The sequence below is a fragment of the Lysinibacillus xylanilyticus genome (genome assembly GCF_001708185.1).
Lineage (GTDB): Bacteria > Bacillota > Bacilli > Bacillales_A > Planococcaceae > Lysinibacillus > Lysinibacillus xylanilyticus_A.
Map to the genome: position 1 here is coordinate 173,014 of NZ_MDDN01000003.1, position 57,671 is coordinate 230,684.

Sequence of the window (57,671 nt, forward strand, 5' to 3'; positions counted from 1 at the left end):
TATTGAAGACACGCATTAAGGAACGTGAATGGTAGTGTGTCATGTTTAAAATAACTGTTACGATCTACGCAATACTCTATATTATAAAGGCTTTTATAGAGGGATTTTTTACTAATTAGAAACTCAAGATAAAGGGGAATGGACTATGCAAGATATTCGACCAACATCACGCTGGCGCAATGCTAAAAGAGAAGAAGAGGAAGAATTTACTGCTGGATTGATTGAGAAAGATGACTGTATTTACGCGGAATTGTTTCCAGATAGTTTTATTCATCAGACAGAAATGGTGCTAGAGCAGTATGCAGCATCCATTGCGAAACTACCAAATCACCCAGATAGCTATCCTGCAATTATGAAATCTATTGAAACGGCGGTACTTGCCCTAAATGAGATTAATGAGGTGGGTGGAGGCGGATTAATTGAAACTGAAGAACGAGAGGAGCTTTGCGACTATTTTGACCAAGTGCTGATTCATTGTGGACTTGATGTTGATGACCTTGCTAAAAGCCAGAATCTGGGGCGTTATGAGTTAACAGATGATTGGCGTGAGTGGTAATTAAAGAGAAGTGTATGTTTTGCTTGAATTGACGAGTGCAGTATGGGGAAATCTGACAGAACCAAAGGGCTCTGGAGAGAATGTGCCAGCGTTATTACAGGAATTGAAGCAAGCATACGACCAAGAAACAGTTGATGCGCTTTTTGAAGACTATTTGTTCATCAAAATACCATTTCGGAGCAGATATTTAGTGTATTTGCTGTGGAAATGAAGCGAAACATACAGTTTGGTTTGCTCAGGCATACTACTATCCAAACACCCTCTTACCAATCGAATAAGAGGGTGTTTAACATTTCAAAGTGTTTGACCATTATCAATTGTAAAAACTTGTCCTGTCACTGATTTTTGAGTCAATTGAAATAGTATAGCCTCTGCAATATCATCTGGTGTTGAAATTCTTTTCAGTGGTAAGTTACCTGCAAGTTGATACATTTTATCTTCATTACCAGACCACCATCTCGTTTCAATTGCACCAGGAGATATACAATTTACTCTAATAGAAGGCGCTAATGCAATAGCTAACGATCTAGTCATTGTGTGAATGGCAGATTTTGTTGCTGCATAGGGGATTGATGAGCCTATTCCGGTCATTCCCGCTACGCTCCCCATATTTACAATCACACCCGATTGTTGCTTCTTCATATAAGGAACAACAGCTTTTACGCAATGAAACATTCCTTTCACATTTACACTGAAAAGGGAATCCCATATTTCATCTGTTACAGCATCTAAATCATCTAAAGCTATTTGAGCAGTAATACTCGCATTATTTATTAATGCATCAATCGTCCCGAAAGTTTCTGCAATATAGGATACTAAATCATTCACCTCTTTTGCATTCGCCACATTTGCTTTATAAGCGACAGCAGTTCCTCCTAGCTGTGTAATTTCATTTACAACTTCGAAAGCTTCTTTTTCAGAACGGCTATAATTAATGACAACTTTTGCACCTGCAGCTGCTAACTTTACAGCTGTTGCTCTTCCAACACCAGTGCCGCCACCCGTTATTAAAATTACTTTATCTTTTAATTCCATGCTAAAACATCCTTACTTTATTTGGATTTTTAATATGTTTCTAGCTCATCACTATGACGTGTGGTTGATCTCCGTTCCAACCGTACGCTTTCCTAGGGGCGTCCGATAAGCAGTTTCGCTGCAAGGTCTCGGGCTAACAAATGATGTCTCCCACAACTTTTGGTGATGAATCATGTTTCTATTATATTTTTATGAATATGAAGTGTATAATACTGAATAATGAAGAAGGTATCATTTTAAATGATATCAATGAGAGGAATATAATTCTTGGAAAGTCATGATTTGTGGATTTTTAAACATGTTGCAGAACTACAGTCAGTATCAAAAGCTGCTGAAAAATTGGGTTATGTACAACCTAATGTTAGTCAGCGTATTAAAGCGTTGGAAGAAGAACTGGGGGTAAGATTATTTAAGCGTAATAATAGAGGAGTAACATTAACGGAGGAGGGAGAAGTCTTACTAGAGTATACAATTCAAATAATGCTTTTAATGGATGAAGCCAAGTCATTAGTTAATCCTAAAAAATGGAGAGAATCTCTAGCAATAGGTGCTTCTCAAACGATTTCTGCAGTTAAAATACCACAATTATTTTCTTCTTTTTTGAGTGAACAAACAAATATTGATGTAAAAGTAAAAACGAATGATCAGGAAAAGTTACAAGACATGCTTACTTTTGGAGAGCTCGATGGTGTTTTTATAAAGGGTCCATGTAATCACGCACGGTTTGAAACCGTTTATAGCTATTTTGAGAAGCTCGCACTTATTTCACCTAAAAATAAAGATTGTGAAAAGCAACATCGTCAAACTTTAATTGTAAATAGTGATAAAAATTGCCTATATAGAAATAAAACATTGGATCTTTTCAAAGAGAATCAATCCATACTAGAGTTTGATTCACTAGAATCTATTCTTCAAGCAGTTCACGATGGACTTGGGATCAGTATAATACCTGCAGACGTCGCAAATAGTCGAAAAAAATCAATTCAATATAAGGAGCTTTCTGAAACAATCAAGATAGACTTCATTATCAAACATAGAAAACAGCAATCGCAAAGTCTAAAGAAATTTATTGATTTTTTACAGAGGATATAACTTCTACTATACAGCGAGTTATTGAAAGATTAATAGCTGCTCAAAATTACTAAAAAAGCTAAAGGGTATGAATTGATAAAGGTTGAATACGACATAAATACTAGGAGATAAAAATGCATATTGTTAAAAGAATTAGCACTTTAGAAAAGTATTTAAAAGCATTCGATTTACATGATTATTGGGTAGGGTTTAAAATGATACCTTTTGCAATTTTTAATGACAGGATTGTCTATTTATTTAATCATCCTAATTATACAGATCATAATCCTAAATCATATGTAGTTCTTGAAAAAACGGATGATTTCAACGGGTGTACACTTATCTTATTTGAGAAAATACCTACTGCTATTATCGATATTTCATATTACGATACAGATGAATTATTATATTCAATTTTAGTGCATGAATTATTTCATGGTTTTCAATATCTTAATGAGGAATCAAGGTTTGCCAATGAAGTAGTGGGCGCTACATATACAAATCACCCAGAAAATATTGAAATAAGAAATCAAGAAAGGATCGCACTATGGAATGCACTTAACGTCCAAGAAATATATGAAAAAGAATACTATACTCAACAATTTGTATCATTTAGAAAAAGTAGACAAGAGAAATTCCCAGAATATGTAGCGTATGAAAATTTTCTTGAAACAATTGAAGGCACAGCATTTTATATAGAATATCAGGCTTATCAAAACGTCATGCCTGATGATATACTGAGTGATTTTATCCATGATCTGCACGATATTGAAGCTTCGACACTGAATATTCGACAAAGTTGTTATTCATCTGGATTAACGTGCTGCCTATTGCTTGATATATTTGAACCAAATTGGAAGAAAGATTTTTTCTGTACATCCAAGCCATTATTTGAAATCCTTTTACAGTATGTTAGTACCATTCCGGTCCCATCCATTGAAATCAGTGAAAAAGCATTTCAGTTATCGAAAGAAATGGATATACGTAAACAAAAGGAAATCGAAAATTTTACAAAGAAAAATGTCTCAAAAATCGTAGCAATCGGTTCTATCAAAGTTGTAGGATTTGATCCAATGAATATGGTTGTAATGAATGAGCTGACATTCCATAAAACATTTGTAAAGCTACAAGTAAAAGATGATGTCATGACAATAAATCAACCAATTGTAATTAAAAAAATGGATGAAGAAAACACCATATTTTATTTAGAACTAGCAAATCAACCTGCTGTTGATGAACCGTCAATATGCATAAAAGAAATGGGAAATTTAATAGGTGAATTGGTTTCGATGACTGAGAAAACCTTTGTGTTAAAACTGTAAATTCGTGACATCATCCAGAGGCTTGATCTTGTCTAGTTGTTCATAAAACAATAAATATATTATGTAAACTAATGAGAGGATCGAAAATAAAGCACGAATTAGCATAGCATTTACAAAGTGATAAACTTTTAAAAAGGGGATAAGAAAATGGCTCATTTCTATTTATCTGATTTATTACAGCGTTGCAACTATAACATGAATAAAACATTACTTATTCGTCATTCATTAAAACACGAGCGATTTATCAAAGCGTATCGCGACGGCTTTTTACGTGAATATACGCAAAAACAACCGCTTCATTTTTTTGATGCTTATGATTATGTGATTGTCTTTTCAGCAGATGATCGTACAACTGCTAAGTATTTAACATCGTATGAAGTGAGACATGGAGAGGTACCAAATGTTTCCGAAGATTGTTCGCCATTTTTGCTAGAGCCTTATAAAGATGAAATCATGCACCCTTTATTTGAAATCCCAACTGATCCATTACGTCCATATGAAAATAAATTATTTATTGAATGGGGCAAAGCTGCTGTAAAATGGTATCAAAAAGGAACGAACGAAAAAATCATCACCCAGCTAGTTAATACGAGTCAATTTGTCTTTCCAGGATATGAAAATGTTCTATTAACTTTTGATAAGCTACAAGAAATCGTTGATGATCCTCAAACATATGCGGACTGGCATATTGCTTTAAGCTCGATTAATGCGATTTACGCTATCACGGATTGCTCTAACGGAAAAATATATATCGGTTCTTCCTACAATAAAAACGGTTTACTCGGTCGGTGGTCAGATTATGCGACAACGTTTCATGGAGGCAATCTAGCTTTTAAGCAGCTACATGCCAACAATCCCAAAACGCATTTACAGTTCCAATATACAATTTTAAAAGTGCTGCCAAAAGATATCACAGCATTAGAAGCGATTGAAATTGAAAACAGTTTTAAACGTAAGCTACAAACCATTCCATTTGGCTATAACCATAATTAAAGACATTGAGGTGAAGACATGCTTGCTGATGTACACGGTAAAATAAATGAATCTAGTAATAACTTATTAGATTCATTAGTGGTGCTATTAGTAGGGAGCGAGAACAAGGAATTAGAATAAAGGAGAAAGATATTATGACAGAATGTATAGATTGGAAAAACAATGCTCGAGGGCATAGATTTATAGCTTCTTTTAGCGGAGGGAAGGATAGTGTCTTAGCTCTATATAAAGCAGCGAAGGTTGGGGAAGCGATTGGACTGATCGTCATGCTGGAGGAAGAAGGGAAACGTTCTAGATCTCATGGAATGCCTCCAGAGCTTATATGTGCCCAAGCAAAGTCTATCGGGTTGCCTGTTTATACTGCCGCTTCAAGCTGGACAGATTATGAAAAAGAATTTATGCGCCTTTTAGAAAATGCTAAAAATCAAGGTGCAGAGGTGTTAGTAACTGGCGACTTAGATATGCCTGCACATGGCTGTTGGCATGAAAAGGTTACAAACAATGCTGGATTAAAGCTTGGCATGCCTTTATGGGAAATGAACCATCGGGAAGCTGTTGAAGAATTCATAAATTTAGGATTTGTAACGATCCTTGTAACGGTAAATTTATCATTGGGAATGCGAGAGGAAGATTTAGGGCGGACGTTAACCCATGAATACGTGAAGGAGCTTGAAGCTCGTGGTATTGACCCTTGCGGAGAAGGCGGAGAGTTCCATACTACCGTATTAAATGGGCCAATTTTTAAAAATCCGATTCCAGTTCGTAAAGGGGATATTATTAAAGACGGGGAATATGCTTTTTTGCCTTTAGAGCTAGTTTAGAACGAAGGCAGAGCGAGAGGATGAACTAAACCCTTTTGCCTCAGCTCATATATTAGCTTTTTAAGGTGAAATGGCAAAATAGGCCGCTTCACGAAATAAGTTGTCAAATAGGCGATTTACTAAGCCCATCAATATCGTAGCCTTTGAAGTATTTTTCTTCTTTCGCAAGTTATTTCTTTCCTTTTCTCCTTAAAATAATTTATAGTCAATGTAGTCGGATATTTAGGAGGAAATTATGGGAAGATTAGTTCATTTTGAAATTCATGTAAGTGACATGGAACGCGCAAAAGCATTTTATGGAGAGGTTTTCGGATGGACCTTTCAAGATTGGAGTGATTACGCCGGAATGCCTTACTTTGGTGCAGTGACTGGTAATGACGATGAACTTGGAATCAATGGTGCTTTAATGCAACGTCAAAGTTCTCCTCCTGAAACAAATCAAGCTTTGAATGGATTTGCTTGTACCATGGGTGTGGAAAATTACGACAGTACGGAAGCTAAAATTATCGAGAATGGCGGCACGGTCGCAATGCCAAAGTATGCACTACCTGGAATGGCGTGGCAAGGATACTATCATGATACCGAAGGCAATATTTTTGGCATTCATCAACCTGATGTAAATGCAAAATAGAATCTTTGAACTACACTCACCTCTATGAGTGGGAGTAGTTCAAGGATTTAGGACTGAAAACCCAAATTAACACAACAAAACGAATAGTATTATTCTTTAAAATACATACTACCAATCAGCATGCTAAAAGTATTTGATTATCTGGGCTGATTAGTCGTGCCAATGTTAGTTGTAGAAGGTAGTAGCTTATACAATCATGTAAAGGGTGAGGGGAAGCCCATTTTCTTTATTCATCCTCCATTACTGACAAGCACAACTTTTGTTTATCAAGTTGAACAATTATCTAAAAAATATAAAAGTGATCACCTTTGATATTGAAAAGCTACCTTACTCTGTAAAATTAAAGACAAGTGAATGTATTACAAAACAGTAGTATCAAGGGGTTGTCTTTAATGTCACACATTATATTAAATAATTTTAGTACATCACTCATAAAAAGTGGTGTACTTTTTTGTTTATTAGACCTCTAAATGAACTCATTTGCTACCACATTTCCCTAACAGTACCACTTATGGTATATTAACTTCAACGATTTATTACGTCATGGTGTAGCAATCATTCAGTCGGCAGAGGTGAACAGAATGAAGAATAGCAGGCGAAAGAACTGGGGGACTTTGCAGTATCACATCTCAATGAAGGATCAGGAATACTACCGCCGCAATAACTTGATCACTTCGTGGATGTCCGTATACGATGTACGCACTGCCAAAGGGATATACCGGCTCGATTTGGAAGACTATGCGCGTGAGGTGGTTGTGGCGAATTACTTGCTAGACTGCAACCGGGAGCGCAATGCGGAGAAGGTACGCAAATGGCAGACAGCTAAACAAGCGTTCCGTACGTCGGATCGGGTAACGTTCGGTACGAAGCGGAGGCTCGTTGTTTTCGAACAGCAGCCCCCTTGTACCAATTGGACATAAGGGGCTGGAACTATCGTCCGTTCGTCGGATTGTCGTCGATCAGCAAGCGATAGCGCGCTTAGATTTAAAGCAAAATCTCAATTTTCCCTGTCCATTTTCTTGACATAGTATCACTTAACTTCATGGGTATGGGGTAGCACTACATCGCCATCAAGCTAAAGAATCAAAATCCCCACATAACGAAAATTTTATTCATTATTGACTACTGATAATGAGATTTATGTAAATTAAACGAAAAGGTTCGGAAAAATTCCGTGCCTTTTTATTATTTCTTCCTCTAGTTGTCATTTAATCCTTGACTTAGAGTTAAGTCTAAGTAGTAGCATGTAAAGAAAGGAGGAAATGAAAATGTATAGTATATCAGAAGCGGCTATAAAAACAGGATTCACGGCTCATACTTTGCGCTATTATGAAAAGATTGGTCTACTGTCTTCTCCATTAAGAAAAGGTGGGAAAAGAAGATATACAGAAGGTGAAATTAGATTACTTAAATTCATGAAAATGTTAAAGCAAACAGGGATGTCTTTAGAAGATATCCAAGAATTTTTAAAGGATGGTTGTCTTCTAGAAAATATTGATTCTAATGACATCCAGTTAAAAAAGATTCAAATCCGAGTAGATATTTTAAAGAAACACCTACTCCTTTTAGAAGAGCAGAGACAAGAGATTGAAACGGTTATGAATGTGGCGAAGGTGAAATTAGAGACATATGAAACGATGATAGGAGACTTAAAAGGTGAAGAGTAAGATATATCTTATGTTAATAGGCTTTGCTGTATTTACAGGGGCTACTTTCAACCTGGCTAAGTATTCTGTTCACTATTTCTCAGCTGCAAGTGCTGCAGCATGGCGATTTGGTATAGCTGCATTGGTTATGGTACTTATCTTGGGATTTCAAAAACAAATAAAGATAAGAATCATTAAGACTCATTGGAAAATGTATATCTTACTTGGTATTATAGGCATCTTTGGATTCAACGCTTTTTTCTTTTTAGGGATGAAGTATACTTCACCTTTAAATGGGGCATTGATTATGGGAACTAATCCTTTAGTAACTGCACTTTTTTCATATTTTATTTTAAAAAATCCGATTACAAAACAGCAAATGCTTGGCATGGCTTTTGCTTTAGTAGGTGTTATATTAGTGCTTACTCAAGGTTCATTAGAAATTATTCGAACTTTATCTATTTCTAAAGGTGATTTACTTATCTTAGCAGGGAATATATGTTGGGCTTTATACGGTGTATTAGGAAGAAAATATTTAAATGGTAGTTCTTCAATGGAGACAACCACGTATACGATGGTAATTGGGGCTCTTTGCCTTACGATACTAGCGGTCTTTTTACCAAGTCCTCACCCTTTATCTTACGTTACGTTCTCAGCTTGGGGTGCTATTTTATTCATGGCTCTATTTACGAGCGTATTAGGCTACCTTTGGTGGAATAAAGGTATGGCCACTATTGGTGCAAGTAACACGTCTTTATTTTTCAACTTAGTTCCAGTAGTCACGATGATTCTTTCTATCATAACTGGTGCTACTATTTCATTACCTCAAATAGTAGGTACATGTTTAGTTATTTTAGGAGTTCTAACAGCTTCTGGATTCTTACGTTTGAAAAGAAAACAAAAAGTTTCAGCTTCATTATAAGAATAAATTTAGATAAAGACTATATATGGGTAGCACCACATCACTATCAGGCTAAGGTTTTACACTACCCATAAAGCAAAAAAGACGTTATCCTTCCTGTAGAATCATAAGAAAGGATGGCGTTTTTTATGGATCTTTCGATTCTTGACGAACTTCAACCGATTGCTGAAGAATTACAACGACAGCACCAACAAAACGCGAATTTCGTACGCTAAGGTACAATCGATCTTGATTCCTAAAAACACAATAGGAAGAAATTTATCAGAAATATTTTTAGTTTATTTAAAACAGAGAAACACCATAGTAAATGTTTCTTGTCCATTTAAGAAATCCACTCCTACACGTCCTTTTTCACTTTATGTTTTTCTCTTAATTGTCTCCTTTAACACCATTATTATGTGTTTGTGTCCCACACGGTTTTTCACGGCTAATCATTTGTGACGAAGCTAACATGATGGCGATTTACCAATTCCTTGAGGGAAATAAATAAACATAGAGCTAGATTCAGAAAACTCATTTTCAATGATAACTTGCAAATGAGTTTTATGTACTCTTGAATGTTTCCAGGTCAACTTTGTTTAATATAATAACGACAACCTTTAGATAAAAACGATCTTCGCTATAGCTTTACCTTACCGTATAATAATCGTGTGCACTTTCATGAAGAATGGATGAAAGGACTCGGTCAAAAGCTGAGATAGGGGACAAGACAAATTAATGGGGGAAGCATCATTATATGAAGCTCCAAATCTAAAATGGATTGAAGGAGATTAGAAACCAAATAGTTCAAACTAGGAAACGCACTAAGAAAATGTTTAAAAAAAAGTCGAATTCCTGTACGAAAAGGAACCGACTTTGTTAGATGTATAGAAATTAAAAGAATCCACAGTCAAAAAAATTATGTATAACACATTGAAACAAATAATCTTTTGTGTTAAATTTAGATAGATAGACATTATACAAATGAAATTCAGCGGGATATCCCTATTTTAATTATATAATGAAATCTATCCTTTCGTCAACTCTTATATTTATTTTTTTAAGGAGTGGTTGCTATGAATTCGAAAATTGAGCAGGAGAAAACAGCAAACAGATTGGAGGACCTATGTAGTTTGCATCCAGAATTCTGAAGGACGTTGGATGGAGATAACAAATTAGAGAGACTTCACAAAGAAGTAATTGTGATGAAAAACATAGAAATTATATAGAAAGTAGGAATGATTTTATTGTCGGAGAAAACCCATTCTTTAGAGAAAAAAGCGCCATACGGCATGATTGCCATTTTATTTATTGGTGCCTTTGTTGCTATTTTAAATGAAACATTACTAAACATTGCCCTTCCATCTATTATGGAAGAATTCGAAGTGAAAGCCACGGCAGTGCAATGGCTCTCAACGGGCTATATGCTAATTAACGGTATTTTGATACCCGCGAGTGCGTTCTTTATTCAGCGCTTTTCTGATAAAAAGTTATTTATAACAGCCATGTCATTGTTTACTTTAGGAACGTTCCTAGCTAGTATCGCACCTGCGTTTGGTGTGTTATTAGGGGCTCGAATGATTCAAGCTGCAGGATCCGCCATTATGATGCCGTTATTAATGAATGTCATGCTTACTGCTTTTCCAGTCGAAAAAAGAGGGGCAGCGATGGGGATGTTTGGACTTGTTATGATTACAGCTCCAGCGATTGGTCCGACTCTTTCAGGATGGTTGATTGAGCATTACAATTGGAGAATGTTATTTGATCTTGTTCTGCCAATTGCCATTTTAACCTTAATTTTTGCAGCCTTTAAATTAAAAGATATAACACCACAACGTGCTATTAAACTTGATGTTTTTTCTCTTGTTTTATCTAGCATAGGATTTGGTGGCTTGCTTTATGGCTTTAGTTCCGCGGGGGAAAAAGGATGGGATAGTCCACTTGTTTACGGCACGATTATTATTGGTACACTTGCTTTAATTACCTTTACACTTCGTCAACTTCGATTGGATGAGCCTATGCTTGAGTTTCGTATCTTTAAATATCCAATGTTTGCCTTATCTTCGGCCATTTCAATTGTCATTGCTGTCGCAATGTTCTCGGCCATGATCTTGATGCCCATTTATGTACAAACAATTCGTGGGATTTCACCAATGGATTCTGGCCTACTAATGCTTCCTGGAGCTATTGTTATGGGGATTATGTCGCCAATTACAGGGAAACTCTTTGATAAGTATGGAGCAAGAATTTTGGCTGTGATCGGTTTGACCATTACCATTGTGACAACTTATTACTTTAGTAAAATTAGTATGGATACAGCTTATTCTACACTTGTTTTGCTGTATACTTTACGTATGTTTGGGATGTCAATGGTCATGATGCCAGTCATGACAAATGGTTTGAATCAATTGCCAGCGCATAATAATCCTCACGGAACAGCTATGAATAATACACTACAACAAGTATCTGGTGCAATTGGTTCCGCGGTGTTGATTACCGTAATGAACCATCAAACGACTGCAAAAGCAGAGGAACTAGCTGCTGACGCAATGGCAAACATGAGTGCAAATGCAGTTCAACCATCAGCACAGGCTGCAGCTGAAATGCAACAACACATCATGAATGAAGCGATGTTACATGGTATTAATTTTACCTTTTTCATTTCAACATTAATTGCAGTTATCGCCCTTATTCTTGCATTCTTTATTAAAAGAGTTAAACCTCCTCACGAGGTTAAGACGGATGGGGAACATTTAGAAACTGTTAATGAGCAATAATTAAGCTAGAAAACGGGTGATGCTTACCTCAAGCAACACCCGTTTTTATTTGTTTGAAATTGTGCGCAGACTATTTCTTTCATGATTTATCGAACTGAAAATATAAAAATAATTCTGGAAATTAAATTGACAATGGAAACAAATTACAATATAATCTGATTGATTCGTCAATCATTTTCTGAAAGGAGTTTCTAAATGGAGCCTAAACTTACTATTGATGAAAAAAAGAAAATAAAAAGATCTACTATTCTAAACGCCGCAATCAAATTATATAGCGAGAATGGTTTTGCAGAGACAAAAGTTGCCGAAATAGCGAAGGAGGCAGGCGTTAGTTTTGGTACTGTATTTACGTACTTTGATTCAAAAGAAGCTCTTTATGAATCAGCGTTTTTAGAGCCATTGGAGGAAATCAAAACATATTTTATCGAGATAGAAAAACACTTTAAAGGTGAGCCTCTTGAAGTCGTGAAGGAAATGATAGATTGCCATGTACAACTGTTTTCAAAGAGAAATGAATACCTTCGTATAATTCAGCAGGTTCTTGCGAGACCTGATCGATTTCCAAAACTTTTTAATGAACTAAACGATTTCGTAAATGGCTTTATCGTCAGTATTCATCCAGTTATTGAAGTCGGGCAAAAGCTTGGTTACTTTTATGAAGAACCAACGTCATTAATTGCTAAGTCATACTTATCCATCTTAAATGGGATGCGCTTAACGTTTGTAGATGAATCTACAAGCTTGATATGGAAGGATATAACGCGACAAGCACTAAGATTATTTGGTCCTATCATTAATGAGGGGTGATTGATATGAATTTGAGAGAGATCCATCCAAATGTCAAACTTCGTCTAGCTATGCAATTTCTAGGCGGCCTTATTTCGATGGCTGTCATACCTTTTCTAGCAATCTATTTTTCTCAAAAAATCGGCGCTACAAAAACAGGTATTATTCTTATTATCATTGTGATAAGTGGGGTCATTGGTGGATTAATCGGAGGTCATGTCTCAGACAGAATAGGTCGAAAAAAAATAATGATTTATTCTGAACTGGGTCTATTGCTTTCATATCTGTTTATAGCATTTTGTAATTCCCCTTGGTTTGACTTACCATATTTATCTGCAGCATTTTTTATCATCAATATGTTCTGGGGTGGAATGTTTCAACCAGCAGCACAGGCCATGATTATTGATATTACTAATTCCGAATCGCGTAAGGTTGTATTTACAATTTGCTATTGGTTAGCTAATTTAGCAACTGCTATTGGAGGAATTATTGGCGCATTTCTTTTCAAAAATTACTTATTCGAATTATTTATTGGGATATCACTCATCTCTTTATTATCTGTATTAATAACCTTATTTTTTATTACGGAAACCTACACACCCGAACCTTCTTCTAAGACTTCAAATCAAACACAAAAATTTGCATTAAAAGCGATGTTTAAAAACTTTTCTACCGTGTTAAAAGATAAGCTGTTTATGTTGTATATTTTGGGAGCAATTTTTATTTTTTCTTTGGAACAGTCATTAACTAACTATATTGGGATTCGTCTCGAAAAAGATATACCTCATCAGTCAGCTTCATTGTTTGGAATAGATTTCATACTTGATGGCACAAAGATGCTAGGTTTTCTTCGAACGGAGAATACAATTCTTGTAGTCCTCCTATCCGGTGTCGTATTATTCGTATTTAAAAAGTGGCGTGATCGTTGGACTTTAGTTACAGGGATGTTAATATTTTCGATCTGTTTTAGTGTTTTTGCCTTTACAAATAGCGTGTTGATTCTTTTTATTGCTATGTTTATTGGAACAATTGGTGAACTGATGTATGTTCCTATTAAACAAGCGATGATAGGGGAAATTGCACCACCAAACGCTCGTAGCACCTATATGGCTTTTAATAGTATGACGATCTATGGAGCAATAGTTGTTTCTTCGCTGCTGATCATCGTTGGGGAGTGGATTCCTCCAGTATATATGGGAGGATTGCTTCTTGTACTAGGATTAACGGGTACATTTTTGTTCTACATAATAACAAAAACACTAGAATCTAAAATAAGTGAGGAAAATGAAAGGAAAATACCTGTTTAGAATGAAAGGATATCCTCCTCAGAAAACAAAAAAGTAAATTTTTGTTTTCTAGGGAAAATAATTATGAATGCAATCGAGTAGTTTTCATAGTCAATTGTCTCAGGCTTTAAGTGGGGCGAATTCTAACAGGGAAGCCAGAATAATAAATCATACGAAAGTGAGTTGCAAATAATAGTGGAGATAATGAGTAAGGTTCATGTTTGGATGGGAATTAGCAACGTAGATAACGATACTTTTAATGCGTATTTTAAAATCGATTATAGTGATCCAGACATGGATATTGATGATCCAAAATATAAAATATGTGAATTTTGTAGGGATATTAATGAAAAATTTTATGACGAGGATTGGATTGGTGTCTACTGGCAAGATAAATTAACAGACGTGGATGAATTTATTGAGGAACTATCAGTAGAGGGTGAGAAGATGGTTGAAATAAAAAAGATCTGTATTCACAAAGGAATAGAGAAAGTAAACACAATGTTTTATTATTTTGATCCGGAAATAGAAATTACTGATGTTAACAAGCTTTATAATGGACTGCATTATATCGGATTATTCGATACCGACTTTTAGTGCAGTAAGTGTGTTAAAAGAGGAGGAAATTCCTTAGTAATAGGTGGTGTTTCTGCTCAAGAAAAGGAGCTGTTTCTAAGTTGCTTGGGAATATCCTTCTGCTCAAATGGCAAGAGATACTCGACATTTATAAAAAAGTTTGATTAAAAATCCTGTGTTGATAAATGCAGGATTTTTTCTTGTACCACAAACTTGTGAGTTTTCCTCGCAAAACAGGCGGTTAATAAGTTAATTGAGACCACAATGAATATCTTTTCCTTCGAAACGTCTAAAATGTAAGAATTGTAAAAATATTCATAATATCTTATTATAGTACTGTAAATGCTTTCATTGATAAGTGAGGAGGATGACAGTGTTAAGAGCATTAAGAGTAGGTCTAGTTATTGAGCGAGCGAATCGGAAAAATTTAGTCGCACTATTAGCTGTTGTTATGATCGTTTTTGGCTTTATGTTTTATATAAATGCACAAGCCGTTGGTAATCAAATTGTCGAGAAAAAGGGTGATTATTATTCAGCACAAGCTATACTATCAAAGTTTCAAATTAAAGATGCCTCAGAAACAGGTGACGGAAGCGACTTATATAAAAATTTAGTTAAACAAAAAAGCACTATTGCTTTACAAATAGCATCATTAACGATGGACAAACAATCTATATATTATGAGACTTCACTTAAACTTGCAGAATTAAGACAAGAAGCATTCGAATTAGAAGGATATGAAAATGTTGCAGAATTATTACCTTCTAAATTGCAAAATTCGATGGACTATCTTTATTTTAAGAGGATGGTTGATGAGGGAAAGGATACAATATCCAATTTATTTCAGTACATGCCGTTTTTATTATTTTTCTTTTTACACGTTGGAGCAGGCTGGTACATATTTATTAGCTTCCATACAAGTTCTATTTTGCTTGATGATTTTGAGCATTCTAGTATAATTCAGGGCTTTCCTGTCCGATTCGATCACTATATTTTATCTAAATGCATCATTGCTTTTTTAACCATAGTTACAAGTATTTTACTCATTTTTATTTGTGCAATTCCATTGTGGATCATAAATGGACTTGGAAACCCATCAGAGCCTGTTGGGATCTATGTAGGAAATGCCACATTAATATCTACGATTCAATATATTGCAATGAGCGTTGGTTATATGCTATTAATTTCAATTTTTGTAATGCTATTGTCGATTATTTTAAATGTGTTACTGAAAAATATGTATTTAACATTATTTGTACACTTTATTTTATTCTTTTTACCGATGATTTTTCCATCTCTTATTAGTTTATTACCCTATAATCCTTTTAATTTCATGAATTTCAATGATATTTTACTAGGCGTACCAGTAGATTTAGCGAAGCCTGTAGATATTACTATGAATTTAGGCTTAATCATTATATGTATAAGTATTATTTTAATGTTATTCGTTATTAAAACATTTTTCTCAACAGGAAAAATCAATAGGGTATAGGGGGTATTAAGCATGTGGAGTTATTTTAAATTTGAATTCAAGCAGTTTTTTACGAATAAGAAAAACGTAGCCATCTATTTTTTACTTGCTTTTGCAACCTTTTTTTATGTATTTAAAATAGCGCCAACTTACAATCCGATAGAAAGAGTTGACTATGATGAAATTGAGGCGCGCTATTTAACACGTCAGGAATTTTTAGATCATATGGAAGGACAAGATTTAAATAATGTACATCCTTCCGTTATTTATGCTATTGAAATATTTAAGGAAATTAACCCTATAGATAAAGGAAGATTAGATGCATTAGATGAGGGCAATTTTAAAAAATATGCAGATTTAACTAGCGATTGGTACTACTTTACGAATTCGATTACATATAGAAATGAGGTATTTTCATATAACTCAAAGTATTTTATAAAAAATAACAAGTATGCAGAAGATGATGCCTTTTACGCCTATTTAGAGCAGGCTGTCCGTTATGATGCTTATTCGAAAGCAGATTATGAGTTATCATTGGAAATTTTTGAACAACGTACAGCGCTTCAAACGTTCGAACGCCTATTAAAGGGTGTACTTCCTATTATTTTAATTGTCTGTGTCCTTCTTTTATCAATTGATATTGTTAAAAAAGATCAACGTCATCCATCTATTTTAAAGGGATTTCCGATTAGTGATTGGAAAAAGCTACTTGTGAAAATGTTCGTTGCACTACTAGGTAGCATGGTATTATTTGTACCGCTTATAGTTGGCGTCTTTATCATAGGCTTACAATCCGGTTTTGGGAATTTCAATTTACCATCTCCTGTGTATGCAGCTCATCTTGATTGGCGTGTGGACGGTAAATTTGAAATGATGACATTAGGTACGTTTTTAGGACAATCTTTCATTTTGCTTTTTACCTGGTTTATCGTCATGATCAACGTTGTGCTATTATGCAGTATTATCTTCCGCAACGAGATGGTAAATTTCGCTGTTGGCTTGCTCCTTATTTTCGGCGAGAATTTTTATTCCAGCCGTTACGTCGGCTATTTTTGGGACGTTCAAAACTATCCGACATCTTACATTCAAGTCGGACAAATTATTTCAAAAAGGCGAAATTTTTATTATATGAACGATCAGTTAGATTTTACTTTAGGATTACAGCTGTTACTTGGACTTGCAGGGGTGATCATTTTTTTAATGATACTGATTGCATTGAATAGGCGATATAAGCTAATTAAATAGGAGGCGTAAAGATGCTTGAAGTTCAAAATATAACCGTGCAATTTGGGGGAAATAAAGTGTTAAATGATATTTCAATGACATTTGAGCAAGGAGAAATGATCGGGCTTGTTGCACCAAATGGAACGGGAAAATCCACATTTATGAATGTATTAATGAATTATGTGAAACCTATGAAAGGAAAGGTAGTTTTCAAAGATGGTCTAAGCTACTCGAATAAATCAAATGAAGTGAAAATTCATCAATTCGTGTCGATGATGCCAGATCAAAGTGACTTGTATAATCACTTAAGTGGGCGCGAGCATTTAAAAATGTTTGCAACCATGTGGCAATCCGATATAAAACTGATTGATGAAACAATCGAAGCATTAAATATGGGGCATTATGTGAATAAAAAAACCGGCACGTATTCCCTTGGTATGCGCCAACGTTTATGCTTTGCAATGCAAATCGTCTCAAATACGGAAATTATGATGATGGACGAAGTAATGAACGGACTTGATCCAAATAATGTAGAAATAATTTCGAAAATATTAGTAAAGAAAAAGGAGGAAGGTAAGATTATTATTATTGCCTCCCATTTACTTGATAATTTAGAGAAATATGCAGACCGAATTTACTTATTTAATAATGGAAAGCTAGTTAATACCAATCAAGTAATAGAAGGATTTAGTCAATCGCATATTAAAACTATTCGAGTAAAAAACATGGAAGGTAATACTATAAAACAACTTCTCGAGCTATTTCCAAATCTAGAACTTCAAACACTTACAAATGGAATGACACTAATTCATTTACCAAGTTCTGAAGCAAGTTTATTAAGTTCGCTTACATCTTTTTTAGTTGAGAGAAATGTGGTGGATTTTGCATTTGGGAAAGTTACATTAAATGATTTGTATTCGATGTATTATCATGAAGATAGCATTGGAGACAGCCAGTTAAAAAAGAACAACCACTTTAATTATGAGGACTAAAAATCAGCTTAATATAGGGATTTAAAAAAAGAAAGTCCTAACTTTTACGCCCTTGTATTTGGACAATAAAATTAGGCCTTTCTTTACTTCGAGACATTAAAGTAGGGATATTTGAAATTGAAATCTGTAGATTCTTGTCCATATACATTAAGATGGTTCAAGCAAAACTACAAGGATTAGGTTTTAAAATTCTCGCTCTTTTTATTGCGTACATTCCAGTTTAAGCTTTAATTATTCAAACTTGCTTTTCTCTGTTAGTGAAGCTGGTGCTAAAGCGAATGCATCTGTTTAAGTTTGGCTGAAACGGCAAAAGTAAACGGGATCAATAGCGAAACTTTGGAAATATTTACATATAACCTATAATTATCTACAGAAACAAATTTCTGGTAAGGGCTTGTTTATAATAATTATTCGAGGTAACTAAATGAAAAGAAAATACAATCTCCTGTTTTCACCCTTGATAGTGGCGTTAGTTACTACATTCATTATTCAATTCATTGAAGAGAAGCCAGAATCGGAATTAATCGGATTCACAATGTTTGAAAATCTCATGTATCTGCATTCATTTTTTTAGGTCTCTATTTATTTACAATAATCGTTGCAGCACCTATTGATCTTTATTTAATGAATAGGTTAAAAAACAAAATACTATACTTTATCCTATTCAATAGCATCGGTTTAGTGTTGATCGTGTGTCTTAACGTGTGGGTATTGAAAAATAACGATCTAAAATCTTTGTTTTTAATTTTCCCATTATTTGCTATACTTTCATTATCAGTTGAAGTCTATTTCAAAAAATGATGTTGTGCTTTGAATTTATCATAAATCACAACATGAATATACTTTGTTGTGATGTTTGCAGTTTCATACTTTTCATCTCGTAAAACAATGGTTAATCATACTAGTATTTTATTAAACAAAAAGAAGGATTTTTAGAATTTGAGTAGAATATTTTATAGTATCCCAGGAAATGTTTGGAGGTAGCAATGATGTTACTTTATAATTGATCGATCATCTCCCTAAAAAATTATTAAATAATTTAGGAGTTGATATATGATGATTTATAAAAAATCTATAGATGGAATTTCTTCTGATATGTTGAATGGCTTTTTTGTTGATTGGCCAAATCCGCCAAATCCACAAACTCATTTAAAGTTGTTAAAAAACAGTAGTAAAGTGGTTATTGCTATAGATGATCACACTAATCAAGTAGTAGGATTTATAACAGCAATTAGCGATGGCGTTCTATCTGCCTACATTCCGTTCCTTGAAGTGTTGCCAGCGTATAAAAAGAAAGGTATTGGCAAGGAATTAGTAAAACAAATATTAAAAGAACTTGATGATATATATATGATTGATTTGTGTTGTGATGATGACTTAATTCCTTATTACGAGAATTTTGGCATGATAAAATCAAACGGAATGCTCGTAAGAAATTACGAAATGCAGTCGGGAATTTCAAATAAGTAGCGATCAGCAATAGCTCATTTAGCAACGAAAGAATAACGATTTAGACACCAAGGATTCTGCTTTGGTGTCTTTGTCATTTTATGATTTACATATAATTATCCACAATCTTGCTTTACAGAAATAAAATATTATTTGATAATAATTGCTTAACATAGATTTAACACAAACCTTTTTATAATAAGAAAATGAGGTGATGACGATATGAGAATTCTAGTTGTTGAAGATGAGATAGATTTACAGGAAGCTATCTCAGAGGGACTTAGAATTGAAGGGTATGCAGTTGATACATGTAGTAATGGAGAAGATGCTTATGAACTGGCGTACGTTGAAAACTATGACTTAATAATACTTGACTTAAATCTTCCGAAAATGGACGGATTAAAGGTTTTAGAAAAGATACGAGAAGAAAATAACGAATTAAAAGTCTTAATCCTTAGTGCAAGAAGTAGCGTAAACGACAAAGTTAAAGGCTTAGATATTGGTGCGAATGATTATTTAACTAAGCCATTTGAATTTGCAGAATTGGAAGCAAGAATAAGAAATTTATTAAGGCGAAAATTTGTGCAGGAAAATAGCCTTTTATCTTGCGGTAACATAAATGTTGATTTATCTAAACGCACCGCATTTGTGGATGAAAAAGAGCTGATACTCACAAAAAAAGAATTCGCATTGCTTGAATACTTTCTGCTAAATCAAGAAAAAGTAGTCAGTCAAGAAGAGTTGATTGAACACGTTTGGGATGGAAATGCCGATAGCTTTAGTGGTGCTATTCGCGTTCATATCGCTACATTACGAAAAAAAATGAAAGTTCTTTTAGATTATGATCCAATACGTACAAAGATTGGTGAAGGGTATTTTATAACTAAAAATGATGGTGACGCTTGATGTTCAAAAAAATGCCAATTCGGCTGCGATTTACTGTAATGATGATCATTTTATTAACGATTTGTTGTATAGGACTTACATTAATACTGAATTTTTCTGCTGGTATAATGGCTACAAGAATTGATGCAGCCACTTTACTACCTGCACAAGTGGTTGGTGAAGATAACAATAATATGGACAGTCTCCAAACGCCACCAGATGTCATGATGCTTACACCATCTGAAGAATCACAACAAGCAAGAACGGACTTTAAGATGAATAGTATTGTTTATCTGCTTATAGTTATAGTCGGTGGTGGCGTATTGACATACTATATATCGGGCAAAGTGTTAAAACCACTTGATATACTAAATAGTCAAATTAAAAATAGGACTGTACATAATTTATCGGAAACGATGGACATTCCTTCAACCAATGATGAAATAGCTGAACTAACACAGTCCTTTAATGAAATGACGAATAAGCTAAACGATACTTTTATGATGCAAAGTCGCTTTTCTGCAAATGCAGCTCATGAACTTCGAACGCCACTTGCGGTTTTAAAAACAAAGGTGGATGTATTTAAAAAGAAACATACACATTCTGCAGAAGAATATAATGCGCTGATTTATGTTTTTGAAAAGCAAATACAGCGACTTTCTGAGCTTGTTAGTAGCCTTTTGAATATGACAAATATGAATGATGAACTTGCGAATGAAACGATTTGCTTGAAGGATGTTTTAGAAGATATTGTTTCTGAGCTTTCTCATATTGCTGAAGAAAAAGATGTTACATTATATTTGGATTGCGATGAAAGCGTTGTTTACGGTAATACCGACTTACTATATCAAGCGCTTTATAATATTGTTGAAAATGGTATTAAATACAATATTGACGGTGGTATGGTAATCATTACTGTTAAAACGGATAAAAAGCAGGTAGTCGTTGAAATTAAAGATACGGGAATCGGGATCCCTGATGAGGAAAAAAAGAATATATTTGAGCCGTTTTATAGAGTGGATAAATCACGTTCTCGTGAAATGGGCGGTTCAGGATTAGGACTTTCTATTGTGCATAGTATTATACAAAAGCATAACGGAAACATCTTAATTACGGATCATGAAAACGGCGGTACTTGTTTCGAAATTACGCTTGGCAAAATAAAATAAGAAAAAGAAAAGGCTTTGAATGGCAGCTAAAACTGTTTATTTAAAGCCTTTTTTTGTGAATTTATAAAAACTATTCCTCTTAACATGGATTTAACATGAATTATTATAAACTGGTGATATCAAGTAGAAAGGTTGCAAGCTATGCCGATGAAGTCTGTGGTACAAACGATGGCAGACTTTCTCTTGTGAAGAAAATAGATGACTAAATCAGATAGGGGGATAGTAAAAATTACAGGTGAACCAACTCTAAGGTTACAATGAACATTTTAAGAGTAATTTCGAAAATCAGAACGGTTAACATAGTTACACATCTTGGGTAGTAACTAAAAACATTCTAGGAGGAATTTATGATGAAGAAAAAATTAACAATTACGACATTGGTGCTAGGATTATCGATTGTTGCAGGATCTGCATATGCTGCTAGCAACAACGACATGTGGGCAACTACTAAATCCAGCGAACCTGTCAACTTAGAAGAGATGGCGAAAGAAAAAGGAATCACAGTAGACGAATTGATTGCTCAACTTGAAAAAGAAGGCAAACTAACAAAAGCGGCTAATGTAACTGAATCTACGAAAGCTGAAGGCACAATTGAGTCAGATACGGCCAGCAAAACTAGTGAAGTCACAAATTCTAGCGAACCTGTCAACTTAGAAGAGATGGCGAAAGAAAAAGGAATCACAGTAGACGAATTGATTGCTCAGCTTGAAAAAGAAGGCAAACTGACAAAAGCTGAAAAAGTAACAGAATCTATGCAAGCAGAAAAAAATAAGTAACATATAGAGAGTACCTGGAGCTGTCTCAAAAGTTACTTCTACTATGGAGAAACTTTCGAACAGCTCTGTTCACTTTGTTCAGCAATAAATGAAGGAAGGCCCAGTGAACAAACGGCAAGTAATTTGCAAAGTAATTCTTTGGGATTTCTTTACTAAAATTGGTAATTGCGATACCATATAAGCATGGAGATGTACGAAAGGAGCATGGACTTTAATGGGAGATATTCTTTAATGGCTTAGTATTTGTATGGAGTTATTGATTCCCCCTTCATTAAAAGAGGGGTAATTTTCCATTTTAATTTACACCATTTTAGGATTGCTGGGTTCATGTACTATAAACTCACCGAGCGAATGCCTATTAGGTATTCTTTCTTATTATCGAAATTTCCGATGGGACGACTCGGTGAACCTAGAGATGCTGCAAAGTTAGTCGTCTTTTTAGCAAGTAATGAATCTGAATGGATTACGGGACAAATTATTCATTCAGATGGAGGGTTCTGGTGATTTTAACGGCTTAAAACAGTTTCGGAATAGGGTACTATTCAGAAGTACTAATAAAAGTCCAATTTCCTTTAATATGGAGAAATTGGGCTTTTTATATTTATTTATGGTGCAAAATAATCCCTAAAGTGACAGTCTAAGGAATTATGGAATGTCTACAATTTAACGATCATGGTAAATAGAATACTCGAATGAGTAATGAAAATGAATAATTAATAATATCAATTCTCGAATTAATATTATTGATTTTTTTAATTAAAAAATTTAAATTTTATTATTTGTATTTTCTATTCCTTGTTGTATAATCAAGTTAACTAGAAGGAAGGGATTTCATTATGGCTTATCAAGTAATCACAAATTGTCCTGTTTGCAGTAAAACATTGAAAATCACAAAATTGCAGTGCTCTCATTGTCACACTACGATTGAAAATGAGTTTGAATTATCTAAACTGGCATCGTTATCAAAGGAACAGCTTCATTTTGTGGAAGTATTTTTAACATGCAGAGGGAATATTAAAGATGTTGAAAAGGAACTGGGAATCTCGTATCCAACGGTTCGAGGCAAGCTAACAGACATCATTTCATCTCTTGGATATGTGCAGAAGAAGAAAAATGAAGTAGACGAGAAAAAAGTTGTTACCATGTTGGAAAATGGCGAAATCACACCAGAAGAAGCCATTAAGCTCTTAAAAGAGGAATAGGGAGGAATTTATCATGAACGAGGAAATTACTAAAGTGTTAACAATGATACAAGATGGGAAGATTGATGCCGATCAGGGATCCGAACTGATTCAAGTGTTAAAAGAGAAAGAAGAAACAACTAACAAGCCCAAATATTTAGATAAAACATTAAAAATCCGTGTGGTATCAACCGAAAATGATAACGTCATGGTCAATTTGCCGATAAAACTTGTCAAGGCAGTATTAATGGCTGGACATAGCATCGCAGCGAGTATTCCTCAATCGGAAAAATACGTGAAAGATATTGACATAAACCTTCTTATTGAAGCAATCGAAAACGAATTAGATGGCCAAATTGTTGATATTAAATCAGCGAACGGGGATACCGTTTCGGTCATCATTGAGTAGTGATTTGCTTATGATGCATGTAAAAGTGAAAGCAAAAGATGTTCGGTTTACCATCCCAATTCCATATGCTATTTTAAATATCGTGATTTCAATTTTGTCTTCAAAATTTATTCAGCAAAATGTAAACAAGTGGACGAAAGTGCACTTCGAAAGAAAAAAACTGGACTTTACCTTTCCGCTAATAGACAAAGAAACACTAAAGCCTATCGTCAAGGAACTTAAAAATTATAAGGGAATCGTGCTAGTAGATGTCAAAGCTAAGGACGGCACTGAGGTTAAGGTTAAACTATAATTAATAATAGAATACACCAACCACTTAAATCCTTAAAAAGCGAGGGAAATCAATTTTAGAAACGGTGATTTCTCGCGCTTTTCTTATGTGAAATTTATTTCATTTTGCTTGGAAAATATACTTATGTCCCAGCCTGTTTTAGTCTTTTGCAAAAGAGCTACGTAATTCCCACAGCTATCTAATCATTAATTCATTGAGAACCTCATCAATATTTTTTCTCCTTTTGAGTTACTTTACATTAGGAACGTTTATTTTTTTAAGGCTTCCACAATTGTATAGGCAATACAAAGACAATTGATTGAAGCGTTATGAAATTGGATTAGTTAGGCATCATTGAAAAGGTAGCTTCTACTAAACTAAAGAAAAATTTATTTCCATTCAACTATTGCAAATAAAGGAATGGAAGCATAACATAAGCTTATAGTTATATACTAATTAAGTCATCTGTCTTTATCGGTGATTTTATTTTAGATACTATATAAGAGAATGATTATATAAGGAGAGCAGATAAATGGAAAACACACTAATTGAAAAACAATTAAAGGCGGCAGCTGACTTGAACCGCATTAAATTACTTGCATGTATGAAAAATGGGGAGGTATGTGTATGTGATTTTGTGGATGTTCTAGGGATTTCACAGCCAGCAGTTAGTCAGCATCTTCGAAAATTAAAGGAGGCAGGCATAATTACTGAGCGGAAGGTTGGTACATGGAAACATTATCGTTTAGTGGAGGATCAAACGCCACTTATGAAAGGTATTTTAGAACAAATTAAGCCTGTAACGGGATGCAATTGTAGCTCTGTTTGTACAAATATAGGGGAGGAAAATTAATGGGTAATGAATCTTTAACAAAACAGCTTTCCTTTTTAGATCGCTACCTTACTCTTTGGATTTTTGTTGCAATGGGTACTGGCGTTCTATTAAGTATCACAATGCCCAATATTGGTGAAGCATTAGAATCCATGTCGGTTGGTACAACATCGATACCTATTGCTATAGGGCTAATTGTGATGATGTATCCACCTTTGGCAAAAGTAAAGTATGAGGAAATGTGGCGTGTGTTCAAGGATTGGAAAGTTCTTGTACTGTCACTATTCCAAAACTGGTTACTTGGTCCATTTCTAATGTTCTTCTTAGCCATTATCTTCTTGCATGACTATCCAGAGTACATGGCTGGACTCATTATGATTGGCTTAGCTCGATGTATTGCAATGGTGATTGTTTGGAATGATCTAGCACGTGGTGACCGTGAATATGTAGCTGGTCTAGTCGCATTTAATTCTATCTTTCAAATCTTAACGTACTCAATTTTTGCTTACTTTTTCTTAAATGTATTACCTGGTTGGTTTGGCTTAGAGAATTTTAATGTATCGATTTCCATGTGGGAAATTACGAAAAGCGTCCTTATTTACTTAGGAATACCATTTGCTGCAGGGTTCCTCACTCGATCGATCGGTATTAAAACAAAAGGGAAACAGTGGTATGAGGAAAAGTTCTTACCGAAGATTTCACCACTCACACTAATTGCACTGCTGTTCACTATCGTGATGATGTTTGCATTAAAGGGTGAGAAATTAGTGGAATTACCACTTGATGTAGTTCGAATCGCAATTCCATTATTTATTTACTTTGTTGTGATGTTCGCTGTTTCATTCTTTTCTTCTCGTAAAGTAGGAGCATCTTATCCTGTCACAGCAGCCCTTTCTTTTACAGCCGCTAGTAACAATTTTGAGTTAGCAATTGCTGTAGCTGTAGGTGTTTTTGGACTTCATAGTGGCGTAGCTTTTGCTGCTGTTATTGGTCCACTTGTCGAAGTACCAGTACTTATTGGACTTGTATGGGTTGCCTTACGCTGGGAGAAGAAATATTTTAAAACCACTAAATTATAGGGAGTACTTTTCATGATAAATACACTTTATTTCTTATGTACAGGGATTTCTTGCCGTCACTGATTGGGCAGTTAAAAGTGCTGGTATTGAAGCACATGGCGTAAATGTAAGTGCCACCAAATGCCATTCTAGAAATTGAGGCACTTAATCATCTTTTGGTATAATAAAGTATAGATTTTTTGGAACGGAGCGATTGATATGAATGGAACGCAAAAAGCGTTTTTTGAAGAAAAAGAGCGTTCACTTGGCGTTCGTCTAAATGATGTGCAGACGCAGGCGGTGTTGCAAACGAATGGCCCGCTGTTACTATTGGCATCTCCCGGTTCAGGAAAAACGACTACGATTATTATGCGTATTGGCTATATGATTGAGGCACTTGGTGTGAATCCTTCTCGCATAAAGGCTGTCACGTTTAGTAAGGCTTCAGCCGGTGATATGAAGGCCCGTTTTGCAAAGTTTTTCCCGCATTTGCCACCAGTTGATTTTTCGACGATTCATAGTTTAGCATTTCAAGTTGTACGGCAGACACTTGAACGTCAGGGCATTTCGTACGGTATCATTGAAGAATCGGACAAGCCTGGTGTTGTTTCAAAAAAAAGAGTACTTCGCGAGATTTATGAACAATTAAATGGCTCAAAAATTACCGAAGATCAGTTAGACGAGCTACTGACGTACATAACGTTTATCAAAAATAAAATGTTGCCAGAACAAGAATGGGCAATTGCAGAAGTAAAGGTGCCAAAAAAAGTCGAGATTTTACAGCGTTATGAAGAATATAAACGCACAGGTAGTGACCGTTTGTTAATTGATTTTGACGATATGCTATTAATGGCGAACGATATTTTTACGAAAAATCGAGAGGTGCTGGCGCAATACCGACGCCGCTACGATTATTATTTAACGGATGAAAGTCAAGATACATCGCCCGTTCAACATGCGCTCATCGCGAAGCTCGTCGCAGTCCATCAAAATTTATGCGTCGTTGCAGATGAGGACCAGGCCATATACAGCTGGCGCGGTGCAGAGCCAGATTATTTGTTAAATTTCCGAAAGATATATCCGGAGGCGCAGGTTTTACTTATGACGCAAAACTATCGTTCATCAGCGACGATTGTAGAGCCAGCCAATATATTCATTCAGCGAAATAAAAAGCGTTATAACAAACAAATGTTTACAGAAAATCCTGCAGCAGAGCCAATCTCGTTTAAAATCTTAGAGAATTACAATTTACAGGCCAAATATATAGTGGATCAGTTGAAAAATCTGTCTAAGCGTGGCTCAACGGCTATTTTATATCGAAATAATACGTCAGCCATTCCGCTTATGGACGCATTTGACAGAGCAGGTTTGCCTTTCTATATGAAAGATTCCACGATTCGCTTTTTCACGCATTGGGTCGTGGAGGATATTATGAACTTCATGAGGCTAGCGTACAACACAAAAAATATTACGATATTTGAAAAAGTTTATAGAAAAATGAATGCTTATATTACACCAACGCAAATGAAGGCGCTACAGAATTTGCCGGAGGATGGCTGTGTATTCACACAGTTGTTAGAGCATGTTGAGTTAAAAGATTATCAGCCTGAATATATTAAGCGGATTCGCAAAACGTATGATAGCATTCAATTTGATAAAACAACGCCAACAGCCATGCTAGAGCATATCCGTTTTGACTTTGGTTATGAGCGTACCTTAAAGAAAATGAGTGAGACACTCGGTTTTAATTATGAAAATTTACTAGATATTGTGGATGTACTTGGTTTAATTGCTCGTCATACGCCGACGATGACCGAATTTGCGGGTCGTTTGAAGCAACTTGAAAATTTAGCACGTTCGTCTCATATGGATAATGAATTGAATGCAATTACACTGACAACATTGCACAGTTCAAAAGGCTTGGAATTTGACCGTGTGTATTTGATTGACTTGATTGAGGGGATTTTACCTAGTGAGGTGGAAGAAGAAATCGAGGAAGAAACACGACTCTTTTATGTCGGTATCACGCGTGCGATCCGCCATTTGGAATTAATCTCGTATAGTAAACGCTTTAAAACAAGTGTGGTGCCATCGATTTTCATGAAGGCGTTAAAACAAATCGTCTCACCGCAGGAATTGCCAAAGAAAGCGCCGAAAAGTCCGAAGAAAGCACTAAAGCAATACCGTAATGAGCGGACGATTACAACCGAGTCGGCGTTAATTGTTGGCTCAAAAGTAAAGCATGTGATTTTGGGAGAAGGGGAAATATTAGCCGTTACGAGTAGCACGATTGAATTATCATTTGCTAGCGGGATTAAGCAGTTTCTGACGGATACATGTTTACAGCAAGGCTATTTAGAAACGATGGAAGATTAAATGAAGCGTATTCGAGATTTTTTCGAATACGCTTTTATTATGCTATTATGTAGCGGTACCTTGCTGGAAAAATAAACGTCATTGCTCATCTTTGTCTTACCACCAAATGGAACTTCTATTTTAAAGATGGATCGTAATTTGAAAGAGAATAAATAGTTGAGAGTTTTGATCAATCTTTTTCAAAACAGGCTCTTTAGATTTGTTTATATCAAGGTTAATATCATTAATTTAATCAAACTTTACTACAAAACTACAGGGATTCGGTAAAAATTCACTCTCTTTTTATTGAGAACATTCCGGATTAAGTTGTCATTTTTCAGTAAAGGACACGCCATAAATAAAAGGTAGCGTATGATTCCCAGTTTTTCCATGGAAACGATATTTCTAAAATTTCATCTTTCGTAGGCTTTCGGTTCATATTACGTAATCGTTTTATCGAATTAATAAGACCCACATCATCGATTGGAAAGGCTGTCTGGAACCTAAGGCAGCGCATCAGCACATAATTGGCTGTCCAAGGACCGATTCCTCGTATTTTAATTAAGTTTTTTTCAGCATCTTTAAAGTTCATGTTCATTAATTTTTCCCTTGATAATTCTCCACTTGCCATTAATCTCGCAATTCCAATAATATATTCACTTTTTTTTACCGTCATTTTAATATCTGCTAGGTCAGTAGGTGTTAACTGTGCAATTCGTTCGTACGTTGGGAACACCCAATACTTTTTACCATTCCATTCGATAGAATCGCCAAATCCTTCTACAAATTGCTTCTTTAAGGAGTATGCAAAGGCTAAGTTAATTTGTTGCCCTAAAACTCCCCAGCATAAAGCTTCAAATAAATCGGGAATGCCAATAACTCGCAATCCATAGAATTTTCGAGCAGGCATGTTAAGTAATGGGTCTGCTTTTGCCATTTCATAAAATGGCGTTAAATCGTTATCAAGATCAAACCATTCATGAATATATTTTACAATCACTTCCCGTTTCCACTTTTCAATAGGTCTAGACTCATTTAGGAATTGAACATGCATTTGTTTATTATTGATTACGCTTAGCTGTACTAAGGACCGAATGCCCCCAATAGCTATAACTTTTGTAATGATATCGTTCTCTATTTCATACATGCATTCATTTTTTTCCCTTGTTAGATAGCCAAGATTTGCATTTATATCGAAATTTTCAGGTAATGTAATTACAATAACATCATTCTCTTCATGCCATGTCACTTTTTCATTCTCCTCATCTTATTACGATTTTCTATACTATTTAAAACTCACACTGACTGTAATTTTACTTTATCACAAAATAATCTTTACTAATTTTGTTATCTTGCTATTACATTCTAAATACCTTATTTTTTTCTAATTATGAGGTTATAGTGTTAGTTATCAAGAATGCTAAATAGAGGGAGTGGATAAAAATGGTCCAAGATATAAAAACGCGTGTCGAAAACTTAAATTGGGATTTCATCCAACATGAATTAGATACGCAAGGATTTGCAAAGCTTCCAGTGATTTTAACAAAAGAGGAATGTGAATTTTTCATAGCATTGTATTATGAGGAAGAGTCCTACAGAACGACAATCAATATGACGAGATATCGCTTCGGGAATGGAGAGTACAAATATTTTTCCTATCCATTACCTGATATCATCCAAAGTTTAAGAGAGTCCTTTTATCCAGAATTGGCCAAAACAGCCAATCGATGGTTAGGTTATTTAAAGAAAGCAGAACAGTTTCCAGATCAACTTCAAGATTTTTTGAACACCTGTGAAGAAAATGAACAAACTAGACCGACACCTTTACTATTAAAGTATGAAACAGGCGGGTTTAATTGTTTGCATCAAGATTTATATGGCGATATATTTTTCCCGTTTCAAGTAGTATTTGTATTAAACCAACGAGAGAAAGACTTTTGCGGTGGAGAATCTCTATTAGTGGAACAAATTCCTCGTGCTCAAAGTAGGGGACATGTCATTACTTTAGAACAAGGCAGTGCGCTGATCTTTCCTACTAACCATAGACCTGTTCAAGGTAAAAAAGGATATTACAAAAATACGGTTCGTCACGGAGTAAGCACGGTTACTGCTGGAGAACGATACGGTCTGGGGATCATTTTTCACGATTCTAAATAAAGTGAAATTTTGATCAGTGGGGATTTTCTTCATCCCCCACTGATCATTGGTTAAACCAATCGGGCTTTTACGGGCTGTTCATCTCCCACTTAAACTTCTTTGATTTCTTTATGTTTTGAGGTTGGAGTCTTACAGTCCGTTAATGCGGGATAAAAAATAAACTTCAATATCTTGCTATTCCATTCCCAGAATTGTACATTCTGAATTTATAGGGAGTATATTGTAAGGAGAGGTGAGATATATGCCGGATAGTATTAATGACGGACATAAAGAGAGCCATGATCATCGAATTTCGAATGATGTAGAAATGATAACAGATGAAAAGTGGCAAGCAATTATAAATAATGATACAGCGTACAATAATCAATTTTTCTACGCTGTCAAGTCGACAGGGATATTCTGTAAACCATCCTGTAAATCTCGCGTTCCGAAAAAAGAAAATGTATGCATTTTTTCAAACGCAGAACAAGCACTCCGCGCAAATTTTCGCCCTTGTAAACGTTGCAAGCCCACTAATGAAAATCTGCCAGATAGCGAGTGGGTGGATTTAATTACGGAATACATTGATAAAAATTTCACAGAAAAATTAACGCTGGAATTGTTAGCAAATATTTGTCATGGGAGTCCGTATCATCTGCATCGAACATTTAAAAAAATTAAAGGTATCACGCCGGTTGAGTATATACAACAAGTGAGAGTACACGCGGCTAAAAAGTATTTGATTCGGACAAATAAAGCGATTGGAGATATCGCCATATGTGTGGGTATGGCTAACGCGGCTTATTTTATTACTTTATTTAAAAAGAAAACTGGACAGACACCAGCACAATTTCGTCAATTGAGTAAAATGGAGGAAAAGCACAATGGAAACAAAGAATAAACCTACCCTTTATTGGTCTTTACTAAAGTTTAATGATTGGAATTTTTATATTGCTTCAACTTCCAAGGGGCTAGTATTTGTAGGTTCACAGAACAAACCCTTCGAGGAATTGTTCAACTGGGCTAAGAAACGCTTTCCAGGAAGTCCTCTTGTTGAAGATGATGAAAAGCTTGAACCCTATGTCGTTGAAATCGCTCAGTATCTAGAAGGAAAGCGGAAAACCTTTACTGTTGCATTTGAGTACGTAGGAACGCAATTTCAGTTAGCAGTCTGGAATGCACTTTGTGAAATTCCTTATGGACAGACGAAATCCTATTCCGACATTGCAAATGATATAAATAAACCAGCAGCTGTTCGTGCTATAGGAGCGGCTATTGGGGCTAATCCGGTATTAATTACTGTACCCTGCCATCGTGTAATAGGAAAGAATGGCTCATTAACTGGCTATCGGGGAGGATTAGAAATGAAGACACTGCTACTGGATCTAGAAAAGCGAGCTTCATCTAGCAATGAGTAATTATTACCGTACTATGAATGGAGGTAGCGTCATGAAAAGTGAATTATTCTATAAAAGTCCGAAAACCATTCTAAATAAAGGGACTGGCTTTCTTTCTGGATATACTCATTCACTAAATCCTTATACAGGCTGTTCATTTGGGTGTTCCTATTGTTATGTACGCGAAATGCCTGTATCTCTTTTTCGAGAAGGAGAATGGGGAAATTGGGTCGATGTTAAAAACGGAGCTGCGAATTTACTAAAAAAGGAGCTCCATCGCGCCAAAACCAAAGGAAATGTCACCATTTTCATGTCATCAAGTACAGACCCGTATCAACCAATAGAGCATAAGGAAAAAGTGACGCGATCTTTACTAGAAGTGATGGTAGAAGATCCCCCTGACTTCCTATTTGTACAAACTAGAAGCCCACTTGTAAGTCGAGATATCGATTTGCTGCAACATTTTAAAGATAAAGTTCGGGTAAGTATGACAGTAGAGACTGATAGGGAAGATATTCGCAAGCATTTTACACCCTATGCTCCTCCTATTCCAGCAAGGCTTAAAACACTCCAACTGCTTGCTGAATCCGGTATTCCTGCACAGGTTGCCATCGCACCTGTATTACCAAGTAGCGAGCGATTTGCAGAAATATTGCGTCCCTTGGTTAACCGAATATGTATTGATGATTATTTTATGGGGGACGGCAGTGGTGGTAAACGAACACACAAGATGGGCATACAAGCGTTATATAGAAATTTGGAAATGGAAGAATGGTATGATCCATCCATCTATCAAATGGTATATAAACGAATGCAGCAGTATTTTTCGGAAGAAGAACTTTTCATTAGCCAGAAGGGTTTCGAACCCTAGCGTTATAAATAGTAATCATCAGGTCATTTTGGAACTAAAATCACTTTTATAACAGGTTTTGATTTTTTCTGTGGGACAAACATTAGATGAAATAATAGGGGTGTATTATGAAAAATAACAAACAGTTTAATTTTCACAAGCTTTGGCTAGGGCAGTCTATAAGTTTGTTAGGTACACAGTTTACAGTAGTAGCTTTGCCTCTTTTTGCATTACAGGTGCTAGAAACAAGTGAGGCGAATGCGGCCTTGCTTCGCGGAATTATATTCATACCCTACCTACTTTTCGGATTAGTAGCCGGTGCTTTGATAGACATCCTACATAGAAAAAAGGTTTTGCTAATTTGTAGTATATGTCAAGGCGTTCTATTTTTATCAGTATTCATATTGACTGTAACAAATAAAATAACCTTCCCTTTATTGGTGTTACTCATGTTTTTAAACGGAATATTTACCACGTTTTACAATATTACAATTCCTTCTTTCTTACCGGAAATAATAACAGATAAAGACAACTTAAAAAAAGGAAATGCTCAGCTAGCCCTTTCGGAGTCTCTTTCTATAGTAATCGGACCTATGTTAGCAGGAATCGTTATTACTCTAGTTGGATTAACAGGCTTATTCACTGTTGACGCAGTAACGTATTTTGTTTGTTTTGTGTGTGTATTATTTATTTCAAGGTTTAAACCGCATACAGAAGGCTCTTTAAAAAACGTAAATATAAAATCAATCTATATAAACATATATGAAGGTTTGATCTATTTTAAAAGCCACCCTGTATTGGAACCAATTGTAAGCTGTGGCGCTGTTTATGGTTTTTTTAAATACATACTAAATAGCATTTTAGTAATCTTCCTTTATAAGGTAATGGGTCTATCTGAACTTGAAATAGGCTTTGTTGTAGGTTCGGCGGCAGTAGGGTTTTTAATAGGTAATACGATACTCGTAAAAAAAAGTCAACAAATTAATAATACAAAAATGCTAATTTATAGCGCTACTGTATCAGTTATTGGACTGTCCTTCATACCGATAATGGGCTATTTCGGAACCATTTACGGAATAGTAGCTGCAAGTATCATACATGGTATGGGAGAAGGTGTATTTGGCCCTTACGCTGCAACCATACGACAACTTGCCTCACCAAGTCACATGCTAGGCAGAGTAAATGCTGTACAGCGTACGCTTAATTGGGGAGCTTGGGCATTAGGAAGTTTTGCTAGTGCATTTTTAGTTTCTATAGTTGGGCTTCAAACTACGTTATTTATAGGGGGTTTCGGAACAACATTGTGTTTAATAGTGTTGTTAAGGCGAGGCGTAATAAAAGGAACCAACATTGAAAATACGAGTTCAATTTAGAGGAGATGATTATGATGAATAAGTTATCAAAAGGAACTGCTGACATAGAAAATAAACCACATGTTTTATTTATAGGGGGTTGGACAAAGCCTATACAGGATGCTTTAGACAGGGGGTACACTGTCTCGTATATGGGGTCTTACACTAAACACATATATTTCGATGGAACTGTCTTAGAAAAGTGTTTTTATAAAAAAGAAATAGATACAACAAACATACCCGTGTGTATATACTATGCTGAAGAATTGTACAAGGAGAAAGCGTTTGATGTGGTTGTATCTTTCAACGAAGTAGCCTTAGATACAGCTTCTATAATTGCAAAGATTTTTAATGTTAAAGGATTTTCTTACAACGCAAATATGATCACCCGCAATAAAGACATGATGCGTGAAATTCTAGCAGGCAAAGACTTTTCGATAGATTCGATCGTTTGCAACAACATACAAGACATAGATGAATTTTTGAACAAAAAAGATAGTATTATAATAAAGCCCCCGATTGGCGCAGGTGGTAAAGGAGTATCTAAGCTAGACATAGGAGATAACGTAGAGGCATTTATTAAAGATAACGGGATTCAACTACCTATTTTAGTGGAAGAGTACGTTGAAGGAGACGTAGTTTATACGGTCGAAGCCGTTTCTTATAATAAAAAACATTCTATACTAGCTATATCAGCTGAAATATTTAAAGAAGGTTCGTTTTTAATAAACTATACTATTATGCCGGCACCTATAGATGAATCTCAAAAAAAGGTAATCATTGAGAAAGTAATGCTATTTTTGGACGATATGCAACTGGAAGACGGCATTACTCATACAGAAGTAAAGATTAACAAACAAAATAAACCAATAATCATAGAGTCTCAAGTCAGGATAGGTGGGGGTAACATTTGGAAAATGGTAGAATTAACAACCGGCATATCTCAGTTCGGATATTACTATGATGCGTTAGCTGCTAAAACTATAGATGAATTTAGATGTGTACCTTCAAAATGTCAAGCGATGTCTTTAAGTTTGATTCCAAAACCAGGTTGCTTAAAAGAAATCAAGTATGAAGGGTTAGCTAACATATCCGAGATCGTATTAATTGATCTATTAGTAAAAGAGGGCGACACCATACAAACTATTGTAGACAGTACTGGGCGAAAAGGATATATATTATTTACGGCCAATGATATAAAACATATGTACGAAGTTGCAGATAAAATTTGTGACAATATAACGTTTGTTTATCAGGATTTGTCAGAATGGAAACCTTCTTTTAAAAGAATTTAAAAAAGAATGTAGCACATGACTGGACTATGTCAAGAAAAAGGACAATACAAGTAAGCTTAAGAGGTGATTGTTCAATTAGAGCAATCGCTTCTTGTATTAACGGGGTAGTTTAGTGGAAAAAGGAATTAAAAACTTATGTTTGCAAAGGAACATCTTTTAATGAAAAAATTAAAGCCAAATGCCTATGTATTGTCCCGCAAACCACTAATATTCCTTTTGATTATTGTCATCATTGTTTCTACTCTATTTATCCCCCAATATTATTAGGACAACCATTTGTTCTAGGTGAAATTATAGTCCGGACCAAGATTTTTATCGATACATAGAAAAACAGCTCACTAAGTGGCCGAATGTACCATTCCATCAGGACATGAATATTTCAGATAAGTTCATACCTGGGTCAACATCTAGCCAATCGACCTGTGGAAAATCAGTAGCTGTATATCTGATGATACTATCAAAGATATACAGCTACGCGTCATATGTTTCCAGATTTTTATATTTTTAATAACGGTTCCCTAAATAATTTTAAAATTTTTGAACGAAATGAAGCATCGATGAGTCTAATTAGGGAAGGAGGCGAAAAGGATGGAATTTGAAATCGTGCAGCGTGCTATTCGTGGGGATCATCAAGCGATACTTTCACTAATTGAAATGGATGAAGAAATTTTATATCGCATGGCTTTTACATACATGAAAAATGAGCAAGACGCTTTAGACGTGATGCAGGACCTGGTTTACAAGGCCCTGAAAAAAATGCATACCGTTCAACAGCACGAATATGTCAGAACATGGCTCGTGCGCGTCTTAATCAATTGTTGTAAAGACCATTTACGAAAACGCCAACCAACCGTTTCAATTGAGGAACATCACCTAATTGAATGGGTCATTTACTCTGATATGGAGCGGTTATTGGAACATTTATCCTTGTCGGAGCAGCAACTCGTCTATATGAAATATTTTCAGCAACTAAAAAACAAAGAAATTGCTGAGCTAAATCAAATACCTGAAGGTACTGTAAAGTCTAAGCTTCATCACATACTAAAGAAGCTTAGAAACTTCGCTGGAGAAAAGGAGGACTGGCTATGAGTAAACTACCGATTGACGTCCCAAAGGAGAAACTTCAACAAGTTCGGATGGATATGTTGCGTAAAGTACAGCGAGAAAAACGAACAAAGAAGCGCATTTTTTCGGCTGCAATAGTCTTTTTGTTTTGCTTAAGCCTTTTATTTTCAATTCGTGTTTCTCCTACGATTGCTAGCTATGTTGAAAAAATACCAGGCTTTCAAGCAATTGTATCTGCGGTTGTAAGAGATAAAGGGATAAAAGATATTGTGGATAATGACTACTATGAAGATATCAATGTGACGCAGTCTAAAAATGGCCTATCGCTTACATTGCAAGGCGTGATTGCAGATAATTCGGGATTAGTACTTTACTATGACGCAGATGCCTCATTTGATATTTCAGAATTACACTTGGAGGAAGTTCATTTGTTCCAAGGGGACGAAGAAATTAAAGGGGGGTCATTTACAAGCAATCAATCACATCAAACACACATCTCTTCTTCAGTAGAATATAATTTTTCAGAGTCTTTTGCTTACACTTCAAAGGATTTTAAAGTGGTTTTTCGTTTTAATGACAAAGATAAGGGGAATATTGAAATTACGATACCGTTTTCACTACAAAATGAAATCGCAAAGGAAAAAATTATTACTGCGAATCAAACTGTAGAAGTCGGTGGTCAGAAATTTACGATTACACAAATTCGCCGATCTCCTTTAAAAACGGCAATTGATATTGAAGTAGATGAAGCGAATACGATGCAAATTTTAGCGCTTGATGATATTACGGTCGAGACGGAAAATGGGGAGCGAAGAGAAGGCATTAAATATGGCTTGTCATTAGGTGGTGATATTCGCGACGGCAAATTCACGATGTATTTGCAAAGTAATTATTTCCATGATTCAGATTCACTCAAAATGTTAATTGGAGCTGTTCATGCCGTTCCAAAGGGCGAGGATTTTATCGAAGTTGATTTTGGTACAAAAAAAGTACTCACGAAGCCCGATTATTTGGATTGGGATATTTCTGTAACGCAGCAAAGTGTATCAATTGCTGCAAAGAAATGGGATGATAGAAGGTCACATTCGTTTCTAAATAGTGCTGTAAAAGCAGATGGCACGACGTTAGAATATAAAGGTAGCTCGTTCTCAGATGATGAGCAGTACCTATTTGAGACGGAGAACTTTGAAAATTATGATGGCAAAGCAAAATTATATATCAACTATTTCTTCAATCCTATTGGAGAAAATATTGAACTGAATATTCCAATGCGATAAAGTAAAGATGTTCAAAAAGCAGCGCCTTTTTGAACATCTGTTTTAATATTTTTAGTCTAGCTATGATTGGAGAAGTTTTCTCCATACCAATTCATGGTCAAGAACGTCTGGACATTCAAAATGGTATTAGATAAGCAATCTTTAATAATTTGTCTAAAGATTCTTGTCCATATACATCCTAGTACAGTTATGGGGAATTGACGTACGTATCCAAGCCGTCCTCCACGCCAAATAATTTTAGTTTAAATAAAAAAAATACCTTAGCCACAACTTTCAAGTTATCGGATGTTGCCTATTTTGAGTTAGAATAATTCGTAGCATTGCTAAAGAGTTTTAACAAAACCCATGATAAGTTTGTGAAAAGATGTTTTTACACAAACGATGCAGGTTAATGAAATGATATGGGGGGAGATAGTTTGCGAAAGGTGGAAGTAAGTTCATACAATGGGAAATGGATCCAAATGTTTATAGAAGAGGCTGAAAAACTGAATCTTATTTTTGGGAACGAACTCGTAGACATATATCACATAGGTAGTACCTCTGTTCCAGGGTTAAAAGCTAAACCAATAATAGACATCATGCCTGTTGTGAAAGATATTAATAATGTTGAGAAATATAATATAGGGATGCAAGAAATTGGATATGTCCCTAAAGGTGAAAACGGGATAGTTAAACGTAGATACTTTCAAAAAGGTGGGGACAATCGCACTCATCACGTTCACATCTATCAGATCGGGAGTTGTGAAATAAATAGACACCTGGCTTTTCGAGATTATTTAAAATCGCACCCAGATGAAATGAAGAATTATGGAGAATTAAAAGAAAAATTGGCACAACAATTTCCTCTTAATAAGAAATCGTACATAAATGGGAAAGATTATTTTGTTAAAAATATAGAACTAAAGGCACTGGAATGGTATGAAGATAATCGAAATAAATAATAGAATAACGGATTATGTATTGCTAAGGTGAAAAATGCTACTTAACTATCGAAAAACGTGATTGGTTGCGTTCTAAAAAAGCTAATAGCTGTTTTAGATCTGTTAAAGTCATATCGACAGTAAGTTTATCATCGGTCTTTGGTGATTCAAGTCCATGCGAAAAATCATACGTCATGTAAGTGTTCTTTTAAACAATATTTGGTGAACGATTTTAAGGCAGAAATTTTTCGGTTCACTGAACGAGATTTTTGTTTTAATGATCCTAATAGATATTGTATTAACTTAATCACTAATATAAAACAAATACGTCAATGGCAGCATGTAGTTACATGTATAAAATATCCAGACAAACATGTTAAATTTTTTATTTAAACCAATAAGAAATAAGTGTTGATGGATAGATCAATCTCAGTTGGACAAAATATTTGTGAACGTGAAAAGTTCAAATTTCAAGGATTGTGAGGACTATATATGTCATCTGAAATGGGAGAAATGCATCGTACTGGTCAAGACATTAACGACGAAATAGTACATTTTGGTGGGCAAGCCGAGAGTGTTTTTAGTTCATTGGCTGAACAAGGTCGACTTTCAATACAAAAGAAAGCAGACGAATTAGCTGCACAGTATCTTGAAAGTAATCCTAATCCAGACTATTATGATTGCGTTACAATTGTAGCAGAGGGAGTTTTAACAGCAGGGAACGAAATAAAGGCTAACAGTGGTTCTTGGGGAGAATCAGTAGAAGCAGCACTTGGTGCTGGTGTTGAAATGCCAGCAGCAAAAATAGCTTGTAAAAGAATAACGATGTCTGAACATTAATTTTTGAAAAAGCGTAAGCATAAAAGCTTATGCTTTTTGATATTTATTGATTTTTTTTATCCTCTCCTCAAAGCGGAAAATTAAAACAAGATTTTTATAGTAAATTTTTTTAAAGCTATTTAAATTTAATTGAAATTGCAAGGCACACGTCTAACATGACTTGTCCTTTAATTATGTTGAGGAAAGTAAAAGCATATTTTTATAATTCAATTGAAGTTGTGAAGAATTAAACTTATGTTCGTTTTGGCATTCATTCTAATTTCAATATAAAAAAACGCTAACCGAAAGATTAACGTTTTATACATGATGGTAGGGATCACGCAAGTGTATCTGGTGTTTACTGTATTTGATTCAAAAAACAATCTCTAATTATGAAAGTCCGCACGTTTCTAAAGTAAATCTGAATGCTTACAAAGGTCAGGAGCGGTTTTCTAATATGGAGTCGGAGTCGGAGGAGAACAACGGAAGGAGTCAATGTCTCTTAAAGGAATCGAATATTGATTCCATCTTCCACCGAAAAACCTGTAGCCATAAGCTCTTTCGTGTCCAACAGCAGTCAGAAAGAACCAGAAATTGTCACCATTTCTCAGCCACATATACGTGAAACGAAATATACAATTTTGAAGACCCCTTGTATTCTGGCCATAGAAAGGCATTTCTTCCATATATCGCATAAGTCAGATTCCCCCTTTCTAAAAGTATACATATAACCAGTTTATGCCTAATATCTGAGTTTGGGTTGGACGTATGACCTAAATAGTTTATTTAAGAGGATAGCAGCCACTGCTCGACAAGCTGCAATTCCTTGTTAAGTGATTCGAGGGCGACTGCTTTGTCATTGTTCAACGTATGAAGAAACATATATTACAGGTATAAAGCTAGTACTTTTGAAGTGGGCAAGATAATTGACTCCTTCATTTTCGTTTTTCAATCATTAAATAAATGCAATTCTATTTCGTGTTACAATAGATTCACAGCATCCAACTGACTCCTTTTTAGGAAGGAGGTGTGCTGCTGTGTCTTATCCATCACGCGTTAAAAAGGCCAAGGCTGAAACGAAAAAGAAACGTGAAAAAAGATTAGCCATTTTCGCCAAGTTACGGATTTATTCCGTTTTATCGATACTGTGTATCGTCTTTTTCGGATGATGCTGTAAAAAACTTACGTTTCACCGCTTTGTCTAGCCAACCCGTTGTTTTTAGAAAAATAATCAAAAAAAGCGATTGGGAGCCACCCAATCGCCGCGTACTGCTGTAGATCCATCACGCATGAATCTTACTATCTTCATTGTATGCAAATAGAATAAACATATCAATGAATTACTTTAATCTTTACAACAAAAGTCCATTTTATGCATAGATACTATGGACAGCTTCTATTGTCTTATTAAAGTTTAGCATAGATTTATTATTAATTCCTTTGAGGTCTATCTTATTTTGGGGTGTCTTATTAAACTAGCAATTAGAATGTTAAATTTTCTTTTTTGGAGAATATATAATTTCAGCGCATAAAAGGTGACAAGCTGTTGCTATTTTGAGATTTGTTAAATACTAATTATTAAATATAAGGGGTACGATGAGTGAAAATGAAGAAATACATTTTTCAACACATCTTTAAAGATGAAATGTAAACCTCCCCGGCTCTAATGCTTTACGATTTTTATTTAGAAAAACAGGTTCTGATGGATAAATTTGATATGACCTTAAAGAAGCTTTATAGGATGCCAGAAGCGGGATTAAGTGTGGATGAAGGGGCAATATCTGTTCTTTTTTCCTTTTCCATCTATTCAAATCGTTTCATTAATCAAATCAATTTGCTCCCATGTTAATGAAACAAGTTCAGAGCGTCTTAGACCTGTTGTTGCTTAAACAGGTTGAACAGCCATGATCCGATAAAAAGGTTAAGAAGAGTTGTAAATCGTATTCATAACTAGTGACTGTATTAATAGTTGTATTATATATAGGCATTAAACACACTTTCTGCAACACAATAACAAGATCTTATTTTTTGAACAGAGGAGTGTCAATATGGAAGTAGTATATTTGGCAGGTGGATGTTTATGGGGAGTACAAGCTTTTATAAAAACTCTACCTGGAGTTACGTTTACAGAAGCAGGTAGAGCTAATGGAACAAGTCATACACTTGAGGGCGATTATGATGGGTACGCCGAATGTGTAAAAACAGGATTTGATCCGACAGTTGTAACAATCAGTGAATTAATGGGATATTTATTTGAAATCATTGATCCCTACAGTTTGAATAAACAAGGACAGGATGTGGGCAAGAAATACAGAACAGGCGTATATAGTGATAATCCTAAACACTTAAAGGAGGCGAAGACATTTCTTAGTGAGAGAAATGATTATGACCTTATAGTGGTTGAAGTCTTACCTCTTACAAACTATGTAAGAAGTGCAGAAGAACATCAAGATAGGTTAGCTAGATGTCCAAATGATTATTGTCATATTCCAGAAGAAATATTAAATAAGTATATAGTATAAGTACGAGAATATTAGAAGATGGTTTATGGGATCTATCGTTTCAAAATTGTCTTTCTACATAATAATGGGAAACAGAACTGTTTAATCATTTTAACTATCGGACTCATTGTTTAATTAGCTTCTATGTTCTTCCTATACTCCTATGAAAGAACTTAATCATCTTTCATCTTCTGTGATGTAGCGCTTGTTTTTGCACTACATGGATGGCTAACGGGAGTGTTTGTTCAAGAAAGATTGATATTGAGCGCAAATACATTATTTGATGGGAATTAAACAACTTTAAAGAGCCTTACTACAATAAAATGTAGCAAGGCTCTATTATTTGTTGTTGCTAACAATTTAAACATTAGCTCATTCCGCATCGAAAAACGTGATTGGGGGTGTTCTACAAAACAAATTCATCAATGGCAGCATGTACAGAGAGGTTACTTATACATAAAAAAACGCAGCGTCGTCAAACGCTACAGCAATGTAGAATTTCTAGTAACTGTAAAAAAACATTAGTAGGAAAATCATAATTTTAGGATTTCTTTGTTATTACTTAATATGTGAGCTAATAAGAATAAGTGTTATTCCCGTAAATAGGCAAATGATTCTCGCCACAGGAATTTTATCAGCTAGTCCAAATAATGCAATTGCTGTCGTTACGATTAAAACTGTAGGACCAACCAATGCAAGCATTGTATTAATATAGAATGCTTTTTCTAAATTATTCAACTTTAGCATCAACAATCCAGCACTTACTTCAATACTTCCAGACAATACCCGTAATATAACCATAGCAAGAACCGATTTTTCAATAATTGTCATCATCCTATCTTAATAGAAAATTTTCGCTTATATTATCATTCCATCATTAGGATAACTATAGACTTCTGTTTTAATGAAATACTAAAAACAATATATGTATGATTCATATCAAATATTCTTGTTATATTATGCTTTATAGTATTAATTTAATAAGTGATTTTCTAATTAAAAGTTCAAAGAATGTATTAATAGAATCAGTTTTATTAATCCATTTTCTAAGGAAATAGTATAGGTGCATATAATAAAATCCTAAATATTTATGGGAAAGATAGTACTTATAAAAGATGCAAGCTTTACAAATATCTCAATTGAAACGAAAAATAATTCCAAAGAATTTTATCCGTGAATAACTATTATTCAAGGTTTTAAATAGAGGGTTTAATTAACTGCAGATCCCAATATAGAAGGGAAAATATTAGCCGTTACGAGTAGTACGATTGAATTGTCATTTGCTACGGGGATTAGGCAGTTTTTGACGGATACATGTTTACAGCAAGGTTATTTAGAAACGATGGGAGATTAAATGAAGCGTATTCGGGATTTTTTCGAATACGCTTTTCGTCGAGTAGCCCTACACTACAATCAGTTAAAATGGTAAAACATTGGCAAAGTGGTAACAAAAAATTCTTTTCATCGCTCAATAATAAACCCATTTTTTCCCTAATCAACACGACTGAGATATTATTTTAAATCATCGAAAACGTTTCAAACAGGAGTACTCATTATTATTTTTATGATAAACAAAGGTTTAAACATGTAGTACATTAAATTACCATATGTTATACATTAAAGTTTAATAATGGTATTGTATAAAAAGATAGACTTTTCTCTCAATTTTAAAAAGGAAGGAGTTTTCATTATGTTATCTTTTTCTAAACCAGATGTAGAACAGTTTTTACGAACATTTTCGATTGGTGATTTTGCGGTTAGTCCAGATGAAAAACAACTAGTTTTCAGTACAAATTTAAGTGGCAAGTATAATTTATGGGCCATGAATTTACCAAATACGTTCCCGACGCCGCTTACTTTTATTGACCAGAGCTGTCAAGGTCTTCTCTATGATAAACAAGGACGGTTCATCATTGCCGGTTTTGACCAAAACGGGAACGAAAATACGCAATTTTATGGACTTCCACTTCAAGGTGGGACAATGAAGAAAATTATTTATGAAGAAGGAACTCGCAATTCCGGGCCAATTTTATCCGAAGATGGGAACAAGCTTTATTATACATCTTCGAAAGGAAATCCAACGTATTTAAATGCATATGCCTATGACTTGGTGACTGGTGAGGAAGAAACAGTTCTTGAGGGAAAAGATGCGCCAACTTTTTTAATCGATTTTAGCCCAAATGAAGAGGTAGCCCTCTACTATAAACATTTTGCTAATACGTATACACTCCTATACGCCAAACGAGGAGAGGAACATATTCTTCTGACACCACCAACAGATCAGCAACATACGGTCAGTGACGCAGTTTTTGTATCCGACGAGCTCATCTATTTATTAACGAATTACGATGCTGATTTTACGTATTTGGCTTCGTATAATTTAGAGACAAATGAGTTTGTAAAATTGAAAGATTTAGAGAATGAAAGCTTTACTACGTTGAAATATAACAAAGAAAAGCAGTGCTTGTATGTAATTAGTGAAAAAGGTGTAGAAGATCATTTATACATGCTTGATTTGCTATCGAATAATTGGGAAGAACTAGATTCACCGTGCAGTGTCATCGAAAAGCTTATAGTCACAAAATCCGGTAGTTTATATTTATTAGGAAGAAGTGCTACGAAGCCGATTAATATTTATCAATTTAAGGAAAATGGATGGACATCTTTAACGGAATACACAGTTCCAGGTGTAGATCAAAGCGAATTAGTTGAGCCGGATGTGATTACTTATTCTTCTTTTGACGGACTTGAAATTGAGTCCTTATTTTTCAAAGCTAAAAAGGAAAATGATAATGGTGAAATCATCTTTTGGCCGCATGGTGGTCCGCAAGCTGCAGAGCGTAAATTTTTTAGAGCTTCCTTCCAATTCTTTTTAAATCATGGGTATAGCATCTTTGCTCCGAATTTCCGAGGTTCGACAGGATATGGATTGGCATTCACGAAAATGGTAGAAGGAGATTGGGGACACGGTCCACGCCTTGACAATGTAGCTGGTCTCGAATGGCTCATTGATAACAACTACGCGGAACAAGGCAATATTTTATTGATGGGCGGAAGTTATGGAGGATACATGGCCTTATTGCTTCACGGTAAACATGCTGATTATTTCAAAGCCGTAGTGGATATATTTGGTCCATCTGATTTGTTCTCATTTATCAACTCGGTTCCTGAAGACTGGAAGCCAATTATGGATCAATGGGTAGGAAACCCTGAAAGAGACAAGCAAAAACTCATTGAATACTCACCATTAACGTATCTAGAAACCATGGTCAAACCAATGCTAGTTATCCAAGGGACGAATGACCCACGTGTTGTGAAAGAGGAATCTGATCAAATCGTGCAAGCTTTAAAAGATAAAGGTCGTGATGTCGAGTACATGCTTCTTGAAGACGAAGGACATGGGTTCTCTAAAAAAGAAAATGAAATTGCTGTCTATCAAAAAATCCTCTCATTTTTGAATCAATTCGTTGGATCTAAAGTGAAAGCATAACGGAAATACTGTTTGAAGTTAAATGAAAAAACTGGGTTCTACGCTGGTAGGACCTAGTCAATTACATAAACCAATCAACATCCATTGTGTTGCCCCATACACTCCGCACATGTTGTATGGGGGGAGTGAAACAGACATTTATCCTACTTCAAGATATTACACTAGCATATAAAAGTAGGGAACGTAGGCATATATTGAAAAATAAATTTAGACAATTGTTTATTGCTTATCCATATAGAAAAATACAAAATTTTACATACACTACTACCTTTATTATTTTCTTTTAGATGACTTCCCATAATAACATTCGTGTTTTATTCGATTTATGCATGATCCAGACGATGGACAAATAGCACTTTCAATAGTAAAAAAACGAACATCTGTATTTATTTCTTTTGGAAAGTTCGTTTTTAATCCTCTGATAGGATTTTAGCAAACAATCGTCGCTAACTATATCAGGGTGAATCAAATGCTTCATGATTTTCATAAATGTTCAGATAGAAAAACGAGATTGGTCGCGTTCTAAATAGCAAAATAGCTAATGTAGATCCGTTAATGTCATATAAACTGGGAATTTATCATCAGTCTTTGATGATTCAATCCCGTGCGTAAAATCATTAGCAAGGCAGTGTTCTTTTAGATATTATTTAGTAAATGATTTTAGGAAGCAATTTTTCAGTTCACCGAGCGAGGTTTTTCTTTTAATGATCCTAATGGATATTGGATAAAGCAACGTATTAGGGTCTTGGTGGTATCGTTTAAACAGGTTGAACAGCCATGATCCGTTAAAAAGTTAAGAAATGTTGTAAATCGTATTCATAACTAGTGACTTTATTAACCGAGAAGTTTTTTTCAATCTCGACATACAATACAAATTCATCGATGGGCTGCGTTGTAAATGCAAGTATAAAACCTCTCAATAATTAGGATCTGTACAAAATCATTCTATTATCGAATCGTAAAAGAGGAACGTTATCGTTTACATGAAAAGTAAAAGCATATGGATCTTCACAAGTGCAAGTTGAAAAGTTCTATGGGGAAATGAAATATCCAAGCCCCCCTCCACGCCAAATAATTTTAGTTTACATAATATAAATACCTTAATCACAACTTATTAATAATCGGATACTTCTTATAATTTATCGTACAAAAGGGGATTATTCGTTTAAATAATGCTAATTATCGTTTAATGTAGATTTGCCCAATATTCATAAGAGTGAACAAATAACAAAGTTGAAACCGAGATACGGATAGTATTATATATTGCTTATGAGTTATTTAATACATACAAATATTGAAGGAATAAGGAAAAGCTGTAGTCTATAGTTGTAGATAATCATTGAGGTGTTCACCCTGGATTATGTAAAATAAGGAAACGCTAAATACTTTTATTGTGCGCTGTGAGAGCGATCGAGATGGGCAACGGTACGTGTTACTGAATCTCGATACGTTTCACAGCGTTAAAGAACAGTAAAGTATAGAACCTGTTAAGGATTTGGAAATAGCTGAGAAAGAATCTCCTAGAGTAGATAATCAATGCGAGATTGAAACAAGTGATGGTATGCTAGCTATTGGTGATTCTTTAATGATAGCTATTACTTCAAGCTTACAAGAAATATATCCTAACATTACAATTGATGCAAAAATTGAGCGCTGTTATGATATTAGATGGCGGCACTACTGAATTAACGTGTTCAGTAGGTTTACCGAAGAATGTAAAAATTGATGATACTTTGATTCAACATATAGTTGATGATTCTATTAGGAATGTTTCTGAAACAGAAAACGTAACAATTGAAAATACAAAAATAATAATTGAGAACTAACAACATAATAGTCGCTATATGGATTAACGAGGTGGTAATGAGGAAAAAAATCTGCTGAACATTTTATTGGATCGATGATGGTATCTTCTGGTGTTGGCATCATTAATTCGACCATCATATTAATGATGTAACGCGGCGTACTGAACCAGGCCCACCAACACCAATGTGTTGCTCACTGTTGGTAAAGAAAGTTTAAAAGTTGAGATGCATTAGTAAAGATTCTTTTACCTGATGAACTATCGTGCCTGTTAGCGTAAGACTACATGCCATTATTACATAATAGGCAACCATGACAAGATAGAAGAACTTTATGGTTCGAACATTTTGGGAAACCAATAGGTATTGTAGATTCCTCATCTGACTCGTCTGTAACCCAGTAAGTGTAATAACTCTCATCTACAAATTCTTCATGAAAATTAGTTATTAATAAACATAAATGATTTAAATTCCTTACTACCATGTACTCATTTGGGGTGTAATTTAAATCTTCCCATCTGCATTTATTAATTGCACCATCAATAACAGACAACAAAAATCTTTTTAGCTCGATAAAATCCCTTTTCGTCCAAGGCATCTCACTAATGCTAAAACCCACAGTTCCAATACCTACAACTGATTGATCTCTTTGATTCAACCAAACGATAAACTCTTTCTCTCTGGCTGTTACTGCTAAGTCTGACCCACTTAATGCTAGTACATCGAGAAACACATTAGTGGCGCCATTGGACATAGAGAGTGACTCAACAATTTTTTCATCGCAATTGTCACATAAAGTTATTGTGTTTCCCATGTAAATGATCACCTCGTCACTATTACGTACAAATTATACCACGTTATACTGCCCGTTAGAGTTATATAAATCATATTCCTAATTGGAGTCAAGGATACTATTATAAGCGTAATTACTCTAAAGCTTTCTCGCCGAGAGGAGGAAAAAAACACGAATGATTAAACGACCTTTTACTTTATCTTGGATTACCAAAAGCGTAGTACCCATCTTCTTTATAGTCATTTTCCCAAAACGGTTGCATAAGTGTAACTTCTTTTCAGTATCTCTCTTAGCAAAGAAATTATAACATGTTAGAATATAGATTGATATATATGGTAAATGACGTAATGAACTATAATTCAATAATCTAATGTAAGGAGCAAAAATACATATGGCGAGGAAGAGAAAAACGTTACCGAAAAATTTTAATGAACTAATTGAAGCAGGTGATATTGCGGCATTACAAGAGGTATTTACAAAGTGCGAGCTAGATGCATATGGTGGTTATAGTAAAACAACAGCATTAAGTTTTTTCAATGTACCGGATGAATTGGTTCGCTGGCTCGTGGAACAGGGGGCAAATATAAATGCGAGAGACAATTACAAAAGTTCGGCTTTACATAATCAGGCAATAAGTCGGCGGGGGAATATTGAATTGCTTCTTGAGTTAGGTGCAGATATAGAAGCCTTGGATTATCAAAACGAAACACCTTTATTTGCTGCGGCTGCTTTTTTTAAACCAAATGCGGTGCGCACATTGATTTCTAAAGGCGCAAATATTAGCGCGGTAAATATGATGAATGAGACGCCTTTGGACAAAGCTTTAGCAGTATGTAGAAATATAAATATTGTTGATCTAGTAGAAGTTTCTGAGATTTTTCTGAGCGCGGGTATAGCTGTAACGCCGAAAATGAAAAATTCTATTAAGCGAATTGGAAAAGACTTCGAATTTCACAGAGAAGGTTTTAATAAAGAATATTTGAACGAAACGGATGAGGCACTTTCCCGTCTTTATGAGCTATTTGATGTTCCACCAGTAGAGAAGCGAAAAACGCATGATGGTACGTCTCCAATAACAGTATCTACAAAGGGCTGGGAGGCGCAACATAATGAACTATGGAATTTATTAATTCCTTCGCAAGGACATGCGCAAACTGTACAAGGAGAGGTTATTCGTATTACTGGTAAAGTCTCATACGAAATTTTAGATAACGGCGGCATCAACTGGGATAATGATTTTCGTAAAATGCTCAAAAGTTTGAACCATTACTTTAGCTTAGGTACACCATTACATCCCGCTGTACTTCAGGAGTCTATCACTTTAGCGAAAGAACTTCACAAAGGCAATGGAGATGAGGAACCTGCGAGACTATGCGAGTTGGCAGTGCAATGGGTACTTAGCAATCCGAATCCGATTATTTTAGAACAGCCCGAATATAAGCGCTAACATATTTAACGAATCCAATAAACAATTTTATAAACAATACTATCCACTTTTCTAAGCACTTAACGGCTAAGATAAGTGGATAGTATGCCGTAAGTGATGCAACGTGAAGCGTGTAGGGATGTGTTAGAAGGTTAGCATTTACATCTTCGAAAATGTGAAGTAAAACAGTCAATGAAGTCAATGAAGTCAATGAATTTCTGCGATAATTTCTAGTGAAAGGGACTGGTGAAAGTTTACCAGCTTCACTCAACATCGGATCAATCAGTAATCATTTTCCATTTATTGAGATAATTGATGTAACATGTCGAATATGCTGTACTGAATGGGCATAAAAGCATCTCCTCTAAACAATTTAGTAACTACAAAAGTAAATTCGTATGTATCTTCCAAAAAAACATATTTTTTTCTTTCAAAAATATATGAACCTAGCGTTAAAACACATGTGAAAAATGGCAAGCCATCCAAAGCAGTTTTGGGGTTCAGTTCAACTTTGTTCAAAATGAGATTCATTTTTAGCAGTAAAATCAATTAAAGTATAGCTTTTTTGATCAACTTTTTTATTAAACTAACAAAAATACTTGCAACGCCTATTATAGTACTGTACAGTACTAATTATAACAAGGAGAAAATTAATGAATCAAAAACGTGTGATTGAAGTAGCTGCAACATTATTTTTAGAAAAAGGGTTTGCTTATACAAGCATGGATGAATTAGTTCGTGTAAGCAAAGTTTCAAAGTCTAATGTGTATTATCACTTCTCTAATAAGGAAGAATTGTTGGAAGGGGTCGTTGATTATTGGATTGAAATGTATCAATCTGCAATTGATGACTTACTATCTCAAAACCAATTATTAGTTGAAGATCGTATCCAACTGTTTTTAAAGCAATTATCACAAGGAGTTCAGACGAGAGAATATAAGGGGAGCTGTCCATTTATTACGCTTTATATTCAAAGCCCTATAAATGCCACAAAAGTAAAAGAAAAAATAGCTCTTTTTTTTCAAGGATTACAAACGAAAGTTTCTCTATTACTTAAACAAGGGGTAGAGAATGGTGAATTTAGAAAGACAATAAATATTGACGAGGTTGCATCTCTTTTTATTACAAATCTTGAAGGAGCGCTATTTATTTCAGAAACACTGGAGGATGCAACTGTAATCATGAAAACAGCAGATCATTTGTTTAACTTGCTTCGATAAAAGAAGCATTTTTTTTACATCAAATTAGTACTAAACAGTACTACAAGGAGGATTTTTTATGAGAACAGTATTTTTAACTGGTGGAACAGGTTTTATCGGAAAGCAATTAGTGAAGGAATTAGCCAAAGAGCATGTTACAATTCTTCTTTTAGTGAGATCGAAAAGTAAAGCAACACGCATTTATCAAGAAAGAGGCATCTTAAAAGAGACAGATATGCACTTTATTGAAGGTGATTTAACGAAAATAGACTTAGGTCTAAGTGCTGAAGATAAGGAGTTGGTATTGAAAACGGATGTGATTATTCACGCAGGAGGCCCCATGGATATTCAAGCGACTAGCAAAGAGGCAGCTTCTGTATTTTTGAATGGTGCCCAACATATTAGTGAATTCGCTAAAAATATTCACCAATTGAAGGGATTGCAACAATTTATTCATGTTGTAGGCTATATGAGTCCCTTTGATGATAAAAATAGCAAGATTGCGATAGATGTGTTTAAAGAAGGAAACAATTTTTTGAAAATAAAAAATCCCTATGAGAGAACAAAGTTTTTAGCAGATCTTTATATCCGTCAGCAGGCATCAACAGTAGGTTATCCGCTTTCAGTAATTAATCCACCAACTGTAGTTGGTAGTAGTAAAACAGGGAGTACGGAGCAAACAGAAAACTTAGGATTGCTTGTGATGAGTATGCGAAAAGGGCTCTTGCCAGTGATCCCTGGAGGTAAGAAATATAGATTACCACTTATTGAAAACGATGAACTAGCAAAGTTTATTGTGCAGGTTTTCAGATTGGAGCAACCAACTATACAAACATATACACTTGTTGAAGATAAACAACATGATCAGAATATTTCAGAATTATTAGATGCTATGTCAGAAAGTATGAATATGACTGCACCTAAAATTTCTGCCCCATTGCCATTTATGAAAGCACTTATGAATAGTGGCGTAAGCAAAATAACCCAAATTCCTGCTGATGGGCTGAACTTTATTACAAAACGAACATTTTCAAATAGTTCAGTGAAAAAAATTATGGGAGAAGATTGGTTTAAGGAGACAAATGTTATGAAATTTTTCCCAGCCGTAGTAGCTGATCTGGATTATCGCATGATGTATCAAAATGGCCAGCACAGTCATTTATATAAACGAACATTATGTAATAATACGACCATTTATCAAACAGAAGGAAAGGGTAAACCGTTTATTCTATTACATGGTTTATTAAGTGATGGAGAGGATTTATTTCCTTTAGGGAAAGAGCTTCATGAAAAAACGGGTCGACCTGTATGGATCATGGACCTTCCAGGTTTGGGACGTTCTCCTTTTAAACGAGAGAAAAATCTTTTAAATATCTATTTGAATGTAGTGAAAAATTTATTGGAGAAAGCTACTAACGGTGCCCATCTAATTGGCCATTCATTTGGTGCGTATATTCTTTTGGAAGCATTAGTACAAAAGTATATAGATGAGAAGTTTACAATTACTTTACTTCAGCCACCAGTTGCTAAAAAAAATGCTAAATCGATAAATGTTCCTCAATTTATGAACAAATGGACATTGAAATTGGCAACTACTCATTTGATCGAGCGTTTTTTATTAAGTAATGGTTTATTTGAAAGTACGGAGAGCATCCCTGAACATTATATTGAAAAAATAAGTAACAGTTTTACTTCTCCTAGAATTTTAAATACTACGGTTCAGCTTAACAGTTTACTATTGAAAAACGTTCAAGGTGATTTCAATGAAGTAACAAAGTATAATCTTCGCATTATTTGGGGGGATTATGACAGAGGCTATTCTGCTCCTTCGCATCTGGGTAAGGTTGATTTTGTTCCATATGGTCATCATTTTCCTCTTAACCATCCAAGTGAAACGGCTAATTTGATAATAAAAAATAGTAGTACTAGCAGATGAGAGTGTAGGATAAATAAAAAGCGTGTAGTAAGATCGTTGTGTCTTTGAAATAAAGTCGTACTGTTTGAAAAAAAGATTGTCTACTTGAACGCTGGATATATTTACTTAAGAATCTAACAGCTAATCAATTACAGCGTACATATCAGTATCCTGAGGTAGTAAAATGCGAATTGAACAAAGTATTGCTCCTTACGCATGGCATGTAATCACCTTGTGAAAGTGGAGAAGAATGCAATAAGATTTTGTATTATTTAAAAGTAAGCGCTAAATACAACACAACTTCTACTAAAAGTCTGGGCAGTCATTTCAGGACTTTTTCAGTAGATAAGAAAGGAAGAAAGGACATCATTTCGCTCAAAAATTGGCGAGATGTGTCCTTTTAATCTTCTACATTACCGAACGGGCTAAATACATTAACATGTGGAACTTTTCATCCTTAACATGATAATCAAAAAAAGGTCCAGGATCTGTACAATAACCGATATTATCGCTTTGTGTTATTTGAAAGCTATTGACTAATAAATTCTCCTCTATGTAATTTGGATATAAAATGTGTTGGTGAGAATCTGGATAGATGGATGAAATATTTTTCAATGAATTGGACGAACTTTCGTAATAAGAGTAACCCCCAACGATAATTGAATCGCTGTGGAAACGGTCTTTTAGAATAGGTATAGGAAACTGTGGATTGAGTAATGAAAAATCATTTGTTGTAAAACTGTCCACAAAAACATCGATACTAAGCGGTTTTAATGGCAGGTTTAAATCGGAATTAGAAATATAAAGTACGTTAAGTAAAGGATTGATACATTCAATCCTTTTTCTAACCTTCTTGAGCATCTCAAGTGAGTAACCACTGAATACATAGGATGCACTCAAGTCAAAATTATCACTATATTTGGGTAGTGTCACAAAAGCATCGATGTTGGTTTCCACAATTAATTTGTTTTTCAAATCTATATTTTGTAGTGTTTTTTGAAACCAAAAGTTACTTTTTTCAAACAAATTTATCATCCCGTGATTCATCTCTTTAATTGTTTGTATGTCGTAAAAATAGGACGGGTATGGAGAAATCTCATACAAGTTAGCGGTGATGATAATACCTTCTTCAATAACTGCTTCGTAATCACAAGTACAAGTTAAATAACCTTTTTGAATGGAATTATTACTAATCGAAACATCTTTCATTTCAAGTGGGATGTGGCACTTTGGACAATAGAGAATATTTACAAAGGATAGCGGGACACCTTTTAAATATTCCTTTTCGGACGTAGAATTTTTAGTGTGAATCGATTTATCAATTAGTTGGATTGCCTTTGATAACTCGTCCTTTTTCTGGATTAACTGGTCCTTTTTATCGATTAGCAAGGTATTGTAGTAGACGAGATCTTCAGGGTCCATGAAATTTGTAACACGCTGATACGATAGAATTTGTTGTATTTCTAGCAGTGAAAAATGGAGCTTTTTTAGCTTAGCAATAAAAATCATATCATCGTGGCTCGATTGATTCATTTGATATTGAGTGTTTTTTTTGTCTGGAAGTAACAAACCAAGTTCGATGTAATAACGAACAGTATCGATTGAAACATTGTAAATCTTTGCAAATGTACCGATTTTCATAAATTCCCCCCAGTAAAAAAGTGGAGTTACTCCACTTTTTTTTTTGAAATGTGTCTAAAAAGTGAAAAAAGACTATTGACCTTGAGTCAGCTCCAAATATTATGATAAATCTAATAAGTTTAAATAATCAGAATATTGTTAGGGTAATTTTAACATATTAGTCAACAAAGGAGAATTACAATATGAATAAAATGGATCGAATGGATACGCTTTCGTTGTGGAAAGCGACTGAAAACAGCTATAAAAAAGAGAATTCTCTTGAAGGAAATCAAGAGGCAGATGTCGTTATTATTGGCGCAGGATTTACAGGTCTTTCTTCTGCGTATCATTTACAAAAATTAGGGCGAAGCGTTATTGTGCTTGAACAAGAATCGATTGGATATGGTGCTAGCGGTCGTAACGGTGGAATGGTCTTACCAGGCTATAAACCAACAATGCAGGAACTTTCTAAAAAATATGGGTCTGTCGAGGCGGAACAACTAAATAATCTTTCATTACTTAGTGTTGAGCTAGTAAAAGAAATTATAGAAGAGCATCAAATTAACTGTGATTTTAGAAGGACAGGTCATATTGTAACAGCTTTCAAGGCGAAACATTTTGAAGGATTGAAAGCTGAAAGCGAATACTTAAATAAAAATTTCGGATATGAATCAAGTGTACTTGATAAAAGTCAGTTACATGAAGAGATTGATTCTCCAATTTATCATGGTTGCTTAGTTGACAATTCAAGCTACTCATTCCATCCGTTGAACTATGCAATTGGTTTGGCAGAAGCCGCTAAATCAGTTGGTGCAAAAATCTTTGAGTTTTCGAAAGCGCTATCAATTGAATATGACCAATCAAGTGTGAAAGTTGTAACAGCAAATGGGGTTGTTACGGCGAGGGATATTATTGTGGCTACAGATGGATACTCCGGGAAAATCGTAAATGAGTTAAACAAAGGTGTACTCCCTATTTCAGCACGTATTATTGCTACAGAACAGCTTCCGGAAGCACTGTTAAATGCCGTTATTCCTAAAGATCGTATGGTTTTCGATACAAGCAATTTTTTATACTATTTCCGTCGTACACCTGATAATCGAATGATTTTTGGAGGGGGGGATATCCGACCCAACTTAGGAGATAGCGTCTACCAGAGTGTTTATAATGCTATGGTTACAACTATGCCAAAATTGGCTGGAAGCAAGATCGATTACCAATGGGGTGGATTTATTGGAGTAACTATGGACACTTTTCCGGTTATAGGTAGATCTAAAGAAGGTGCCTATTTTGCAACAGGTTATTCTGGACACGGAGCATCGCTTAGCACTTTGTTCGGTAAGTTATTGGCTCAATGGATTGTTACGGGAGATGCAGGAGGATATCGTTTTGAAAAGGAACGTTTAAAAACAATCCCATTTTATAATCAAAAAACGATGTTAGTAAACCTCGCACATATCGGATTCAAAGTGCTAGATAAAATTAGATAAGGGAGAGATACAAATGAAAATTGATATGTTTATTGATGGGCAATGGAGAGAATCGTTATCAGGTGGAAGAAAAGACATTTTAAATCCAGCAACTGGAGAGGTAATGGCTTCGGCTGCTAGTGGAACAGTAGAAGATACAAAATTGGCAATCAAGGCAGCTCGTGTAGCGTTTGATAGTGGCATCTGGTCAAATTTATCAGCAGATGAAAGAGCGAATTATCTTTATAAGATAGCAGATCGTCTTGAAGAAAAGGCGGCAGAAATAGCACTCTTGGAAACGGAAAATAACGGTAAGGTTATCCGTGCAACGACAAATGTGGATATTCCCGCTACTATTCAAATCTTCCGCTATTATGGAGACCAGATCAAACTTATTAAAGAGACATCCTATAACCGCGAGGATTCTTCGGAAACGATTATTACTCAGGAGCCGATCGGTGTTTGTGGTTTAATTGTCCCATGGAATTTTCCACTTATGATAGCTGCTCAGTCTATTGCTCCGGCTCTTGCTGCAGGAAATACAGTTGTACTTAAGCCTGCTGAAGTCACTCCTGTAAGCGCATACAAATTATTTGAAATTTTCGAAGAGGTCGGTCTTCCAGCAGGTGTGGCCAATTTGATTTTAGGACCTGGATCCAAAATGGGGAACGAGCTTGCTGAGAGTTTTGAAGTTGACCAGGTAACCCTTACCGGCGGAACAACAGCTGGACAAAGCATATTGCGAGCTGCTGCTGGCAATATGAAAAATGTCACGCTTGAGCTGGGGGGGAAATCACCACTGATAGTATTTGATGATGTGGATTTTGAAACGGCAGTCGAAAATGCAATGTTCGGCATTTTCCACAATGCGGGTCAAGTTTGTACAGCCGCTTCACGTTTACTAGTACATGAGAGTATTTATGGTAGGTTTGTAGAGAGATTGGCAGAACGTGCAAACAAAATTGTAATTGGCAATGGGGAAAGTGAGGTCATTGAAATGGGGGCACTTACAAGTGAGTCCCATATGAATGAGGTTTTACAATACATTAAAGTTGGAATTGAAGAAGGCGCAAGATTAGTATGTGGTGGTAATCGCATAACGGAAAATGGGCTTGATAAAGGATTTTTTGTCGCTCCAACGATCTTTGCAGATGTAAATTCGAACATGCGTATTGTTAAGGAGGAAATTTTTGGTCCAGTTCTTGTAGTAGAGAAATTTAAAGATGAGGAAGAAGCAGTCCAAAAAGCGAATGATTCCATTTATGGATTAGCGGCTGCTGTATTTACGGAAGATATGGATCGCGCAAGACGTGTGGTTAGTAAATTGCGGGCAGGAATTACTTGGATAAATAGTTATCACTTAGCTTATATTGATAGCCCTTGGGGAGGGTATAAGCAAAGTGGAATTGGCAGATCATTGGGTGTTGCTGGACTAGAACACTTTATGGAATTGAAGCAGATTAATATTCATCAGAAAGCTAAGCCTGTAGGTTGGTATGAAAATTAGAGTTAACTTGCTAATAAAATTGAATATATAGGGGGATATGCCTATGGGGGATAAAGAAAATCGCCCTTCTCTAAAGAAAGATCAAGGAGAAGTATTAAATAACTTGGAGAAGGATTCAATACTAGGAACAAAAAGTATTCCTTCACTGTATTTTCGGTTTGCTTTAGCAGGAATCATGGCTAACTTGATTCTGGGGGTTTTTGCCCTTATTGATGGTCATTTCGTCGGCTATTTTTCAGTTTTAGAAATTGAAGGGATCGGAATTGGTTTCACAGTCATGGTTATTACTCGTATGGTAGGGATTCTTTTTGGAGTAGGAGCAGGAGCAGTTATTTCTCTCCGACTAGGTAAAGGGAAGGTAGAAG

General features: G+C 35.1%; 50 protein-coding genes and 1 pseudogene (1 of these 51 running past the window's edge). 46 read left to right on the forward strand and 5 right to left on the reverse strand.

Annotated features, from left to right (window positions below; all coding sequences use genetic code 11):
• Nucleotides 1-145 precede the first annotated feature (145 nt).
• On the forward strand, nt 146-556 hold the full coding sequence (locus BFJ97_RS08665) for a hypothetical protein (protein WP_068984245.1): 411 nt from the start codon (nt 146-148) through the stop codon (nt 554-556).
• Between the two features lie 19 nt (nt 557-575).
• On the forward strand, nt 576-767 hold the full coding sequence (locus tag BFJ97_RS08670; RefSeq protein ID WP_068984246.1) for a hypothetical protein: 192 nt from the start codon (nt 576-578) through the stop codon (nt 765-767).
• An 83-nt stretch (nt 768-850) separates the two neighbouring features.
• Here the strand turns inward: BFJ97_RS08670 and BFJ97_RS08675 are convergent, their stop codons facing one another.
• Nucleotides 851-1,591, reverse strand: a complete 741-nt coding sequence (locus BFJ97_RS08675) for an SDR family NAD(P)-dependent oxidoreductase (protein WP_068984247.1) — start codon at nt 1,589-1,591, stop codon at nt 851-853.
• Between the two features lie 267 nt (nt 1,592-1,858).
• Here BFJ97_RS08675 and BFJ97_RS08680 point away from each other — a divergent pair, with 267 nt between their 5' ends.
• From BFJ97_RS08680 to BFJ97_RS08800, 25 genes and pseudogenes are all read left to right on the forward strand, one after another.
• On the forward strand, nt 1,859-2,683 hold the full coding sequence (locus tag BFJ97_RS08680; RefSeq protein ID WP_068984248.1) for a LysR family transcriptional regulator: 825 nt from the start codon (nt 1,859-1,861) through the stop codon (nt 2,681-2,683).
• A 113-nt stretch (nt 2,684-2,796) separates the two neighbouring features.
• Entirely contained in the window at nt 2,797-3,984 is a 1,188-nt protein-coding gene (locus BFJ97_RS08685; protein ID WP_068984249.1) for a hypothetical protein, read from the forward strand.
• Nucleotides 3,985-4,131: 147 nt separating this feature from the next.
• Entirely contained in the window at nt 4,132-4,977 is an 846-nt protein-coding gene (locus tag BFJ97_RS08690) for a GIY-YIG nuclease family protein (RefSeq protein ID WP_068984250.1), read from the forward strand.
• 134 nt (nt 4,978-5,111) lie between these two features.
• Nucleotides 5,112-5,798: a diphthine--ammonia ligase gene (locus BFJ97_RS08695; protein WP_068984251.1), complete on the forward strand. Its 687-nt coding sequence runs from the start codon at nt 5,112-5,114 to the stop codon at nt 5,796-5,798.
• Between the two features lie 235 nt (nt 5,799-6,033).
• A complete protein-coding gene (locus tag BFJ97_RS08700) occupies nt 6,034-6,429 on the forward strand; it encodes a VOC family protein (RefSeq protein ID WP_068984252.1) in 396 nt (131 codons plus the stop codon).
• A 1,262-nt stretch (nt 6,430-7,691) separates the two neighbouring features.
• Nucleotides 7,692-8,096, forward strand: coding sequence for a MerR family transcriptional regulator (locus BFJ97_RS08710; protein ID WP_439097997.1), 405 nt, complete (start codon nt 7,692-7,694; stop codon nt 8,094-8,096).
• On the forward strand, nt 8,086-8,997 hold the full coding sequence (locus BFJ97_RS08715) for a DMT family transporter (protein WP_139114402.1): 912 nt from the start codon (nt 8,086-8,088) through the stop codon (nt 8,995-8,997). The genes BFJ97_RS08710 and BFJ97_RS08715 overlap by 11 nt, the downstream gene beginning before the upstream one ends.
• Nucleotides 8,998-10,223: 1,226 nt before the next feature.
• Entirely contained in the window at nt 10,224-11,753 is a 1,530-nt protein-coding gene (locus tag BFJ97_RS08720) for a DHA2 family efflux MFS transporter permease subunit (RefSeq protein ID WP_068984255.1), read from the forward strand.
• Between the two features lie 195 nt (nt 11,754-11,948).
• Entirely contained in the window at nt 11,949-12,560 is a 612-nt protein-coding gene (locus BFJ97_RS08725) for a TetR/AcrR family transcriptional regulator (RefSeq protein ID WP_068984256.1), read from the forward strand.
• Between the two features lie 5 nt (nt 12,561-12,565).
• Nucleotides 12,566-13,846 (forward strand): MFS transporter, encoded by a 1,281-nt coding sequence (locus BFJ97_RS08730; RefSeq protein WP_068984257.1) that lies wholly within the window; start codon nt 12,566-12,568, stop codon nt 13,844-13,846.
• Nucleotides 13,847-14,029: 183 nt separating this feature from the next.
• Nucleotides 14,030-14,422, forward strand: coding sequence for an immunity 22 family protein (locus tag BFJ97_RS08735; protein WP_083226968.1), 393 nt, complete (start codon nt 14,030-14,032; stop codon nt 14,420-14,422).
• Nucleotides 14,423-14,768: 346 nt separating this feature from the next.
• Nucleotides 14,769-15,893: an ABC transporter gene (locus tag BFJ97_RS08740; RefSeq protein ID WP_175401720.1), complete on the forward strand. Its 1,125-nt coding sequence runs from the start codon at nt 14,769-14,771 to the stop codon at nt 15,891-15,893.
• 12 nt (nt 15,894-15,905) lie between these two features.
• Nucleotides 15,906-17,117, forward strand: coding sequence for an ABC transporter (locus tag BFJ97_RS08745; RefSeq protein ID WP_068984260.1), 1,212 nt, complete (start codon nt 15,906-15,908; stop codon nt 17,115-17,117).
• A gap of 11 nt (nt 17,118-17,128) precedes the next feature.
• On the forward strand, nt 17,129-18,088 hold the full coding sequence (locus BFJ97_RS08750) for an ABC transporter ATP-binding protein (RefSeq protein ID WP_068984261.1): 960 nt from the start codon (nt 17,129-17,131) through the stop codon (nt 18,086-18,088).
• A 1,056-nt stretch (nt 18,089-19,144) separates the two neighbouring features.
• The gene (locus tag BFJ97_RS08755; RefSeq protein ID WP_068984480.1) at nt 19,145-19,558 is read left to right on the forward strand and encodes a GNAT family N-acetyltransferase; all 414 of its coding nucleotides are present in this window, start codon (nt 19,145-19,147) and stop codon (nt 19,556-19,558) included.
• Between the two features lie 201 nt (nt 19,559-19,759).
• Nucleotides 19,760-20,443 (forward strand): response regulator transcription factor, encoded by a 684-nt coding sequence (locus BFJ97_RS08760; RefSeq protein WP_068984262.1) that lies wholly within the window; start codon nt 19,760-19,762, stop codon nt 20,441-20,443.
• On the forward strand, nt 20,443-21,591 hold the full coding sequence (locus BFJ97_RS08765; protein WP_068984263.1) for a sensor histidine kinase: 1,149 nt from the start codon (nt 20,443-20,445) through the stop codon (nt 21,589-21,591). Before BFJ97_RS08760 ends, BFJ97_RS08765 begins: the two co-directional genes overlap by 1 nt.
• Nucleotides 21,592-21,938: 347 nt before the next feature.
• Nucleotides 21,939-22,367 carry a hypothetical protein gene (locus tag BFJ97_RS08770; RefSeq protein ID WP_139114403.1) on the forward strand — a complete coding sequence of 143 codons (429 nt, stop codon included), beginning with the start codon at nt 21,939-21,941 and terminating at the stop codon, nt 22,365-22,367.
• A gap of 366 nt (nt 22,368-22,733) precedes the next feature.
• Nucleotides 22,734-22,871 (forward strand): annotated as a pseudogene (locus tag BFJ97_RS23525) (SDR family oxidoreductase); the annotation flags it as partial.
• Nucleotides 22,872-23,203: 332 nt separating this feature from the next.
• The gene (locus tag BFJ97_RS08775) at nt 23,204-23,569 is read left to right on the forward strand and encodes a DUF2089 domain-containing protein (RefSeq protein ID WP_068984265.1); all 366 of its coding nucleotides are present in this window, start codon (nt 23,204-23,206) and stop codon (nt 23,567-23,569) included.
• Between the two features lie 13 nt (nt 23,570-23,582).
• Nucleotides 23,583-23,957 carry an SHOCT-like domain-containing protein gene (locus BFJ97_RS08780; protein ID WP_068984266.1) on the forward strand — a complete coding sequence of 125 codons (375 nt, stop codon included), beginning with the start codon at nt 23,583-23,585 and terminating at the stop codon, nt 23,955-23,957.
• Between the two features lie 10 nt (nt 23,958-23,967).
• Nucleotides 23,968-24,249 (forward strand): hypothetical protein, encoded by a 282-nt coding sequence (locus BFJ97_RS08785; protein WP_068984267.1) that lies wholly within the window; start codon nt 23,968-23,970, stop codon nt 24,247-24,249.
• 511 nt (nt 24,250-24,760) lie between these two features.
• Nucleotides 24,761-25,081, forward strand: coding sequence for an ArsR/SmtB family transcription factor (locus BFJ97_RS08790; protein WP_068984268.1), 321 nt, complete (start codon nt 24,761-24,763; stop codon nt 25,079-25,081).
• A complete protein-coding gene (arsB, locus tag BFJ97_RS08795; RefSeq protein ID WP_068984269.1) occupies nt 25,081-26,139 on the forward strand; it encodes an ACR3 family arsenite efflux transporter in 1,059 nt (352 codons plus the stop codon). The genes BFJ97_RS08790 and arsB overlap by 1 nt, the downstream gene beginning before the upstream one ends.
• Nucleotides 26,140-26,337: 198 nt before the next feature.
• A complete protein-coding gene (locus tag BFJ97_RS08800; RefSeq protein WP_068984270.1) occupies nt 26,338-28,494 on the forward strand; it encodes an ATP-dependent helicase in 2,157 nt (718 codons plus the stop codon).
• 316 nt (nt 28,495-28,810) lie between these two features.
• On the opposite strand, the gene BFJ97_RS08805 is transcribed toward BFJ97_RS08800, so the two are convergent.
• The gene (locus tag BFJ97_RS08805) at nt 28,811-29,722 is read right to left on the reverse strand and encodes a DNA glycosylase (RefSeq protein ID WP_068984271.1); all 912 of its coding nucleotides are present in this window, start codon (nt 29,720-29,722) and stop codon (nt 28,811-28,813) included.
• Nucleotides 29,723-29,916: 194 nt separating this feature from the next.
• On the opposite strand from BFJ97_RS08805, the gene BFJ97_RS08810 reads away from it, so the two are divergent.
• The 11 genes from BFJ97_RS08810 (at nt 29,917) to BFJ97_RS08865 (ending at nt 42,106) form a co-directional block, all read left to right on the forward strand.
• On the forward strand, nt 29,917-30,630 hold the full coding sequence (locus BFJ97_RS08810) for a 2OG-Fe(II) oxygenase (protein ID WP_068984272.1): 714 nt from the start codon (nt 29,917-29,919) through the stop codon (nt 30,628-30,630).
• A gap of 241 nt (nt 30,631-30,871) precedes the next feature.
• Nucleotides 30,872-31,510 carry a bifunctional transcriptional activator/DNA repair enzyme AdaA gene (locus tag BFJ97_RS08815; protein ID WP_068984273.1) on the forward strand — a complete coding sequence of 213 codons (639 nt, stop codon included), beginning with the start codon at nt 30,872-30,874 and terminating at the stop codon, nt 31,508-31,510.
• Nucleotides 31,494-32,027 (forward strand): methylated-DNA--[protein]-cysteine S-methyltransferase, encoded by a 534-nt coding sequence (gene adaB / locus BFJ97_RS08820; protein ID WP_068984274.1) that lies wholly within the window; start codon nt 31,494-31,496, stop codon nt 32,025-32,027. The genes BFJ97_RS08815 and adaB overlap by 17 nt, the downstream gene beginning before the upstream one ends.
• 31 nt (nt 32,028-32,058) lie before the next feature.
• A complete protein-coding gene (locus tag BFJ97_RS08825; RefSeq protein ID WP_068984275.1) occupies nt 32,059-32,877 on the forward strand; it encodes an SPL family radical SAM protein in 819 nt (272 codons plus the stop codon).
• Between the two features lie 107 nt (nt 32,878-32,984).
• The gene (locus tag BFJ97_RS08830; protein WP_068984276.1) at nt 32,985-34,229 is read left to right on the forward strand and encodes an MFS transporter; all 1,245 of its coding nucleotides are present in this window, start codon (nt 32,985-32,987) and stop codon (nt 34,227-34,229) included.
• 11 nt (nt 34,230-34,240) lie between these two features.
• Nucleotides 34,241-35,503 carry an ATP-grasp domain-containing protein gene (locus tag BFJ97_RS08835; RefSeq protein WP_439097998.1) on the forward strand — a complete coding sequence of 421 codons (1,263 nt, stop codon included), beginning with the start codon at nt 34,241-34,243 and terminating at the stop codon, nt 35,501-35,503.
• Nucleotides 35,504-36,091: 588 nt separating this feature from the next.
• Nucleotides 36,092-36,592, forward strand: coding sequence for a sigma-70 family RNA polymerase sigma factor (locus BFJ97_RS08840; protein WP_068984278.1), 501 nt, complete (start codon nt 36,092-36,094; stop codon nt 36,590-36,592).
• Entirely contained in the window at nt 36,589-37,845 is a 1,257-nt protein-coding gene (locus BFJ97_RS08845) for a DUF4179 domain-containing protein (protein ID WP_068984279.1), read from the forward strand. Before BFJ97_RS08840 ends, BFJ97_RS08845 begins: the two co-directional genes overlap by 4 nt.
• Nucleotides 37,846-38,261: 416 nt before the next feature.
• Nucleotides 38,262-38,786 carry a GrpB family protein gene (locus BFJ97_RS08850; RefSeq protein WP_139114404.1) on the forward strand — a complete coding sequence of 175 codons (525 nt, stop codon included), beginning with the start codon at nt 38,262-38,264 and terminating at the stop codon, nt 38,784-38,786.
• 471 nt (nt 38,787-39,257) lie between these two features.
• Nucleotides 39,258-39,605, forward strand: a complete 348-nt coding sequence (locus BFJ97_RS08855) for a hypothetical protein (protein WP_068984281.1) — start codon at nt 39,258-39,260, stop codon at nt 39,603-39,605.
• Nucleotides 39,606-41,632: 2,027 nt separating this feature from the next.
• A complete protein-coding gene (locus BFJ97_RS08865; RefSeq protein WP_068984283.1) occupies nt 41,633-42,106 on the forward strand; it encodes a peptide-methionine (S)-S-oxide reductase in 474 nt (157 codons plus the stop codon).
• Nucleotides 42,107-42,643: 537 nt separating this feature from the next.
• On the opposite strand, the gene BFJ97_RS08870 is transcribed toward BFJ97_RS08865, so the two are convergent.
• Nucleotides 42,644-42,919: a YqhV family protein gene (locus BFJ97_RS08870; protein ID WP_068984284.1), complete on the reverse strand. Its 276-nt coding sequence runs from the start codon at nt 42,917-42,919 to the stop codon at nt 42,644-42,646.
• Between the two features lie 856 nt (nt 42,920-43,775).
• Here BFJ97_RS08870 and BFJ97_RS08875 point away from each other — a divergent pair.
• Nucleotides 43,776-45,575: a S9 family peptidase gene (locus tag BFJ97_RS08875; protein ID WP_068984285.1), complete on the forward strand. Its 1,800-nt coding sequence runs from the start codon at nt 43,776-43,778 to the stop codon at nt 45,573-45,575.
• A 1,646-nt stretch (nt 45,576-47,221) separates the two neighbouring features.
• Complete coding sequence (locus tag BFJ97_RS24050) at nt 47,222-47,401, forward strand: hypothetical protein (RefSeq protein WP_139114405.1); 180 nt, start codon at nt 47,222-47,224, stop codon at nt 47,399-47,401.
• Nucleotides 47,402-47,660: 259 nt separating this feature from the next.
• Here BFJ97_RS24050 and BFJ97_RS08880 read toward each other — a convergent pair whose 3' ends face one another.
• Nucleotides 47,661-48,191 (reverse strand): hypothetical protein, encoded by a 531-nt coding sequence (locus tag BFJ97_RS08880; RefSeq protein ID WP_068984286.1) that lies wholly within the window; start codon nt 48,189-48,191, stop codon nt 47,661-47,663.
• 370 nt (nt 48,192-48,561) lie between these two features.
• Here BFJ97_RS08880 and BFJ97_RS08885 point away from each other — a divergent pair, with 370 nt between their 5' ends.
• From BFJ97_RS08885 to BFJ97_RS08895, 3 genes are all read left to right on the forward strand, one after another.
• A complete protein-coding gene (locus tag BFJ97_RS08885) occupies nt 48,562-49,617 on the forward strand; it encodes an ankyrin repeat domain-containing protein (protein WP_068984287.1) in 1,056 nt (351 codons plus the stop codon).
• Between the two features lie 632 nt (nt 49,618-50,249).
• Nucleotides 50,250-50,816, forward strand: a complete 567-nt coding sequence (locus BFJ97_RS08890; protein ID WP_068984288.1) for a TetR/AcrR family transcriptional regulator — start codon at nt 50,250-50,252, stop codon at nt 50,814-50,816.
• A 58-nt stretch (nt 50,817-50,874) separates the two neighbouring features.
• The gene (locus BFJ97_RS08895; RefSeq protein ID WP_068984289.1) at nt 50,875-52,731 is read left to right on the forward strand and encodes an alpha/beta fold hydrolase; all 1,857 of its coding nucleotides are present in this window, start codon (nt 50,875-50,877) and stop codon (nt 52,729-52,731) included.
• 387 nt (nt 52,732-53,118) lie between these two features.
• Here the strand turns inward: BFJ97_RS08895 and BFJ97_RS08900 are convergent, their stop codons facing one another.
• Entirely contained in the window at nt 53,119-54,351 is a 1,233-nt protein-coding gene (locus BFJ97_RS08900) for a MerR family transcriptional regulator (RefSeq protein ID WP_068984290.1), read from the reverse strand.
• A gap of 182 nt (nt 54,352-54,533) precedes the next feature.
• On the opposite strand from BFJ97_RS08900, the gene BFJ97_RS08905 reads away from it, so the two are divergent.
• The 3 genes in view from BFJ97_RS08905 to BFJ97_RS08915 are tightly spaced (at most 43 nt apart) and all read left to right on the forward strand, a layout consistent with a single transcriptional unit that may run on beyond the window.
• Entirely contained in the window at nt 54,534-55,820 is a 1,287-nt protein-coding gene (locus BFJ97_RS08905) for an NAD(P)/FAD-dependent oxidoreductase (protein ID WP_068984291.1), read from the forward strand.
• A 13-nt stretch (nt 55,821-55,833) separates the two neighbouring features.
• Complete coding sequence (locus BFJ97_RS08910; RefSeq protein WP_068984292.1) at nt 55,834-57,306, forward strand: aldehyde dehydrogenase family protein; 1,473 nt, start codon at nt 55,834-55,836, stop codon at nt 57,304-57,306.
• 43 nt (nt 57,307-57,349) lie between these two features.
• Nucleotides 57,350-57,671, forward strand: the 5' portion of a protein-coding gene (locus BFJ97_RS08915) for an MATE family efflux transporter (protein WP_083226969.1). Its footprint extends 1,133 nt past the window's final position; 322 of the gene's 1,455 nt are visible here — the first part of the coding sequence; the start codon lies at nt 57,350-57,352; its stop codon lies beyond the right edge, outside the window.

What these genes read in the sequence shown, in the direction of transcription:
- BFJ97_RS08665 (WP_068984245.1), top strand. Translation starts at nt 146, where the DNA reads ATGCAAGATATTCGACCAACATCACGCTGGCGCAATGCTAAAAGAGAA.
- BFJ97_RS08675 (WP_068984247.1), bottom strand. Translation starts at nt 1,591, where the DNA reads ATGGAATTAAAAGATAAAGTAATTTTAATAACGGGTGGCGGCACTGGT.
- BFJ97_RS08685 (WP_068984249.1), top strand. Translation starts at nt 2,797, where the DNA reads ATGCATATTGTTAAAAGAATTAGCACTTTAGAAAAGTATTTAAAAGCA.
- BFJ97_RS08690 (WP_068984250.1), top strand. Translation starts at nt 4,132, where the DNA reads ATGGCTCATTTCTATTTATCTGATTTATTACAGCGTTGCAACTATAAC.
- BFJ97_RS08695 (WP_068984251.1), top strand. Translation starts at nt 5,112, where the DNA reads ATGACAGAATGTATAGATTGGAAAAACAATGCTCGAGGGCATAGATTT.
- BFJ97_RS08700 (WP_068984252.1), top strand. Translation starts at nt 6,034, where the DNA reads ATGGGAAGATTAGTTCATTTTGAAATTCATGTAAGTGACATGGAACGC.
- BFJ97_RS08710 (WP_439097997.1), top strand. Translation starts at nt 7,692, where the DNA reads ATGAAAATGTATAGTATATCAGAAGCGGCTATAAAAACAGGATTCACG.
- BFJ97_RS08725 (WP_068984256.1), top strand. Translation starts at nt 11,949, where the DNA reads ATGGAGCCTAAACTTACTATTGATGAAAAAAAGAAAATAAAAAGATCT.
- BFJ97_RS08730 (WP_068984257.1), top strand. Translation starts at nt 12,566, where the DNA reads ATGAATTTGAGAGAGATCCATCCAAATGTCAAACTTCGTCTAGCTATG.
- BFJ97_RS08735 (WP_083226968.1), top strand. Translation starts at nt 14,030, where the DNA reads ATGAGTAAGGTTCATGTTTGGATGGGAATTAGCAACGTAGATAACGAT.
- BFJ97_RS08740 (WP_175401720.1), top strand. Translation starts at nt 14,769, where the DNA reads ATGACAGTGTTAAGAGCATTAAGAGTAGGTCTAGTTATTGAGCGAGCG.
- BFJ97_RS08745 (WP_068984260.1), top strand. Translation starts at nt 15,906, where the DNA reads ATGTGGAGTTATTTTAAATTTGAATTCAAGCAGTTTTTTACGAATAAG.
- BFJ97_RS08750 (WP_068984261.1), top strand. Translation starts at nt 17,129, where the DNA reads ATGCTTGAAGTTCAAAATATAACCGTGCAATTTGGGGGAAATAAAGTG.
- BFJ97_RS08755 (WP_068984480.1), top strand. Translation starts at nt 19,145, where the DNA reads ATGATTTATAAAAAATCTATAGATGGAATTTCTTCTGATATGTTGAAT.
- BFJ97_RS08760 (WP_068984262.1), top strand. Translation starts at nt 19,760, where the DNA reads ATGAGAATTCTAGTTGTTGAAGATGAGATAGATTTACAGGAAGCTATC.
- BFJ97_RS08765 (WP_068984263.1), top strand. Translation starts at nt 20,443, where the DNA reads ATGTTCAAAAAAATGCCAATTCGGCTGCGATTTACTGTAATGATGATC.
- BFJ97_RS08770 (WP_139114403.1), top strand. Translation starts at nt 21,939, where the DNA reads ATGATGAAGAAAAAATTAACAATTACGACATTGGTGCTAGGATTATCG.
- BFJ97_RS08775 (WP_068984265.1), top strand. Translation starts at nt 23,204, where the DNA reads ATGGCTTATCAAGTAATCACAAATTGTCCTGTTTGCAGTAAAACATTG.
- BFJ97_RS08780 (WP_068984266.1), top strand. Translation starts at nt 23,583, where the DNA reads ATGAACGAGGAAATTACTAAAGTGTTAACAATGATACAAGATGGGAAG.
- BFJ97_RS08785 (WP_068984267.1), top strand. Translation starts at nt 23,968, where the DNA reads ATGATGCATGTAAAAGTGAAAGCAAAAGATGTTCGGTTTACCATCCCA.
- BFJ97_RS08790 (WP_068984268.1), top strand. Translation starts at nt 24,761, where the DNA reads ATGGAAAACACACTAATTGAAAAACAATTAAAGGCGGCAGCTGACTTG.
- arsB (WP_068984269.1), top strand. Translation starts at nt 25,081, where the DNA reads ATGGGTAATGAATCTTTAACAAAACAGCTTTCCTTTTTAGATCGCTAC.
- BFJ97_RS08800 (WP_068984270.1), top strand. Translation starts at nt 26,338, where the DNA reads ATGAATGGAACGCAAAAAGCGTTTTTTGAAGAAAAAGAGCGTTCACTT.
- BFJ97_RS08810 (WP_068984272.1), top strand. Translation starts at nt 29,917, where the DNA reads ATGGTCCAAGATATAAAAACGCGTGTCGAAAACTTAAATTGGGATTTC.
- BFJ97_RS08815 (WP_068984273.1), top strand. Translation starts at nt 30,872, where the DNA reads ATGCCGGATAGTATTAATGACGGACATAAAGAGAGCCATGATCATCGA.
- adaB (WP_068984274.1), top strand. Translation starts at nt 31,494, where the DNA reads ATGGAAACAAAGAATAAACCTACCCTTTATTGGTCTTTACTAAAGTTT.
- BFJ97_RS08825 (WP_068984275.1), top strand. Translation starts at nt 32,059, where the DNA reads ATGAAAAGTGAATTATTCTATAAAAGTCCGAAAACCATTCTAAATAAA.
- BFJ97_RS08830 (WP_068984276.1), top strand. Translation starts at nt 32,985, where the DNA reads ATGAAAAATAACAAACAGTTTAATTTTCACAAGCTTTGGCTAGGGCAG.
- BFJ97_RS08835 (WP_439097998.1), top strand. Translation starts at nt 34,241, where the DNA reads ATGATGAATAAGTTATCAAAAGGAACTGCTGACATAGAAAATAAACCA.
- BFJ97_RS08840 (WP_068984278.1), top strand. Translation starts at nt 36,092, where the DNA reads ATGGAATTTGAAATCGTGCAGCGTGCTATTCGTGGGGATCATCAAGCG.
- BFJ97_RS08845 (WP_068984279.1), top strand. Translation starts at nt 36,589, where the DNA reads ATGAGTAAACTACCGATTGACGTCCCAAAGGAGAAACTTCAACAAGTT.
- BFJ97_RS08855 (WP_068984281.1), top strand. Translation starts at nt 39,258, where the DNA reads ATGTCATCTGAAATGGGAGAAATGCATCGTACTGGTCAAGACATTAAC.
- BFJ97_RS08865 (WP_068984283.1), top strand. Translation starts at nt 41,633, where the DNA reads ATGGAAGTAGTATATTTGGCAGGTGGATGTTTATGGGGAGTACAAGCT.
- BFJ97_RS08870 (WP_068984284.1), bottom strand. Translation starts at nt 42,919, where the DNA reads ATGATGACAATTATTGAAAAATCGGTTCTTGCTATGGTTATATTACGG.
- BFJ97_RS08875 (WP_068984285.1), top strand. Translation starts at nt 43,776, where the DNA reads ATGTTATCTTTTTCTAAACCAGATGTAGAACAGTTTTTACGAACATTT.
- BFJ97_RS08880 (WP_068984286.1), bottom strand. Translation starts at nt 48,191, where the DNA reads ATGGGAAACACAATAACTTTATGTGACAATTGCGATGAAAAAATTGTT.
- BFJ97_RS08885 (WP_068984287.1), top strand. Translation starts at nt 48,562, where the DNA reads ATGGCGAGGAAGAGAAAAACGTTACCGAAAAATTTTAATGAACTAATT.
- BFJ97_RS08890 (WP_068984288.1), top strand. Translation starts at nt 50,250, where the DNA reads ATGAATCAAAAACGTGTGATTGAAGTAGCTGCAACATTATTTTTAGAA.
- BFJ97_RS08895 (WP_068984289.1), top strand. Translation starts at nt 50,875, where the DNA reads ATGAGAACAGTATTTTTAACTGGTGGAACAGGTTTTATCGGAAAGCAA.
- BFJ97_RS08900 (WP_068984290.1), bottom strand. Translation starts at nt 54,351, where the DNA reads ATGAAAATCGGTACATTTGCAAAGATTTACAATGTTTCAATCGATACT.
- BFJ97_RS08905 (WP_068984291.1), top strand. Translation starts at nt 54,534, where the DNA reads ATGAATAAAATGGATCGAATGGATACGCTTTCGTTGTGGAAAGCGACT.
- BFJ97_RS08910 (WP_068984292.1), top strand. Translation starts at nt 55,834, where the DNA reads ATGAAAATTGATATGTTTATTGATGGGCAATGGAGAGAATCGTTATCA.